Source organism: bacterium (genome assembly GCA_035380285.1).
Classification (GTDB): domain Bacteria; phylum Auribacterota; class Erginobacteria; order Erginobacterales; family DAOSXE01; genus DAOSXE01.
The window spans coordinates 1-57,117 of record DAOSXE010000012.1 but is presented as its reverse complement, the minus strand read 5'-3'; the positions used below and the strand labels follow the sequence as shown (position 1 = coordinate 57,117).

Here is a 57,117-nt window from a genome sequence, read left to right as displayed (position 1 = left end):
GCCGCCCTCTGGGGGGGGACGACGACCCTGGGGGATTTCGCCTATCCTCTGCCCGGGCAGCGTTTGCTCGATTCCTGGAAGGAACGCCGGGAGGCGATGACCGCGGGCTGCCGCTGCCGCTGCTTTCTCCACCAGGCCTTCGGCGACGAGGTGCCCGACCTCGAGGCCCAGATCGACGAGGTGATGGCGGCGGGAGCCCGATCCTTCAAGCTCCACATGAACGACCCCCGGGTCGATGCCGGTTTCGTCGAGCGGGTATGCCGCCTGCTGGCTCCGCGGGGAGCCCTGCTCATGGTTCACGCCGAGATGGGGGCCGGGATCCGGGCCAACGTCGCCCGCCTGCGCCGGCGCGGGGAGTTGGGCGTCGCCTCCCTGCCCCGTTGCCAGCCCGCGGCACTGGAAGCCGAGGCCATCGACCTGTTGCTCTCCCGCGTCTCCCGTTTCGGCACCAGGGTCTATATCGTTCACCTGACTTCGGAGCGCGGGTTGGACGTGATCCGGAGCTACCGCCGGCGGGGAGTGGCGGTGGAGGCCGAAACCTGCCCGCAGTACCTCCTGCTCACCGAGGAGGTTTATGCCCGGCCCGGAGGCCACCGTTATACCTGCACGCCGCCCTTTCGGACCGACCGGGACCGCGAGGCTCTCTGGGGGGCCTTGGCCGGGGGGGAGGTTCAGACCGTGGCCACCGATCATTGCCCGTTCTGGGCCGCGCAGAAGGACGCCGGGGAAGGTGATTTCACCCGTCTTCCCATGGGCCTGCCGGGCGTGGAGAACCGTGTTCCCCTCTTCGTTACCGCCGCCCGGGAACGGGGTTTCGGCTGGGAGCTGATCGCCCGGCTCCTTTCCACCAACGCCGCCGGGATCTTCGCCCTGCCCGGGAGGGAGGGAATCGCTCCCGGGGCCCCCGCCGATCTGGTCGTCTACCGGCCGGACGGCGTCTCCCGTCTCCAGCCGGCCGAGCTGCACATGCGCTGCGATTTTTCCCCGTACGCGGGCATGGAGCTTCGGGGAGAGGTGGAAACAACCATGCTCTCCGGGCGCCTCTGGCCCGGGGATTTCGTCGGGTAGGGGCCGCTCGTGTTTTCCGACCGCGGCCGTGTCCTCAAAATGGCGGCGCTGGCGCTTCTGCTCGTCGCCTTCTGCGCCCATTCCCAGGCCGTGTTTTACGAACCGACGCTGGCGGAGTGCCTCTCCGACCCCGCCGCCTTCGACGGAACCGTGGTCCCCGTCGCTTCCGGCGCCACCCTGGGGCCCATCGCGGCGGACCGCTTCCGGGTCCATTCCATCGACGGCGACTTCTCCGTCTCCGTTCCCGGGGGGACTTCCGGTCTCGGACTCAGGGAAGGGGATTATTTTTACGCCCTTACCGTTTTCCGGAACCGGCCCGGGGGAGGGGAGCTGGAGCTGACCGCAGTTCAGACCGCCCCTCTGCGGAGAATGAAGATAGCCGTTTCCGCGCTGCCGGTTCTGCTGGCGGCCGTCCTGCTGGCGCGGGTCCTGCGCTGGCGGAAGGGGGCTTTTTACGTCGCCGGAGAGGACGATGCCTGATCTCGTTACCCATTTCGCGGGCGCCTGGCTGGCGGGCCGCGCCGCCGGCCTGAAACGCTTCGCTCCCGTCTTTTATCTCGGGGCCATCCTCCCCGACCTGGTGACCCGTCCCATCCACATCGTCTGGCCCCGGGCGTTTCCCGCCACCCAGCCGTTCCACGCCCCGGCGGTTCTGTTCTTTCTCTGCTGGCTGCTGGCCCTCTGCTTCCGCCGGAACCAGCGCGTCCGGATTTTCTGGCTGCTCTACGGGGGGTGCCTGTTGCACGCGGCCATGGATATGCTCCAGAAGCACCTGGTCGGGGGGTATATGTGGCTCTACCCCTTCACCACCCGCACCTTTTCCCTGGGGTTCGTCTCCCCGGACCGGTTCGTCGCCTTGCTCCCCCTGACGCTGGCGGCGGTTCTCGTCGCCGCGCTCCTGCTGGATTTGCGCCGGCGACGCCGCCGGCGCGGAGCGGACTGAGGTAAGGCCGTTCGACCCGTCAGGTCCGCTCCGGCGTTTCCTCTTCGCCGGCGTCCCCGGAAACTTCCTCGGCGGGCGGTTCCGGCGGAGGCGCCTGCTCTTTCGCCGGGGATTTCTTCCGGGAGGATCTGCGTTTGGGAGCGGGCGGTGGCGGAAGCGGTTCGGCGTCGACCCCGGCCGGTTGCTCGGGTTCGCGCTCCTCCCGCGGCGGTTTCAGTCCCAGATACGAGAGGGTCCCGGCCACGCTGAAGGTGACCAGCACCGAGCCGAAGATGCCCAGTTTGATCAGCCAGACGATGACCCCGTAGACGAACCCGGCCAGGACCAGGGTCCATCGCCCGGTTACGGGATCGGGGCTGGGCGGCCAGATACGGGGCATGAGGAAGGGGCAGGCGATGTTCAAGCCCCGGGTCCAGTCGGGAACGTTGGTTTGAATATAGTAGAACTTGTTCCCCATCACGACCCCGGAAATCGCGGCGCTGTACCCCAGCGCCCAGAAGAGCAGCCCCACCGTTATCGCCGAGACCGCCGCCGCGATCAGAAAATGGCCGAGAAACCGGATGGTGTGGCGGCGGAGGAAGTCGACCAGCTCGCTCACCGGCCCTTCCTGGCCGACCGCGATGATCGTAGGCAGAAGCATGATCCCGAAGGCCAGAACCAGGATGGCCGCGATAATGGCTACGGCCAGGGGGAAGGTGAGGGCCGGGGAAAACATCCAGGCCAGTTCCCCGACCCAGGGGATGCTGCCGAGAAGATCGATGACGGCGTGAACCGCCACCAGGGCGGCGATGACGGCGAATATTTTGATGGGGGAGAGAAAGATCTGGCCGCCGGCGGCGCCGCGCGGCGGAGTCCCGTTGATCTCCTCCAGGGTCCGCGCCGCCACCGCGGTCATCCCCCACAGGACCAGGAAATAAATAACGATGTCTCCGACGAACATGATGATCTGGGCGAACCAGGCGGCCCCCGCCGAGGCCGGGGCGATCCATCCGAAGACGAGCCGGATCAGGTACGCGACCAGGAGAACCCCGGTCAGGCGCAGGATCTTGGCCGGTTTCCAGGTCAGTTCCAACAGGCGTTGAATGCCCACCCGGTCGGGGGTTTGCTCGCTCATCGTTCCCTCCTTGTTTGGCGCGGGTTCGGCGCAATCTCATACAAGCTCTCGTTTATTTTAACGGGGAGGTCCTACCCGGTCAAGGGCGCGGGTCCGGCTTCGGCGCCGAAAATACTTGTATTGAGACGGGTCTTCACTAATAATTGCCGTTCTGCTGCCCCGGGGTTCTCGGGGCGCCTGAAAACGGACGGAGAACGATGACTGCCGACCTGACAAGACCGATCAAGCTGGGGTTGCCCAAAGGCAGCCTGCAGGAATCCACCTTCGAACTTTTCCGCAAGGCCGGTTGGCGGCTTTCGGTCCGGGGGCGTTCTTATTACCCCGCCATCGACGATCCCGATATCGAGCCGGTGCTGATCCGCGCCCAGGAGATCCCGCGCTACGTTCAGATCGGCGCCCTGGACGCCGGGATGACCGGGCTGGACTGGATACGGGAAAACCGGGTTCAGGTCCGCGAGGTCTCCAACCTCGTCTACGCCAAGGCCGGGTTCCGTCCGGTCCGCTGGGTCCTGGCCGTTCCCGAGGATTCTCCCTTCCGGAAGGTGGAGGATCTCGAGGGCAAGCGCGTCGCCACCGAGGTCGTCCGCCTGACCGAGGATTTCTTCGCCTCCCGCGGGGTGACCTGCGAAGTCGAGTATTCCTGGGGAGCCACCGAGGTCAAACCGCCGCAGCTGGTCGACGCCATCGTGGAACTGACCGAGACGGGGTCGTCGCTGCGGGCCAATAAATTGCGGGTGATCGAAACCGTTCTCGAAAGCACGACCCGTCTGATCGTGAACGAGCGGGCGTGGGAAGACGCCGGGATCCGGGCCAAGATCGAGAACATGGTCCTGCTGCTGGAAGGGGCGATCAACGCTCAGGACAAGGTGGGGCTGAAGATGAACGTTCCCCGCCCGTCGCTGGAGAACGTGCTGGACTGCCTTCCTTCCCTGCATTCCCCGACCATCTCCGAACAGAAGGACCCCGCCTGGGTGGCGGTCGAAGTCATCATTCCCGAAAACGAAGTTCGTCAGCTCCTCCCGGGCTTGAAAGCGGCGGGGGCCCAGGGGATAATCGAATACCCGTTGAATAAGTTGATCCTGTGAGAGCCGGCCCGGTTTTCCGGGGACAGAACCAGAAAGCAAACGGAGGCAGCTTCAATGCCTTGCGGACGGAAAAAGCGCAAGACCAAGATCGCCAAGCACAAGCGCAAGAAGCAACTCAGAAGAGATAGGCATAAGAAGAAGAAGAGATGAGCCTCCGGCCCGATCGCCGGTTGTTTCCCCTCCTGTTGTTTCTGCTCCTGGCGTCCGCTTTCGGCCCGGTTCCGCGCTCATCCGCCTCCGGGCCCGACCGGGACTTCGCTCAAGCCCACGCCCTCTACGCGGTGGCGGTGGCGAGTATGCTCCATCATCATCCGGACGAGGCCGTCGCGCTTCTGCGGCGGGTGATCGAACTCGATCCGGACGCCTACGAGCCCCGGGTGAAATTGGGGGCGATTCTCCTGGGCCGGGACGAGGCGGAAAAGGCCGTTCCCCTGATCGAGCGTGCCCGCGACCTGGCGCCTTCCCTCCCCCGGGTGGGGATGCTGCTGGGGGCGGCCTATCAGAAAGCGGGACGGATCGGCGATGCCGAAGTCGAACTGGAGCGGGTGATCTCTTTCGCGCCCCCGGAAAAGTCCCCCTACCTGCTCCTGGGCGGTCTCTATCAGGCCGAGGAGAAGAAGGAGGAAGCGGCACGGGTTTACGAAACCGGCCGGCGCGCCCTTCCCGACCTGCCCGAGTTTCCTTTCAAGCTGGGGTTGCTCTCCCTCGACGGCGACGACCCGGCCGCCGCCGCCGATCTTTTCCGGGAAGCCCTGGCCGTCGATCCCGGGTTCGGGGACGCATGGCTCCCCCTGGCGTTCGCCCTCGATCGGCAGGGCCTCGGCGAGGAAGCCGCGGAGTGGTACGAGAAAGTTTCCCGGGACGCCCCCGGCAATACCGCCGTCTACGAGCGTCTGTGGCGCATCTACCTGGAGCGCGGGGAGTATAACCTGGCCGCCGGCAAACTGAGAATGCTCACCACCCTGGAGCCTCTTTCCGCCCAGGCCTGGTTCGCTCTGGGCATGGTCGAGCACTTGCGGGGGGATTACGGGGAAGCGGTTTCCGCTTTCGAGCAGGCCCGGAATCTGGGGCTGGATTCGGCCGAACTCTACCTGGCGCTGGGCGCGGCACTGGAGAGGAGGGGGAGATTTCAGGACGCCGTCGACAACCTGGAAAAAGGGATCTCGGCCGACCCCAACAACCCCATCGGGTACAATTACCTGGGGTACATGTACGCCGAAAAAGGCGTTCGCCTGGACGAAGCGGAAGAACTGATCCGCCGGGCCTTGGAGCTGGACCCCGGCAACGGGGCGTTTCTCGACAGCCTGGGCTGGGTCTTTTACCGACGGGGGGACTACCGCGCCGCCCTCGAGAACCTGGAGAAGGCCGCCGAAGCTTCTCCGGACGAGCCCGAGATCCTGGAACATCTGGGGGACGCCAGTTTCCGCCTGGGAGAAGACGCCGCGGCCCGCGATTACTGGCGCCGCGCCCTGGAAGCGGAACCGGAGCACCCCGAACGCCTGGAGCTCAAGATCGAGGAAGGCCTTCCCGCGGCTCCCGGGTCCGCTCCTTCCCCATGACCCCCTCCGTTCTCCGCCTTCTGGCTCCCTGCAAGTTCAACCTCTACCTGGACGTGCTTTCCCGCCGTCCCGACGGCTACCACGAGGTGATCACGGTGATGGAGCCGCTCGATCTCGCCGACGTCCTCGTCCTCGAACCGGCCGGAGCGGGGATAACGGTCACCGCCGACCGTGACGACGTTCCCGACGGTCCCGGGAACCTGGCCTACCGGGGGCTGGAACTGCTGCGCCGCCGGCTCGGCGTCGCCGCCGGCATCAGGGTTTCCATCGGCAAACGCATCCCCGCCGCCGCCGGGTTGGGGGGGGGCAGTTCCGACGCCGCCGCCGCCCTCGCCGGTGCCTGCCGCCTCTGGGGCCTGCCGCCGCCGCCGGGGCTGCTCGAAGAGATCTGCGCCGAACTCGGTTCAGACCCGGCGTTTTTTCTCCATCCCGCCACCTCTCTCTGCCGCGGGCGGGGGGAGGCGGTCGCCCCGCTGCCGCCGGCGCCCCCCCTGCAGGCGGTGCTGGTCAACCCCGGCGCGCCCCTTCCCACCGCCTGGGCTTACGGGGAGATCGACCGTCTTCCCCCCCGCCGTCCCCCCGGAGTGGAGCCGCTGCTGGCGGCCCTGGAGGGGGGGGACCTGGAGGCGCTGGCCCGTTCGATCTACAACGTCTTCGAGGAGGTAGCCCGCCGCCACCGCCCCGACGTGGTCGAAGTGATCGATTTCCTCCGCGGGCGGCTGGAACTGGGCGCCGTCCTGGCGGGGTCGGGGGCGACCGTCGTCGGCTTGGCCCGGTCCCGGGAAGAGGCCGAAGCGGTCGGGCGCGAAGCGCGCCGGGCGCTGGGGCCGTCCGTCTTCGTCGCGGTCGCCTCCAACCGCGTTCCCCCCCCGGTTTCCGGCTGAGGATATTCCCCTTGACGGAGGGGGGGCGGATGGTAAGATACGCCCGCAATGTCTGCCCAGAAGAGGCTTCCGCGCCGCGCGCAGCGAGCCGAACCTGGTAAGGCTCCGATTGTATGCCCGGTGGTGTAATTGGCAACACATCGGCCTTTGGAGCCGAGTTTCGAGGTTCGAGCCCTCGCCGGGCAGTCACCGGCACCGATTTTTCGGGGAGCGTTCCGGCGCGTCCCCGGCCGGTGGCTTTTCCGCGAGCGCTCTCCTTGGACCCGGACTCCGCAGGTCCGGTGCGCGGCCGGTCGCCCGCCGGTTATTAAGGAAGAGAGATGTCGAAGAAAAACGCCAGCAGCTGCGCCTGCGTCATTCTGGCCGCGGGGGAGGGGAAACGGATGAAGAGTTCCCTGCCCAAGATCGCCCACCTTCTGGGAGGGCGTCCCCTCCTGGCTCATGTTCTGGACGCGGCGGCGGCGGCCGGCCCTTCGGCTCTGTTGGCGGTGATCCCCCCCCGGACTCCCGCCCTCGAAGAGATACTGCGGGGCCGCGCCGAAGCGGTGATCCAGGACGAGAAGCTGGGAACGGGGGACGCGCTGCGCCGGGCGGCCCCCCGCCTTCGGGGGCTGGAGGGGGAGGTCGTGGTCCTCTGCGGGGATGTCCCGCTGATCCGTCCCGAAACCGTGGCCGGGCTCCTGGCTCTCCACCGGGAGCGGGGCTGGGCCGCCACCGTGCTCGGTTCCGTCGTCGACGTTCCCCGGGGATACGGCCGGATCGTCCGGGGGGAAGACGGTCTGGTCCGGAAGATCGTCGAAGACGTCGAGGCCGACGCCGCCCAGAAGGATATCCGGGAGATCAACAGCGGGATATACTGTTTCTCCTCCCCGGCGGTTTGGGACGTCCTGGAAAAGATCGGGAACCGCAACCGCCAGGGGGAATACTACCTGACCGATGCCGTTCACCTGCTGGTGAATTCGGGCGCGCCGGTCGGGACCATGTCGGTGCCCGCTTCCGAGATTCTGGGCGTCAATTCCCGCCGCCAGCTGGCGGAGGCGGAAAAGGTGTTTCAAGCCCGGGCCTGCGCCCGGTTGTGGGAGAACGGGGTGACCGTTCTCTGCCCGGAGACGGTCTACCTGGAGGCGGGAATCGAGGTCGGCCCCGACACCGTTTTGGGGCCGTTCGCCGCCGTCGAAACCGGCGCGGTCATCGGCCGCGGCTGCCGGCTGGGGCCGTTCGTCCGGGTTTGCGCGGGGGAAAAGATCGCCGACGGCGCCGTGCGCTCGGGTGCGCCGGCCAACAGGGGGGAATGACGATGAGAAACCACAAGCTCATGATCTTCACCGGGAACGCCAACCCGGGCCTGGCGGCCCGGATCGCCGAATCGATCGGAGTCGAGCTTTCTCCCGCCGAGGTCGGCCGGTTCCCGGAGGGCGAGGTCCGGGTCCAGATCTCCGAGCCGGTCCGCGGGGGAGACGTGTTCCTGATCCAGGGGACCTCGCCGCCCACCAACGAGAACCTGATGGAGCTGCTGGTGATGATCGATGCCCTCAAACGGGCTTCCGCCACCAGGATCACGGCGGTGCTGCCCTTTTACGGGTACGGCCGCCAGGACCGCAAGGATCGGCCCCGGGTTCCGATCAGCGCCAAGCTGGTCGCCAACCTGATCGTGGCGGCCGGGGCCGATCGACTTCTGACCATCGATCTGCACGCTCCCCAGATCCAGGGTTTCTTCGATATCCCCGTCGACCACCTCTACGCCGCTCCCGTCTTCATCCGCCATTTCCGCCACGCCTTCGCCGGGGGCGCCCTCAACAACCTGGTGGTGGTCTCGCCCGACGTCGGAGGCATCAAGATCGCCAAGCATTTCGCCAAGCACCTGGACCGGCCCCTGGCGGTGGTGGACAAACGGCGCCTCGGCGACCGCCATACCGAGGTCAGGAACGTGATCGGAGAAGTCTCCGGAAGCGATATCCTGGTGATCGACGACCTGGTTTCGACCGGCACCTCGCTGGCCACCGCCATCCGGACGCTCAAGGAGAAGGGAGCCCGTCGGATCTCGGTCGCGGTCACCCATCCGGTGCTGGCGGGCGATGCCGTCGCCGCCCTGCTCGATTCGCCCATGGACGATATCTGGGTCACCGACACCATCCCCCTCAAGGAGGACGCGCTCGGGTCCGACCGGTTTCACGTGGTTTCGGTCGCCGAGATGCTGGGGGGGGCGATCCGAAGGATTCACGACAATACCCCGATCAGCATTCTGTTCGATCATCAGGAATAACCGGGTAGCAAGGAGAAGAAAATGGCCGAACATGCCAAGCTCACAGCGGTCGCTCGCGACCTTACCGGGGGGAGCAACCCCCGCCGTCTCCGCCGCCAGGGACTGATTCCCGCCGTGGTTTACGGAGGCAGGGAAGGCGTCCGGTCCGTCGCCGTCAGGGACGAGGACGCGGTCCGCGCCGGCGTTCACGAAAACCAGCTTCTGGAACTGTCCCTGGAAGGCGAAGCCGAAACCCTGGCCATGGTCAAGGAGGTCCAGCTCCACTATATCTCTCACCAGATTCTCCACATCGACCTGCAGAGAGTCGCCAAGGGGCAGCAACTGACCGCCGAGATCCCGGTGGTCGAGGTCGGGGAAGCGATCGGGGTCACCCGTGACGGGGGCATCCTCGAACACCTGCTTCGGGAGATCGAGGTCCGCTGCGTTCCTTCCGATCTTCCCGACGAGATCAGAGTCGACGTCAGCGCCCTCGAGATCGGGGATGTCCTGACCGCGGGAGACCTCGTTCTGCCGGACCGGGTCGTCCTCGTCACCGACCCCGAACAGGGAGTCTTCACCATCACCACCAGCCGGGCGGCGGTAGCCGAGGAGGCCGAGGAAGGCGCCGAAGCCGCGGAAGGAGAAACCCCGCCGCCGGCGGAGGAGGAAGAAGCGAAGTCGTGATCTTGAAAGCAATCGCCGGTCTCGGCAACCCGGGCGAACGCTACCGGAGAACGCGGCACAACGCCGGCTTCTGGCTGGTGGACGCCCTGGCCCGGGAGGGGGGGATCTCCTGGAAGAAGCGTTTCCGCTTCGCCGCCTGGACCGGCGAGGGGACCTGGAGAGGCCACCGTTTGATTCTGATCAAGCCCGCGGGGTTCATGAACAACAGCGGCCCCCCCCTGCGGACCGTGATCGATTATTTCAAGGTGCCCCCGACGGAACTGCTGGTGGCCGTCGACGACGTGAACCTGCCGGCGGGCCGGCTGCGGATCCGCGCCGGCGGCGGCGCGGGAGGCCATCACGGTCTGGAATCGGTTATCGGGACGCTGGGGACCAGGGAATTCCCCCGGTTGAGAATCGGGATCGGGGGCGGGGCCCGGAACGACCTGACCGGGCACGTCCTGGGCGAGGCGGGGGATGAAGAGATCGCGGTCTACCGCCGGGCGATCGAGCGCGCCGTCGAGGCCGTGGGCGTCGTCCTCGAATACGGATTGGAAAAAGCCATGAGCGAGTACAACCCGGGGCCGGAAAACGGCCCGGGCGAAGAAAAAGGAGGAGCCAGTTGAACCACTATGAAATGGTATGTATCCTGGCCCCCGGCGAGGTCGGCGAGGACCGGCCCCAGCCGGAGGAAGTGGTCGGGAACGAGATCGAGAAGATCGGGGGGAAGATATCGTCGGTACACCCGATGGGCCGCCGGCGTTTAGCCTATCCTATCGGTGAAACCGCCGACGGCGTCTACCTGCTGGTGTACTTTTCCGCCGATCCCGCCGGTCTCGAACCGCTGCGCGCGAGCATGAAGCTCAATTCGGCCGTGGTCCGGGCTTTGATTTTAAGAGCCAAGGCTCCGGTCGAAGTCCGGATCGACGAGGGCGCGGAAACTCGCCCCTCCCGTCCCCTCCGGCCTTTGTCGCGCCGAGACGACGAGGACGAGTCCGGCTCCGGGGACGACGAGGGGGACGATGACGATGACGGAAGACCCCCGGAGTCCGATGCGGAATAGGGGTTGTTTGTCGGCGCCGCGGGGCGGCGCAAGGAGGTAAACGATGGTAAATGTCAACAACGTGATCCTGGCCGGGAACCTGACCCGCGATCCCGAAGTCCGCTACACCCCCCAGGGGACGGCGGTATGTTCCTTCGGACTCGCCGTCAACCACACCTACCGTTCCCGCGACGGCGAACCCCGGGAAGATGTCTGCTTCATCGAGATCGAAACCTGGGGTCGCCAGGCGGAAAACTGCGGCCAGTACCTCAAGAAAGGCAGTCCGGTTCTGGTCGAAGGGCGCCTGAAATATCACACCTGGGAGAGCCAGGACGGGCAGAAGCGCAGCCGGCACAAGGTCACGGCCTTGCGGGTGCAGTTTCTCTCCGCCGGGTCGGGCCCGGGTCCGAAATCGGGTGACGACTATCCCGCGCCGCCGACCATGCACGACGAGGTCTATCCGGACGACGGGACCGGTTACACGCCTCCTCCGGGAATGGCCCCGGATGGAGGAGACGATATCCCCTTCTGACCGTAACGGAGGAATCCATGCCTGCATTGAGAAAATCCAGGAAAAAGAAAACGTATGCCCGCAAAAAGTGTCATTTCTGCACCACCCAGGCTTCGATCGACTACAAGGACGTGGAAATGCTGCGGAATTTCATCACCGAACAGGGCAAAATATTGACCCGGAGAATCACCGGGACGTGCGCCAAGCACCAGCGTCAGCTGGCCTTGGCGGTGAAACGCGCCCGCTACATCGCCCTGCTTCCCTACGTGGGGGAGTAAGGTTTCGGGAGGTTGACGCATGAAGGTTATTCTTACTCAGGACCACCCCCGGCTGGGCGAGGCCGGGACGGTGGCGGAGGTCGCTCCGGGGTATGCCCGGAACTACCTCTTCCCGCGCCGGCTCGCCCAGGCCGTAACCGACCACGCGGTCAAGCTGCAGGAACAGCTGCGGGCCCGGCGCTTGAAGGAGGCGGCCCGGCGCCTGGACGCGGCCCGGGAGTCGGCCGCCAAGCTCAGCGAGGTTTCGATCACCCTGACCGTGGCCGCGGGCGAAGAAGACCGGCTTTTCGGTTCCGTCACCGCGGGGGATATCGCGGAGGCGCTCGCCGCCGAGGGTTACGAAGTCGACCGCAAGCAGGTGCTGCTGGAGGATCCGATCAAGAAACTGGGCATCTACACGGTTCCGGTCCGGGTCGCTCCCGACGTGAACGCCGACGTCAAGATCTGGGTGGTCAAGGAGTAACCGGTCGGTCATGGAAGACCAGGGACAGGCATCCTTCCCCCAGGGCAGGGAAGTGCCGCACAGCCGGGAGACGGAGATGGGCGTCCTGGCGGCGATGCTGCTGGACAAGGACGTTATCCCCCGGGTGGTGGAGAAGGTCGACGCCGGCTGTTTCTACCTCGACCCCCACCGCGCCATCTTCGAAGCGGTGGTGGCGTTGGCCGATCGGGGCAAACCCGTGGACCTGCTTACCCTGACCGAGCACCTCAAGTCGGCCGGGTCCCTGGATCGGGTCGGCGGGGGGGCGTTTCTCTCCACCCTCTTCAACTATCTCCCCACCACCGCCCACCTCGATGCCTATCTGGAAATCATCCAGGAAAAAGCCCTGTTGCGGAGCCTGGGAAACATCGCCACCGACATCGTCACCTCCTGTCACTGCCGGGGAGTCGCTTCCGAGGAGGTGCTCGACAACGCCGAAAAGAGGATTTTCGAGCTGACCCAGCGGCGTCTCCGCGACACCATGGTCCCGATGCGGGTTCTGGTGAAACGGGCGATGGAGCAGGTCGAAAGCCTCCAGCGCTCGGCGGGGATGCTCACGGGCGTCGGCACCGGGTTCAAGACCATCGACTCCATGACCTGCGGGCTCCAGCCCTCCGACCTGGTGGTGCTGGCCGCCCGTCCTTCGATGGGGAAGACCGCCCTCGCGCTCAATATCGCCGAGCATGCGGCCGTGCGCGACAAGGTTCCGGTGGGGATCTTCAGCCTGGAAATGTCGCGCCAGCAGCTGGTCATGAGGCTTCTGTGCGCCCACGCCCGGGTCAACGCCCAGAACCTGCGGCAGGGCTTCCTCTCCCAGCAGGGACTGGAAAAACTGGTTCACGCCTGCAGCGCCCTCTCGGATGCCCCGATCTACATCGACGACAACCCGGGGATGAACAACCTGGAGATCAGGGCCAAGGCCAGGATCATGAAGGCCAAGTTCGACGTCGGGCTGATCGTCATCGACTACCTCCAGCTGATGCAGGCGGCCGGAACCAGGCCCGACAGCCGCCAGCAGGAGGTTTCCGACATCTCCCGCTCGCTCAAGGCGCTGGCCCGGGAACTGGATATCCCCGTTCTGGTGCTCTCGCAGCTCAACCGGGAGGCGGAGGGCAGACGGGACCATAAACCCATGCTCTCCGACCTGAGGGAGTCGGGAGCGATCGAGCAGGACGCGGACGTGGTTTTTCTGCTGATGCGGCCCGCTGTCTACCCCGATCTTATGGACAACCGTCCCGAAGATAAGAATTTGGCCTACCTGAACCTGGCCAAGCAACGCAACGGACCCACCGGGGAGAGGAAACTTGTCTTTCTCGAGGATTATACCCGTTTTGAGGAATATGCGGCCGTCGGCGAATAACCCGTTGGCGGGGGCGGTGTTGCTCATCTTCGTCGCGGGCCTGTTCGGCGCCTTCCCGCCGCCGGCCCGGTCCGCGCGGGAAAAAACGGTGACCGCGGTCGCGGTCGCCGGGAACCGGCGCCTGGCCGCTTCTTCGATCCTGGCCCGGGTCAAGACCCGCGCCGGAGAACCCTATTCCCAGGAGACGGTCAACGCCGATCTGAAGCGCCTGAGCGAATGGGGCCCGTTTTCCTCGGTGCGCTTCGATGTCGAGGAAGAGACGCCGGGCGCTGTCGAAGTCACGATCGTGGTCGAGGAACGACCGCTGGTGAACAAGGTCTATTACGAGGGGAACCGCGAGTTCGACGCCGACGACCTGGCCGAGGAGACCGCGACCGCCCCCGGAAAGATCCTCGACCAGGCCGTCCTCAAGAAAGACGAGGAGAAGATCGTCGAGCTCTACCGCAAGGAAGGGTACCTCAACGCGGCGGTGGAGACCCAGGTCAAACCGATACCGGACACCGGCGAGGTCACCGTCTTCTTCAACATCTCCGAGGGGGACGAAGTCCGGATCAGCGAAATCGTCTTCGACGGGGCCCGGGCGATCAAGCCCGGCGACCTCGAAGACGTCATGCAGACCACCGCCAAGTCCTTCCCCTTCCACTCCGGGATTCTGACGGCTTCGGAGTTCGACCTGGACCAGGAACGGATCATCCTCTACTACCGCGAGCACGGGTACCTGGACGCCAGGATCCTCGACGTCGACTACGATTACACCCCCGACGGCCGCCGCCTGAAGCTGGTCATCCATCTCGAGGAGGGGGAGCAGTACCACACCGGGCAGGTGACCGTCCGCGGCAACGAACGGTTCTCCGCCGAGGAGCTGCAGGGGCGCCTGACCATGATCGACGGCACCGTCTTCTCCCCCATGTCCCTGCGCAACGATTACCGATCCCTGCTCGATTTCTACCAGTCCCGCGGTTACATGGACGCCGACATCCGTCCCGTCCAGTCCTATAACCCCGCCACCGAACGGATGGACCTGACCTACCAGATCTCGGAAGGGGATATTTCCTTCATCGACCGGATCGATATCGAGGGCAACGAGATCACCAAGGACGTGGTCATCCGCCGGGAAATGGGGGTGCGGCCCGGAGACGTCTATGACGGGGTTCGGGTGCGCCGCAGCCGGGAGAGGCTGCTTAACCTGGGCTATTTCGAAACGGTGGTCATCGACCAGGTCCCCGCCCGTGATCCGGGGCAGAAGGACCTGGTGGTCAAGGTGACCGAGAAGAAGACCGGGCAGTTCATGTTCGGTTTCGGTTACAGCTCCATCGACGACTTTATCGGTTATGCCGAAATCTCCCAGAGCAACGTCGATATCCTCAACCCCGCCAACGGCTTCATGGGGGGAGGACAGAAACTGCGCCTGCGCGGCGAACTGGGCACGGAACGGAGCCTCTACGAGCTGAGTTTCACCGAACCCTGGCTCTTCGGAATCCCGCTCTCGGCCGGTTTCGACGTCTATCGGCGCGACCGGGCCTGGAGCGAATACGACGAATCCCGCAAGGGCTTCGACCTGCGTTTCCGCCGCCGCCTCTTCTGGATCGTCCAGGGGGGGGTGATCTACCGACTCGAGCAGGTGGACATCTCCGACATCGCCGACGGGGCTTTCCCCGAACTGTACCTGGAGGAGGGGAAGAACTGGATCAGCTCCATCGTCCCCTCGCTTTCCACCGATACCCGCGACAGCTTCCTCATCCCCACCCGCGGCACCAAAAACGTTCTCGCCTGCGAACTCGCCGGAGGAGTCCTGGGGGGGAGCAAGGATTACGTCAAGACCACCTACGATTTCAGTTATTACCTCGAACTCTGGTGGCCCACATGGGTGCTGGCGTTCAAGATGAGAGCCGGGACCGCCTCTGCCTACGGAGATACCGACGTCGTGCCCATCTACGAACGGTTCTACCTGGGCGGCGGCAATTCCATCCGGGGGTTCCGTTACCGGGAGGTGGGGCCGTTCTACCAGGATCCCGACGACGGCGACTACGAGCCGATCGGCGGCGATTCGATGCTGATGGGAACGTTCGAGCTGACCTTCCCCATCATCGAAATGGTGAGGGGAGCCCTCTTCTGCGACATCGGAAACGTCTGGGTGGATTCGCAATGGACCGAGGAAGGCGTCGGGTGGCCCGCGACCGAGGATTTCGACATTCTCAGCGGGGACTGGTTCAAAACCCTGAACTCCGGAGCCGGGATCGGACTGCGGCTCTATCTCCCCATCGGCCCCATCAAACTCGATTACGGTTGGCCGCTCCGAACCGGTCCCGACGGCTGGAACGACACCGGCGGCCGGTTCCATTTCAACATCGGTTACGAATGGTAGCCGCCGACGGCGGCAATCAATGAGGAGGAAGACGCTATGACCCGGATGCGCACGCTCGCGATCGCACTGGGGGGGGTACTGGGCTTCGCCGCCGCGGCCGCCGCCGCGGAGGGTACCGGCCGGGTGGGGTGGGTGGATACCGAGAGGGTTTTCAAGGAATACTACCGGACCGAGGAGATGCTGGGCGAATCGAGCCCCCTGGTCCGCGAGAAGGAACGGACCGAGGCGAAAATAGAAGAGGTGCGGGCCGGCATCGAGGCCATGGAGCGCGATCTCGAACAGAAAGCGCTTCTCCTCAACGAGACGGCCCTGGCCAAAAAGAAGGAAGCCATCTTCCGGGAGCAGCTCACGCTCCGGCAGCTCGTCCGCGAGGCCGAAGTACAGCTGCAGGGGCGGATCATGGAGGTGACCCAGGAGCTTTCCGAGGAGATCCAGGCGAAGATAGCGGTCTTCGCCCGGGAGCAGGGCTACAGCTACATCCTCAGGGGGGAGGTCCTGTTTTACAAGGACCCCGCGCTGGAAATCACCGATCAGGTGCTGGAGGTGATCAACCGGCCGGCGCCGCCGCCCGCGCAGTAGCGATGCCGCCAGGGCGCCGACAGACGCTTGGTTCTCCCGTCGGGATGAGGGGGATCGGAGTCCATACCGGACGACCCTGCCGGATGCGTCTCGAACCCGCCCCCCCGGGGACGGGGACGGTCTTCGTCCGCGAAGATCTGCCCGGATCGCCCGCCGTCCCCGCGCTGCTCTCCGCGGTGGTTTCCTCCGATCGGGGAACGACCCTGGGGCTCCCCGGGGGCGCCCGGATCCTCACGGTCGAACACCTCCTGGCCGCTCTGGCCGGAGCGGAGATCGACGACGTCCTCGTTCTCCTCGACGGGCCGGAGCTGCCGATCGGCGACGGCAGCGCCCGGCCCTACCTCGATCTGATCGGGGCAGCCGGCGTAGCCGGCTGCCCGGGTACCCGGGAGCCGCTCGCGGTCGAGTCGGCGGTTTTTTGGGAACGGGGGGAAAGTCTGCTGGCGGCTTTTCCCGGGGAGGGCCTGCGGGTGGCGGCGGCGGTCTCGTTCCCCCGCCTTCCCCCCCAGTACCTCTCCCTGTCCCTGGACCCGGAGGTATTCCGGGACGAAGTGGCTCCGGCCCGCACCTTCGGAATGCTGGAGGAGGCCGAGGCTCTCTTCGAGCGGGGCCTAGCCCTGGGGAGCGGCCTGGAGAACACGGTGGTCTTGGACGGCGAGGTCGTGATCTCCAAGGAAGGGCTGAGGTTCCCCGATGAATTCGTCCGGCACAAGATCCTCGATCTGGTCGGGGATCTGGCGTTATTGGGCCGTCCCTTGCGCGGGACGGTGGTGGCCTTGAGGCCGGGGCACGCTCATAACCTGGCCCTGGCCTCGAAAATATTGGAGGCAGACAATGAGTGAGGAGCGCCTGTCCGGCGGTTCGGCCTTTCTGGCCGACGGCGCCGATATCGTCCAGCTTATGGAGTACCTTCCCCACCGGTATCCCTTTCTCCTGGTGGATCGGGTCATCGAATACGAAGAAGACGCCAGAATCGTGGGCTTGAAGAACGTGACCCTGAACGAGCCGTTCTTCCAGGGGCATTTCCCGGGGCGTCCGGTCATGCCCGGAGTTCTGATCCTCGAAGCCCTGGCCCAGCTTTCCGGTCTGATCCTTCTCAAGAAACCCGAGGATCGGGGCAAGGTCGGCCTCTTCCTGGCCGTGGACAAGGCCCGCTTCCGCCGGATGGTGATCCCCGGCGACCAGCTTCGCCTGGAATCGGACGTCATCCGCCAGCGCCGCATTCTCCTTCAGGTCCGGACCCGGGCCCTGGTCGGAGAAGAGCTGGCCTGCGAGGCCGAGATGATGTTCAAGATCATGGAGTGATTCGATGGACGCGGTCCGGACAGCGGTAGTAGGCGTGGGCCATCTGGGCTCGCGGCATGCCCGCATCTACTCGGAACTGGCCGGGGTCGAGCTGGTGGGCGTGGTCGATTCCGATCTTTCCCGGGCCCGGGCGGTGGCCGACGAGTACGGGACCAGGGCCCTGGGCGGCATCGAGGAAATCCCCTCCTCCGTGGAGGCCGTGAGCGTGGTGGTCCCCACCGACCGCCACTTCCAGGTCGCTTCCGAACTGCTCCGGCGCGGGTTCCATCTCCTCATCGAGAAACCGATTACGGTGACGGTGGCCGAGGCCAGGGAACTCCACCGGGTGGCCGAAGAACGGAAAGTCGTGATTCAAGTCGGCCACGTCGAACGCTTCAACCCCGCGGTGCTGGCGGTGGAAAAAATCCTGCGGCCCCCCCGCTTCATCGAGTGTCACCGGCTGGCCCCGTATCAGCCCCGGGGCACCGAGGTCAGCGTGGTGCTGGATCTGATGATCCACGACCTGGAGATCATCCTGCATCTGGTGGCCAGCCCGGTGGAGAGCCTGGAAGCGGTGGGGATGCCGGTCCTCAGTCCTTCCGAGGACATCGCCAACGCCCGCATCCGTTTCCGCAGCGGCTGCATCGCCAACGTGACCGCCAGCCGCATCACCCCCCATCGGATGCGCAAAATCCGCATCTTCCAGGACGACGGTTATATCTCCCTCGACTACAACGAACAGCGGGCCGAGGTCTACCGGCTCGAGGCGGGCCGGATCTGCCGCGAAGTTCTCGCCACCCGGCGGCAGGAGCCGCTCAAACTGGAACTGCAGTCGTTCGTGGAGTCGGTTCGGCTGGGGGGGCTTCCCCAGGTTCCGGCCGAGCACGGCCTGGGTGCCCTGAAACTGGCCAACGATATTCTGACCGACGCCGCCCGCGCCCGGAAGAAACTGGCCCGTCTCAAGACCCGGTCCCGGGAAGAATGAAATGGAGGAGCCGGCAGTGAACGCGACGGCCCCCCCCCCAGCCTTCGGCAAAATCATGGTCCTGGCCGGAGAAAAATCCGGCGACCAGCACGCCGCCGCCCTCTGCCGGGAGTTGGCGAAGCTGCGGCCGGGGCTGGAGATGTTCGGCATGGGGGGGGACGAGATGGAAGCGGCCGGGGTGGAACTGGTCGAGCGGATCACCGGGCACTCCGTGGTCGGTATCTGGGAGGCGGTGAGGGAGCTGGGCCGGTTCCGGCGCCTTTTCAACTACCTGGCGGGAGTGATGGAAGAGCGCCGTCCCGACGTCGTCGTCCTCGTGGATTTCCCCGGTTTCAACCTCCGTTTCGCCCGACGCGCCCGCCGCCGGGGGATCGCGACCGCCTACTACATCTGCCCGCAGGTCTGGGCCTGGGGGAGGGGACGCGTCAAGCAGTTGAAACGCTTCGTCGACCGGCTCCTGGTCATCTTCCCCTTCGAGCGCGAATTTTTCCGGCGCTACGGGATCGAAGCCGAATTCGTCGGCCATCCCTTGGCCGATGTCCTCGCTTCCTTCCCGGACCGGGAGGCCGCGCGCCGCCGCCTGGAGCTTTCTCCCGGGCCCGTGGTCGGCTTGCTCCCCGGTTCCCGGCCGGGCGAGATCGGGAGAATCTACCCCGTGCTGATCGAGGCCGCTTCCCTTCTCGCCGCCCGCCGCCCGCAGATCCAATTCGTCACCCCGATCTCGTCTCCGGATCTGAGGGAGATGGCCGAATCGCTGGCCGGGACCTTTCCCGGGCGCCTGCGCCTGGTGGACGGAAGGTCCCGCGAGGTCATGGCGGCTTCGGATCTTCTCCTGGTGGCATCGGGAACGGCCACGCTCGAGGGAGCCGTCCTCGGCGTGCCCATGGAGGTCGTCTACCGGGTCAGCTTTTTAAGCTGGCTCGCGGGTATGGTCCTGGTTAAGATTCCCTACATCAGCCTGGTCAATATCGTCTCCGGCCGTTGCGTGGTTCCCGAGTACATCCAACGCGCCGCCCGTCCGGAGGAGATAGCAGCCCGGGCCGAAGAACTGCTGGCCCCCGGTCCCCGCCGCCAGGCGATGACGGACGCTCTCCGGGGGGTACGGACGAAGTTGGGCGAACCGGGCGCCGCCGCCCGCGCGGCCCGGGTGATTATGGAGATGCCGGCGCTCTCGGCGCCTTCCGCAGAGAAGGGAAGATGAAATCGTATCTGAAACTCCTGAAGCTGGCCCGAAGGTACATCTTCTTCCTGATCGTGGCCGCAGTGCTCTCCTCCCTCATCTCCTCCACCATGGGCGTGAGTTTCACGGCCATTCTCCCCTTCTGGTCGAAGATCGTCGAAGGAGACCCCTTTATCCCCCAGGTATCGATCGAGCTTCCGGCTTTTCTCCAAACCGCCATCGACTCCTTCGCCGCCTGGGTGAACAACCTTCCCAACCAGAAGCTGCTGTATTATCTGATCTATTTCGTGGTCGGCATCTCCGTCATCCGGGGGGGGTTGACGTTTCTGGCCGACATCACCCTGCAGTTCGTCGGCAACAGCGTGGTCCGGAACACCCGTTCCCGCATCTATTCGCATCTGCAGTCGCTTTCCCTGGACTACTTCACCGAACAACGGACCGGCGAGCTGATGGCCCGGATCACCTACGACGCCGATCTTCTCCACCGGGGGATCTCCGAAGGGTTCATCCGGCTGATGCAGAACGCCTGCGATCTCGTTCTCTACGCCGGCCTTCCCATCATCATCAACTGGCAGCTGGCCCTGCTCGTCTTCGGCATCTTCCTCTTCCTCATGCCCCCGATTCTCATCATCGGCAACGTCATCAGGAAACTCTCTTCCCACTCCCAGGAGAAAATCGCCGACATCAGTTCCCTCCTCCAGGAGACCATCTCCGGAATCCGGGTGGTCAAGGCGTTTTCCATGGAGGACTACGAAGTCAAACGCTTCGAACGCTCGAACAAACGGTTCTACCGCCTGATGATGGGCATGGCGCGGCTCGACGCCATGGTTTCTCCCGTGACCGAAGTGGTGGTGATCGTGGCCATGGCCGTGGTTCTGGCGGTGATGGGGAACGCCATTCTCGACCGCGAGATCGACGCCGCCCAGTTCGTGATCTACCTGGCCTGCCTGGGCTCGATCCCGCGCCCCATCAAGCAGTTGGGCCGGGCGAACAACATGATCCAGCGCTCCGCCGCGGCCATGGACCGGATCGAAAACATTCTCCGGATCGAAAGCTCGGTCTCCGAGAAACCGGACGCGATCGAGGTCCCGCCGATCCAGGAATCGGTGGTCTTCGAAAACGTGGGGTTTTCCTACACCGGGAAAGAACCGGTGTTGGAAGGGATCGATCTCCGGGTGCGCAAAGGCGAGGTCATCGCCATCGTCGGGTCCTCGGGGTCGGGTAAGAGCACGCTGGTCAACCTCATTCCCCGGTTTTACGACCCCACGGCCGGAAGGATCATGCTGGACGGGGTCGACCTCAGGGACGCGACCATCCGGTCGCTGCGCGCGCAGATGGGAATAGTTACCCAGGAAGTCATCCTCTTCAACGAAACCGTGGCCGGGAACATCGCCTACGGGAAAAAAGCCACCGACCGCGAGCAGATCGCCGCCGCCGCGCGCACCGCCAACGCCCACGATTTCATCATGAAGCTGCCCCACCAGTACGACACCGAAGTCGGGGAAAGGGGGTACGCTCTCTCCGGCGGGGAGCGCCAGCGGATATCCATCGCCCGGGCCATCCTCAAGGATCCCCCCATTCTTATCCTGGACGAAGCCACTTCGGCGCTCGATGCCGAGTCCGAAAAACTGGTTCAGGAGGCGCTGAACCGGCTGATGGTGGATCGCACCGTCTTCGTCATCGCCCACCGCCTTTCCACGGTCCGCGGCGCCGACCGGATCGTGGTCCTGGAAGACCGCCGGATCGTGCAAGTCGGCCGCCACGACCAGCTCCTGGCTTCGGGAGGACCCTACAGCCGGCTCTATGAGCTCCAGTTTTCGCGCTGAAATGAGCGCCGGGTTGTTGAAAACCGGGGCCGCGACCACGCTTACCGCCGCCCTCGCCTCGGGGCTGATCCGGATGGTCGGCCGCAGCTCGGATTGGGAGTTTCACAACCGGGAAGAGCTGGAAAAGGTTCTGGAGTCGCCCGGCCGGGCGATCTTCGCCTTCTGGCACAACCGGTTCATGATGATGCCATATATCTATCGCCGCTTTCTACAGCCGGGCCGGCGGATTTCGGTGATCGTCAGCCGCTCCCGCGACGGGGAACTGCTTTCGCGCCTGATCGGGGCTTTCGGCCTGCATTCGGTGCGGGGATCGAGCACCCGCGGCGGGCGGGCCGCCTTCGTGGAGATCGTCCGCGACCTCGCCGCCGGCGGGGATGCCGCCGTCACCCCCGACGGGCCCAAGGGACCCCGCTACCAGGTTCACGAGGGAGTGATCGCGATCGCGGCCGTGACCGGGCTCCCCATCCTCCCGGTTTCCTTCGCCTCGACCCTGCAGCTGGTCATAGCCGGAAGCTGGGACCACATGAGAATCCCCCTGCCCCTGGGCCGGATCCGGGTCGTTTTCGGTCCCGCCATCGAAGTCCCCCGAGCCGCCGCCGGCGAAGAACGGAGCCGGTGGGCCGAGGTCCTGCGCCGGAGCCTGAGGGCCGTCGATCGCCGGGCGGAACGGGGCGCGTCCGCGTCCGAAAAATGACTTGCTCCGCGTTCCGGCTTTGCTATAGTACCTTACCCTGTTCCGAAGTAGCGGAAAGCGCCGTCAGTTCGGTGCGGGAAAGCACAAGGAGGAGTAGTGAGTTCTGCAACCATTAAAGAATTGCTTGAAGCCGGCGTGCATTTCGGTCATCAGACCAAACGCTGGAACCCCCGGATGGAGGGCTTCATCTTCGAGGCCCGCAGCAAGGTACACATCATCGATTTGAGGCAGACCAGCCGCCAGCTGCGCCTGGCCCGGAAATTCATCCGGGAGCAGGTGGCCGAAGGCAAGGAGGTCCTCTTCGTCGGAACCAAACGCCAGGTCCAGGACACGATCAAGGAAGCGGCGGAAAAGACCGGCATGCACTACGTCAACGACCGGTGGCTGGGAGGCACGCTCACCAATTTCCAGACCATCCGCTCCAGCATCCAGCGGCTGGAAAAGTTGGAGAAGGTCAAGAACGAGGGCCTGGAGGGGCGTTCGAAAAAAGAGATCGCCGCCCTCGCCCGCGAGGAATCGAAACTCCACCGCAACCTGGACGGGATCAGGAAAATGGTCAGGGTTCCGGGAGTCCTGGTGGTGATCGATATCCAGCGGGAGTACAACGCGGTTCGCGAAGGCCGCAAACTGGGCATCCCCATCGTCGCGGTCGTCGACAGCAACTGCGATCCCAACCTGGTCAACTATCCGATCCCGGGCAACGACGACGGTATCCGCTCCACCCGGCTGGTCGTCGCCCAGTTGGTGGAAGCGATCGAGGAGGGCCTGGCCGAGGGCCGCGTGGTCCGGGATACCGCCAACGAGAAAGCGACGGTTGCCCCGGCTCCCGCCGCTCCGGAGCCGGCGCCCGCGGCCCCGGAAGCCGAGGCGGCCGATGCTCCGGCCGCCGCCGGCGACGACGAGGAGGAGGAAGCATGATCATCGATTCCGGAATGGTTAAGGAACTGAGGGAGAAGACCGGAGCGGGGATCATGGCCTGCAAGCAGGCCCTCCAGCAGGCCGACGGCGACGAGGCCAAGGCGGTAGAGATCCTGCGCAAGGAAGGCCAGGCCAAGATCGCCAAGAGGGAAGGCCGGCAGGCGCGGGAAGGTTTGCTGCGTATCGGCGTTTCTCCGGACGGGAAACGGGCCGCGCTGATCGAATTCAACTGCGAAACCGATTTCGTCGCCCGCACGCCGGAATTTTCCGAGTTGGCCGATTGGGTTCTGGGAGAAGTCATGGGCCGCGGCGAAGCCGCCGCCGCCGGCTCGGAAGTCCTGGAGCGGATCAAGGACTATTCCGGCAAAACCGGAGAAAAGATGGAACTATCCCGGGCCCTGCTCTGGGAAAAAGAGGGGTTCATCGGGGGGTACCTTCATCACAATTCCAAGGTGGCCGCCCTGGTCGAGCTCTCCGCCCCCGTACCCGAAGCGGCCGCGGAGACGGCGATGCAGGTGGTCGCGTACAACCCCGACTATATCACCGAGAGGGACGTTCCCGCGGAGGTGAAGGAAAAGGAATTGGAGATCGCGGGCGCGCAGTTCGCCGACAAGCCCCCGGAAGTAAGGGATAAGATCGTGGCGGGCAAGTGGCGCAAGCGCCTGGCCGAACTCTGCCTGGTGGATTTTCCCTATATGCGGGACCCGGAGATGAGCGTGGGCGAGTATATCCGCAAGGAAGCCGGCCCGAACGTCGAGGTCCTCTCCTTCGTCCGCTGGCGTCTCGGCGAGATCGGGGAGTGATCGCGATGGGCGCGGTTCCCAGGTATCGGCGGGTCGTCCTCAAGCTCAGCGGGGAAACCCTGGGCCGTCCCGGGGAGATATTCGACGCGGGCGCACTGGCTTTCCTGGCCGAAAACGTTCGGGAAGTGGCCGAGGCCGGAGTGGAGATCGGGATCGTGGGGGGAGGAGGCAATATCGTCCGCGGCGTCAACGCCGGGACCATGGGGATCGAGCGCACCGCCGCCGACCAGATGGGGATGCTGGCGACGGTCATCAACGGCATGGCCCTGCGCGGCGCCCTGGAGCAAGCCGGTCTCAGGGCCCGGCTTTTCTCCTGCGTCCCGGTCGGGGCGGTGGCGGAACTCTATTCCCCCCGTGCCGCCCGTCAGGCGCTGGAAGACGGTGAAGTCGGGATCTTTTCCGGCGGAACCGGAAATCCTTTCGTCTCCACCGACACCGCCGCGCTGCTGCGGGCCTGCGACATCTGCGCCGATGCCGTCCTCAAGGCCACCAAGGTCGACGGGATCTATACCGCCGATCCCAAGAAGGACCCGAACGCGGTCAAGTTCGAGGAGCTGACCTACGTCAAGGCCCTGGAGTTGGGGCTGAAGATCATGGATTTTTCCGCCTTCGGCCTGGCCAGCGAAAACGGCATCCCCGTTCTGGTTTTCGATTTTTGGGCGGAACACGCGCTGCGGCGCGCCGCCATGGGAGAGAAGATAGGCACCCTGCTGCATGCTTGACGGGCCCGAAGCCCGTCGGGTTCGACGGCAGTCAGACAGGCAAGGAGGTTCAGAATGCTCCCCGAGGAAGCCCTTGAGGAGATGGAACTGAAGATGCTGAAATCGGTCGACGTGGTCAAGGGCGAATTCGCCTCGATCCGGACCGGGAAGGCGTCTCCGGCCTTGATCGAGAACATCGTCGTCGATTATTACGGGACCCGGAGCCGGTTGCGCGACCTGGCCGGAATTTCCACCCCCGAAGCCCGTCTCCTGGTCGTTCAACCCTGGGATCCGAACTCTCTCTCCGATATCGAGAAGGCGATCATGCAGGCCAACGTGGGGCTCAATCCCTCCAACGACGGCAAGATCATCCGGATTCCGGTTCCCGAGATCAGCGAGGAGCGCCGCCGCGACCTGGTCAAGGTGATCAAGAAGATCGCCGAGGAAGGCAAGGTTTCCATCCGCAACGTTCGCCGCGAGGCCAACCATCAGATCGAGGAACTGGGGAAGGGAGGGAAGGTCCCCGAGGACGAGAAGTTCCGCTTTCTGGAGGAGGTCCAAACCAAGACCGACGAGTACGTCAGGGAGATCGAGGACCTGCTTGCCGCCAAGGAGCGGGAACTCCTCGAGATCTGAGCGGCGTTCGTCTCCCTGGCCGACCGCGATCGGCCTTCCCCCACCGGTAAGTCAATCCGCATCCGCGCCGACCGGCGCCCGTTCCGGAGACGGTCCGGGCGGGCGGAACCGGCGGCAACGTTAAACCTCAGTCCGAGGGCGTACAACCATGAGCGACGAATGCCGAAAGTGCGCCCTGGCCGGCACCTCGTGCTGCCAGGGCACCCAGATCGTTTTAACCACCGGGGACCTCTCCCGGATATCCGCCTTTCTGGGAGAAGAAGGGTTCCATACCGTGGAACTACCCGATCTTCAATATCTGGATCCGGGGTACGATCCCGAATGGCTCTCCCTGACGCTGCGGCCCGACGGCCGCCGCCTGGTTCTCAAACGCAGCTCCGAGCTGCGGTGCTGTTTTCTGCAAGAAAAGGGCTGCCGTCTTCCCGCCGACCTTCGGCCGCTGATCTGTCGCCTTCACCCCTATGCCTACACCCGGGAAGGCATCCTGGGGATCGACGAGACCTGCCCGCTGGCGAACGACCCGGGCTGGCCCTTCCGGCTGGAGGGGATGGGGATGCCGGCGCAGACCGCTCGGGAATGGCACCGCCTTCTCTACGCCGAGCTCCAGGCCGACCGCGACCGCGAGCTGCCGCCCCTGCGCCCGCCGCGCCCCGCCGCCCCCTGCGGCCCGGTCCGGGTCTGCGCCTGAGCTGCCCGGTTCAGGTTTTTCCCGGTTTCCCGGCGCGGCGGGAAAAAACGGTGTGGCGGCAGGTCAGGACGGCGCAGGTTCCGAAAAAAAGCAGGAAGAGAGCCGCGGCCGCCGCCGGTGTTCCTCCCGGGAGGTTCGCGGCCGTACGTTTCATGCCGAGCAGCGCCCGCCCGCCCGCCGCCGCCGTCCCCAGGAAGAGGAGGACTCCGTACGTCACCAGCCGCAGAGCTCCGACCGACTCCAGTCCCCGCCGCAGCCGTTCTTCCGCCGCGCCTGGATTAAACGCCCGAACCGCGGCCAGGGGGGCGGCGAGAATCCCGGCGGCGAAACCGCCCCCCAGAGCCGCTCCGTAGAAAAATCCGCAGAAAGTCACGCCTTCCCGCCACCCCCCCGCGCCGCCGCCGGCCAGGAGAAAGGCCACGGGCCCCGCGGCCGCGAAGGGGATAAGATCCCAGGGAAATCTCCGGGGCCGGTGGAGGATGCCTTCGATCGCCCCGGCGCCGACGATCAGGACGATCAAGGCCGCCGTCGCCGGGATGCCCTCGATCCAGGAAAATTCGCCGCTCCAGCCCGCCGCCGCCGCGTAAGCGGCGGCGGCGGCGAAGACGAAAACGCCCCGGAGCCAGGCGCCCATCAGCCGGGAGCCGTCCCCGTCGCGGCCGGAGGACCGTCTTCTCCGAGGAGGAGCAGGGCGGCTCGGGCGGTGGCGGCCTCGATACCGGGCTCTCCGGCGGCCAATTCCCGCAGGCGGTCGACCGTCTCCGCCAGGCCCAGCTCGCCCGCGGCGGTTTCGGCCCGCAGGCGCACCCCCCGGTCGGGGTCGTCCAGGGCCCGGCGGATATGTTCTTCCTGATCCTGGTCGGGAAAGGCCCGCAGGGCCTCCAGGGCCGCCCGCCGAACCCGGGGTTCGGTGTCTTCCAGGGCTTGGATGACGGCGCCGAGCGTGCGCGGGTCGATCAACCGCCCCAGGGCCAGGACCGCGCTGCGGCGGACCCAACCGTCAGGATCGCCGCCGGCCTCGGCCAGGGCCAGGGCGACGTCCCCCCCCCCGATTTTGCCCAACGCGCCCGCGGCCCGGGCCCGGACCAGCGGGGAAGGGTCGCGCAGGGCCTTATTCAGCGCTTCGAGCGCGTCGCCCGCGGCCAGCTCCCCCAAAGCTTCGGCCGCCGCCGCCCGGACTTCTTCTTCCCCGTCGCCCAGCGCTCCCAGGAGACTGAAGGCGCTTTCCGGGTTGCCGATCATGCCCAGGGCTTCCGCGGCATTGGCCCGCACCTCGGGGCGCCGGTCGCCGAGAAGTTCGACGAGAACGTCTTCCGCCTCCGGGCTCTGCAGTCTCCCCAGGGCCGCGGCGGCGGCGGCGCGGACCTCGGGGGATTTGTCCGCGGCGGAATCGATCAGGGAGGCCAGGGATTCCGGATAGCCGAGGTTTCCGAGGCTGGCGACCGCGATGGTGCGGTTGAAAGCGTTCTCGTCCCGGAGCATCGCCATCAGGGAGGGAAGGGCTTTGCGGGAACCGGAGCGGCCCAGGGCCGCGGCCGCTTCGCGCCTGATCTCGCGGGCCGCATCCCCGAGGGCTTCGACGAGGACGTCGAGCGCCGCCGGGGTCGAGAGTTTCCCCAGGAGCCGAACCGCCGTCCTCCGGACCCTGGTGCTTCCGTCGGCGGCCGCCGCGATCAGGGCGTCCAGCCCCAACTTGTCGGGCTGCTCGGCCAGGATGAGAAGGGCGGTCAGGCGGACTTCGGCGTCGGCGTCGCGGAGCGCTTTCGCCACCTGGGGTTGGGCGCGGGGAAAATCGATCTTTCCGAAGTACTCCAGGGCGGCGACCCTGAGCATGGCGTCCGAACTGCCCAGGGCCTCGAGCATGGCCTCGGCGGCTTCGGGAGCGGCCGTCCGGGCCAGGGCCCGTCCGGCGGAGAGCCGGACCGCCCAGTTCCGGTCCCGGAGGGAGTCGATCAGGATCGGCAGGGACCGCGGTTCCCCCAGTTTCCCTAAAAGCTCGACCGCGATCCGGCGCAGGTCCGGGTTCTTCTCCCGGGCCAGATCGAGAAGCCGCTCCAGGTTCCCGGACGTCACGGTTTCGCTTAAAAGGATGGAGACGAGGTTCCCGTCCCATTCGGGGGCGGTGGTGATCTTTTCCAAAACGGTTTCAAGAACGTCGATTCCCGGGCAGCGGCGCAGGGCCCGGGCGGCTTCCCGGCGGATCCACGAATCCTGATCCAGCAGCGCCCCGGCCAGGCTGCTCCCCGCCCGGGGAGATTTGAGTTCCCCCAGCGCCTGGATCACCGAACGTCTCATCGGAGGCGATCCTTCCGCGAGCGCCCGGTCGAGCAGATCGACGACGTTCTCCGCTCCCGTCTTCCCCAGGGCGGTGATCGCGGTTCGTCTCACTTCCCCGGCGGGATCGTTGAGGGCCCGGATCAGGGCGCCCACCGCATCCTCTCCCCCCACCTCTCCCAGGGCCGCGGCCGCGCGTCGGCGCACCCAGCTCACCGGGTCATCCAGCGCCTCCAGCAAACTCCCCCGGGCGGCTTCGCCTCCGATTCTTCCCAAGGCCCACGCCGCCCGGCTCCTGACCTCGCGACGTTCGTCCCTGATCGTCCGGCAGAGCGGTTCGAGCGCGCGCGGATCCTTCATCTTCCCCAGGGCGTCGGCCGCCGCCCTCCGCACCCACCAGTCCTCGTCTTCCAGGGCGGCGATCAGCGGACTCACGGCCCGGTCGTCCCCCAGGACGCCTAGGGTGACGGCCGCCCCTTTTCTGACTTCGGGGTCTTCGTCCTTGAGTTTGCCCACGAGGGCGTCCAGCGCCCGGCGGTCGTGGATCCGGGCCAGCAGCCGCGCCGCCGTGCCCCGGATATCCGCCGCCGGGGCGTTGAGGATCTTCAGGAGACGTTCCAATTCCGCCGCCGTAACCACCTGCTCCAGAGCCTGTCCCGCGGCTTTGCGCACTTCGGGAACGGGGTCGTCGAGAATTTCCAGAAGTTCTCCGACGGCTTCCCGGTCCTGAAGCCTTCCCAGGGCGGCGGCCGCCGCCGCCCTGGATTCGGGGTCGTCGCTGATCAGGCAGGCCCTCAGCGGCGCGCAGGCCTCGGCGTCGCCCATCAAACCCAGGGCGCGGATCGCCGCCCGGCGAACCACGGCCTCTTCGTCCTCGAGCAGACGGATGAGCTTGAAGGGACTTTCGTTCCTGCCCACCCGCCCGAACGCTTCCGCCGCCGCCGCCCGCAGGAAAGGGTCTTCGTTGTCCAGGAGCGCGGCGACGGCCTTGCCGGCTCCTTCCCCGCCCAGGCGCCCCAGCGCCCTGGCCGCCGAGATTCTGACTTGGCGCACCGGGTCCGCGATCAGAGCCGCCAGAACCTCCGTCAGTTCCCGGTTTCCTCCCCGCCCGATGATCCCGGCGGCCAGGGCCCGCAGCGCGGGATCGGGGTCTTCGACGGCTCTGCGGACGGCGTCCGCGGCCTCGCCGCCCCCGATCCGCCCCAGGGCTTCGATCCCGGCCCGGCGCACCCGGACTTCGGGGGAGCCGAGAAGCTGTTCCAGTTGCCGGATGCTCTCCCGATCCCGCAGTTCCCCCAGGGCGGTGGCGGCCGAGATCCGCACGGAAGCGCTGATCTGGTTCAGGAGAGGGCGGATGGCGACCGCGTCTTCCGCCTCTCCCAACCACCCCAAGCTTTCCGCTGCCGCTCCCCGGGGAAGAGGGGAGCCGTCCTCGAGCAAAGTCATGAGGAATTTGCGGGCCCGAGGATCCCCCAGCCGGCCCAGGGCGGCGGCGGCCGCCGCCCGCACCCCGGGGTCGGGATCCCCCAGGGATTCGACCAGGAGACGGAACGATTCCGGGTCGGGGGTCAGGGCCAAGAGCCGGTTGGCGGCGCTTCGGATCAGAGGGTTGTCGTGGGCGGTTCCCTGCCTGAGCAGTTCGACGGTGACGGTGCTGACCAGAACCCCCAAGGCGGTTTCGGCTTCGTCCCTGACCCAGCTTTCGGCGTCTCCGGTGCAGGCCAGGAGAGCTTCCACCGCCCGGTCGTCTCCGATCATCCCCAGGGCCGCGGCCGCCTGGGCCCGAACCCCGCACTCTTCGTCCTTAAGGGTTTCCATCAGAGGCGCCACCGCCCGGTCGTCCCCGATCCGGCCCAGGGACAGCGCGGCCGTGGCCCGGATGGTCCCGGAGGTGATCTTGATCGGGGGGAGCCGATCTTTTTCTTTGACTTTACGGGCCGGTTCCTCGCCCCCCTCCTCCTCGGCTGCGGGGACGTTATCGACCCCTCCGGCCGCCTCTTCCTCCAGGAGGAGCCGCCGTTGCCGGGCGAGGATGGCGTCGCGCTGCTCCGGGGTGATCAGGCCGCGCTCGATCATCAACTCGCCGAGAAGAACGTGGCGCCCCTCGTTGCTTTCGATCTCGGACTGGAGCCGCAGGGCCTGATGAAGCTGCTCGGGAGTTATGAGCCCGTGCGCTACGGCCAAGGCGCCGAAGGTGGTCGGTTCGACCGGCGCCGCCCCGGTTTCTTCTCCGGGTTCCGCCACCGCGACCTCCGGCTCCGCCGGCGGGGGCTTATGGTCGCCCGTTCTTTTTTCGATCAGGGTGAGGAGGTGGATAAGGGGCGCGACGGCCTGGGTGTCCCCCAACAGGCCCAGGGCTTCGGCCGCGGCCCGCTTGACCGCGGTTTTGACGTCCTGGAGGAGCCCGATCAGGGGTTTGACGGCTTTCAGGCTTCCCGCCTGCCCCAACGCGCCGGCGGCGCTGGCGCGGACCCCGGCGTCGGAATCTTCCAGACGCTCCAGAAGAGCTTCGACTCCGAAGGTGGAGCCGATGACGCCCAGGGCGTCGGCTCCCGCCGCCCGGACGTCCGCGGCTTCGTCCGCCAGGGCTTCGACCAGATGGGGGTTGGCCTGTTCGGTCCCCACCCTCCCCAGGGCCAGGGCGGCGCTGGCGCGGACCCAGGAATCGGGATCGTGGAGCAGCCCGGCGATGGAGGGGACGGTCGAGGAAATCCTGAGGGCGCCCAAGGCCAGCACTCCCGCCGAGCGAACCTCACGCTCCGGGGAGCGGAGCAGTTCCCGCAGCGGCTCGGCGCTCCGGGCGTCCCGGACCATTCCCAGGGCGTTGGCCGCCGCCGCCGCGACCAGGGGCGAATTGTCGTGGAGGCAGTTGATGAGCGGCTGGGTCGCCGCCGGGTCGCGCAGCCGTCCCAGGCTTCTGGCCGCTTCCGCCCGGGCTTCTTCGTCGCCCCGGGCCAGGGTTTCGATCAGGTCCGAAACTGTGAAGGCGAAGGCATTTTCCCCGGTGGTGTTCATGGTGGCGTCGCCGGATATTGTACCCGGGGTGCCCTCGGCGAGAGAAGCGAAAACCCGTCTTCCGCGGCTGCGGCAAAGTAGATGAACGGTTCACCCCGGGCGCGTATAATCGGCCGGGTCTGCAACTTGCCAACCGCCGCGCCGGGCGCGGACAGCAAAGGGAGAGCCATGAGTGCGTTGACCGATTCCGCCCCCTGGCGGGCCTTGATCGAACAGAGCGAGCGCATGCGCGGTTTCGATCTCCGGGCCGCCTTCGCCGCCGACCCCGACCGCAACCGGCGTTTTTCCCTGGTCGCGGGCGACCTTTATCTCGACTACAGCAAAAACCTGGTCGACGAAAAGACCATGAGCCTGCTCGCGGCCCTGGCCGAAGCGGCCGGACTTTCCGGAGAAATCGAACGCATGTTCGGGGGGAAAAAGATCAACCGGACCGAAAACCGGGCCGTGCTTCATACCGCTCTGCGGGCACCCGCCGGCGCAGTCGTCGAAACGGAAGGCGAGAACGTCGTCCCCGCCGTGCAGGGGGTTCTGAAGAAAATGGAGGCTTTCGCCCGCCGGGTCCGCGACGGGGAGTGGCGGGGATATACCGGCAAAGAGATCCGCGCCGTCGTCAACATCGGCATCGGCGGTTCCGACCTGGGGCCGGCTATGGCCGTCAAGGCGCTGGGAGCCTACGCCCACCCCCGACTGCGGTGTTTTTTCGTTTCCAACGTCGACGGCACCCACCTGGCCGAAACCGTCGGGGATCTCGATCCCGCGGAGACGCTCTTCATCGTCTGTTCCAAGACCTTCACCACCCAGGAGACCGTCGCCAACGCCGTCTCCGCCCGCCGCTGGCTGGTGGAAGCCCTGGGCGCTTCGGAAGCGGTTTCCCGGCACTTCGTGGCCGTCTCCACCAACGCGGAGGGGGTGGGCGAGTTCGGGATCGATCCGGAGAATATGTTCGAGTTCTGGGACTGGGTGGGGGGGAGGTACTCGATGTGTTCGGCGGTGGGGCTTTCCCTGATGCTGGCCGTGGGCCCCGAGCGTTTCCGGGAGATGCTGGACGGTTTCCATCGGATGGACCTTCATTTCCGCGAGGCCCCCCTTGATCGGAACCTCCCGGCGGTCCTGGCCCTGCTCGGGATCTGGTATAACAACTTTCTCGGCGCGCAGACCTACGCGGTGCTTCCCTACGACCAGTACCTGAGCCGGTTTCCGGCCTATCTGCAGCAGCTCGACATGGAATCGAACGGCAAGTCGGTCGACCGGGAAGGCCGCCCCGTCGACTATCAGACCGGCCCGATCGTCTGGGGCGAGTCCGGGACCAACGGCCAGCACGCTTTCTACCAGCTCATCCACCAGGGGACCAAGCTCGTTCCCTGCGATTTCATCGGCTTCGCGCATTCCCTCAACCCCCTCGAGGGTCATCACGCCAAGCTTATGGCCAATTTCGTCGCCCAACCCGAAGCGCTGGCTTTCGGGAAGACGCCGGAGGAGGTCCGGGCGGAAGGAACGCCGGAGGCGCTGGTCCCCTTCAAGACCTTCACCGGAAACAGACCCACCAACACCATCCTCGCTCCCCGCCTCGATCCCTCGGTCCTGGGCCAGCTCGTGGCCTTGTACGAACACAAGGTTTTCGTTCAGGGAGTGGTGTGGAACATCTTTTCCTTCGACCAATGGGGGGTGGAACTGGGGAAGGTTCTGGCCAAGAAGGTGTTGGCGGAATTGACCGGCCCGTCCCGGCCCGAACTCGGCCACGATTCGTCCACCGCCGCCGTCATCAGCCGTCTCCGCGGCTGAAGGGAGCCGGGTCAGTCCTGGTTGCAGAAACGGGCCTTGGAAAGCTCGTCCGTCGAGTCGAAGAGAATCTCCAGGTAAACGTAGATCTGGGGGACGGCGTAACGCCAGTAATCGACGCCGTCGTAGTGCTCGTCGGCGTCGGGGGTGATCCGCTCCCACACCAGCCCGGGAGAGACCCCCAGCCGCAGCCAGTCCCGCCAGATCTTGTGATAAAACCGCAGAGAAAGCTCCACCGTCTCGATCTTGAACGAGGGCCAGGTGTGGCCGTCGATATCGGCTTCGAGACTGACCGCGAAATTTTCCCCGTGGAGGTTGGAAAAATCCAGCTTCTGGATGGCGAAGTGCTGGGAGAGATCGACGCCCGAGGAGGTGTTGGAGTAGGTGACGGTGGAGTCGCTCTGGATCAACGTGGCCGGGTCGGGGAGGAAATTAAGCTCCAGGTCCGTCTTTTCCCCGAGGCCGTCGTCGGCGTACCAGTAGACGTACTGGGTGGTCCGGCAATAAATGGGATCGAGGGGGAAGGAGAAGCGCAGCTGGGGTTTGACGTAGGGGATCGGGGGCCAGCGGAACTTGATCCCGCCGCTGAAATTGAAGTTCACTTCCTCGGTGGAGATGATGAAATAACGCAGCCCCGCCGAAATCCGGTCGTCTTCCTCCTTGTCGTTCGATTCGAAGTAGTCGGAGTTGTATTCTCCCTCGATGTCGTTGTCGTTGCTGAGGAAGGCGTGGAACCGGTTTTCGAGGATGGGCAGGGGAATGGACGCGGCAAAATCGCTTTTGAATTTGAACCCCGCGTAATCCTTGACCCGGAACCCGCCGCGGACCCGTACCCAGGGGTTATGCGGCTGGTCCATGATCTGGGTATCGGGGGTTCCGAAGTATTGGTCGAAACGGCTTACCTGGGAATTCATGATCGAATAGAGACCGCGGTAGGCCTGGTCCACAAAGGTGTTCTCCACCGGGGTCGGTCCGGGAACGGGGGTGGGCGAGGGGCTGGGGGAGGGGAGCGGGCTGGGGGAAGGGGAGGGCGAGGGGGTGAAGGCGGGGGTCGGGAGAGCGGTCTCTCCCCGGCCGATGCCGGCGCGGGCCAGAAGCATCAGGGCGACCCCCACCACGAGCAAGCGCGGGCTGCTGGGATGAGGTTTCATGACCCCGGAATTGTAGCTTCGCCGCGCCGGCCTTGGCCAGCAGACTTTCTCCGGCAAACAATCGCTTGACAGGGCGTACCGAAAGCCCCAAGATATGGAAACTGAGATTCATTATCAATATGAAACCGGCAATCGACAACGAAGCCGACGCCCTCTTCCGGGAATTTCTCCGCCGGCGGGGCTTGCGCTATACCCGGGAGCGCCGGGCGGTGCTGGAAGCGGTCATGGAATCCCGCGATCATTTCGCGGTTCACGAACTCCATGAACGGATCCCCCGCCGCGGCCTCGCGGTGGGGTTGGCCACCGTCTATCGGCTGATTCCCCTGCTGGAAGAGGCGGGGCTGATCCGGCGGGCGGCCTCCATTCAGGGTTCGCAGATTTACGAGCGGGTTTCGGGAGCGGAACCGCATTACCACCTCCTCTGTTCGGGCTGCGGGCGGCTCGAGGAAGTCGCCTCGGAGCCTTTGACCCGATGTATCGACGCCGTCTGCCGGGAACGGGCTTTTCTCCCTTCCGCCGGCCGTCTCACCATCCGCGGCCTCTGCGCGCGCTGCCGGAAAAAGAAGGAGGGGAGGGCGTGATCAGGCTGACCGAGCTGAGGGACGGCGAAACCGCCCTGGTGGTCGGATTCGAGGAAGGCGCGGGTGGCGCCGCGCGGGTGGCGGCTATGGGGTTGAGAGTAGGCAAGACGGTGACCAAGATCAGCGGGATGCCCTTCAAGGGTCCGATCGTGGTTCAGGTGGGCGGCACCCGGATCGCTCTCGGTCACCGCATGGGCGCCCGCGTTCTGGTGGAGAGGCCGTGAACGCCCCGTCCCATCCCTCCGTCGCCCTGGTGGGGAACCCCAACGTCGGTAAAAGCGTGGTTTTTTACCGCCTGACCGGGGTTCACGTCATCTCTTCCAATTACCCGGGGACGACGGTCGGATATTCCCGGGGCAACCTCACCTGGCCTTCGGACCTGGAGGACGGCGGCGACGGCCGCTTCCGGCCCGGGCAGCGCATCGAGATCATCGACGCGCCCGGAGTCTACAGCCTCGACGCCGCTTCGCGTTCGGACCGGGTCGCCTTGGAGATCCTCCGGGATTCGGACTACGCCGTCTGCGTGGTCGACTCCACCAACCTGGAGCGGAACCTCTATTTCGTCCTGCAGGTGCTCGAGTCCGGGGTCCCGGCGATCGTCGCGCTCAACATGTGGGACGAAACCGCCCACCGGGGAGTGAAGATCGACGCGCCCCTCCTGGAGGAGATGCTCGGGGTCCCGGTCGTTCCCACCGTCGGCATCACCGGGGAAGGGATCCGGGAGATGGTGGCCCGCCTGCCCCAGGCCCGCTCCCCGGGCTTGGGTCCCCTGAGCGAGGAAGACCGCTGGCTCGCGATCGGGCGCATCGTTTCCAGGGTGCAGACCCTGGTCCACCACCACCATACGTTTCTGCAGACGCTCTCCGATCTCAGCGTCCGCCCCTGGACCGGGATACCGATCGCGGTTCTGGTCATTCTGGGGGCGTTTTCCCTGGTGCGGCTGCTGGGGGAGTTCCTGGTGGCCGGTGAAGTGGGGGTATGGGGGGAGCCGTTTTTAAAAATCGGTTTCGGGACCGAATACCTTTTTCGAACCCTGTGGGTCCCGGTGGTCTCGCGGCTCTCCGAGTGGCTGGGCGGCGCGGGGTTCGTTCACGACCTTCTGGTCGGACACCTGATCTCCGGGCGCGTCGACCTGATGGATTCCTTCGGGATGCTCACCACCGGCATCTTCATTCCCCTGGGCATCGTTCTGCCCTATGTCGCCGTTTTTTACCTGGTCCTGAGTTTCCTCGAAGACTTCGGCTACCTCCCCCGTCTCGCGGTTCTCCTGGACGGGGTCATGCACCGGGTCGGGCTGCATGGGTACGCTATTATCCCCACCCTCCTGGGACTGGGGTGCAACGTCCCCGCCATTCTCGCCACCCGGATACTGGAGAGCCGGAGGGAGCGGTTTCTGGCTTCGACCCTGATCTCGATCGCGGTCCCCTGCGCCGCGCTGCAGGCCATGGTCGTGGGCCTCCTGGGGCGGTGGGGCCTGCGCTACGTGGCCGCCGTTTATCTGGCGCTCTTCGCCACCTGGCTGGGCCTCGGTTTCGTCCTCAGCCGCCTGGTCAAAGGTTATTCCCCCGAGTTGATCATCGAAATCCCCCATTACCGCCTCCCTCCGCCCGGGCCGTTCCTGCGCAAAGTCGGGGTGCGGGTCTGGTGTTTTCTCCGCGAGGCGCTCCCCGTGATTCTGATCGGGGTGGCGGCCGTGAACGTCCTCTACTTCTTCGGCGTTTTCGATCGTCTTTCCCGCTGGGCGGCGCCGGTGGTGGAGGGCCTGCTCGGGCTTCCCCGGGAATCGGTGGCCGCCCTGGCCATCGGGTTTCTGCGCAAGGACATGGCCGTGGGGATGCTGGAGCCGCTCGACCTCGCACCCGGGCAGCTGGTGGTCGCCTGCACCGTTCTGGCCATGTTCTTCCCCTGCGTGGCCACCTTCACCGTTCTGCTCAAGGAACTGGGGACGAGGGATTTTCTCAAGTCCCTGGCGGTGATGGTGGGGGCGTCCCTGGGGGTGGGGACGCTCCTCAATCTTCTGATCTGAGCCCCGGTGCGGCCCGGTCTTCCCGGTCCCAGCCGCTCCCGAGAAACCGTTGGAATCCGGCCCGGGCGGCTCGATCGACCTCGGCCTGGTAACGCTCGTAGGCTTCCAGGAACCGGCGGCCGAAGGGGGTAAGCTCGGTCCCGCCCCGGCTGTCGCCTCCACGGGTCCGGTTGACGACCTTGCGCCCCAGGTTCTTTTCCAGGCGGTTGACGATCCGCAGCGCCTTGACGTAGGAGAGCTTCATACTCCGGGCGGCTCCCGAGATCGAGCGGCACTCGTCGATGTTCTTCAAGAGCCAGACCAGGCCGATGCCCATGAACCCTTCGCCCCGGTTATTGATCAGGGAGAGCTTGATCTTGGCGTCCATGCCGCTATAGTCACGGTCCGGGTGCGGAAGGGCAAGAAAATTATTGACCGGCGCCGGCTCCGGAGATTAGAGTTCCGCCATAGTAGAATTACGCGCGGAGCAGGGGAAACCCGGTGAGACTCCGGGACGGTCGCGCCGCTGTAACTCCCACGGGAGAAGTCAGAACGCCCTGCCGCGCGTGCTCAAGGACCTTCGCGTAAAAGAGCCTGGGAGCCGTCGGCCCACCCTTGCTTGAAGCGGGGGTGGGTTTTTCCCCTCCCGCGCCGCGAACAACCATCGGGAGGCGGGAATGAAGACAGGGTTGTCAGTCGGGGCCGCGGCCGCGGTTCTGTGGGGCGCCGCCGGCGCGCTCGCGTATCCGGACTTTACCCCTCCGCCCGGGCACGTCGCCCGGGCCTTGATCTCTCTTCCGGGCGATCCCTCCCGGTGGAAAGCGGGTATCGAGGGGTTCGACGCCGACTCCGATGGAGTCGTCTACATCCACGACAGCGCCCTGTATTCCCTGGAGTACGAGGGAGGGGTGCCGGAAGTTCTGTTCTCCTACCAGAGCGACGTCTATGGGAGTTTCGTCGCCATCCGCGGCCGGACCGTTTACTTCGGAGAAAGCAGCTACGGCAGCGTCCGCTCGGTTCCGCGGGACGGTTCCGGGGAGTCCCGGGTCCTCTTCCGGCTCCCGCCTCCCCGCCGGCGCGGCTCCGATTTCGCCCTGGCCTACAACTACGACTGCGCCTTCGATCCCGCCGGGCGCATGTTCGTCAGCGCCAACCCCGACGGGGCGGGAAACCGGATCTACTGCTGGCCGGGATCGGGCGAGCCCTTTCCGGTGGCTCGTCCCGGCGGCTATTCCGGGCCCCTGGATTTCGACCCCGAAGGCAACCTCTACTACGGTCTCTACCGCAGTTATCCTCCCCGCCCGGAAAGTGTCGCGGTTTGGAGCGCCTCCCAGGTCGCGGCCGCGGTCGCGGGAGGTCCGGTCCTGACCGTTCTGGACGCCGGTTTGGCGGCGTCGGGGATCTACGCCCCCAGCGGGCTTTCGGGGGCGGACGCCGCGGCCGGGATTCTGGTCGCCACCAGCGGCGGCGAGCTTTGGAGAGAGAGTTCGCCGGGGCGGCTGCAGGCATTCGGCGGCGCGGCGCCCGGTTCCCTGGGGCCGGTGGCCGTGGCCGCGCCCGGCGAGATCGCCGTGGTCGCCAGCGACTGGACCGACTACGGCAGCACCGTTTTCCTCATGGATTGCGCCCCCCTGCTCACGGCTTCCACGGGGGAATGCGGCCTGCTCGCCGGGGGTCTGGGGATACCGACGGAATGGGTCCCGGGGCTGCAGGCCTTCGATTACGACGCTGCCGGCAACCTGTACGCCTTCGTCGGCGCCCGCTACCTGGTCAAGAACCCCGGATTTTCTTCGCAGACCCTGTACGACTTCGGCGACCCCTGGTACTACGGCAGTTTCGTGCGGGTCTTCGGGGAAACCGTCTACTTCGGGGAAAGCGCCACCAACCGGGTGTTGAGCGTCCCCTGCGACGGCAGCGAACCGGGGCGCCCGCTCTTCACGATTCCCGGGGGCGGCCGCGGGATCGGCTCCTTTCCCCGGCAAGGGTTCGACCTGACGGGCAACTACGACTGCGCCGTCGATGGCGCCGGGAGGATGTTTCTCTCCGCCAACCCCAGCGCGGCTACCTTCCAGCCCGGCAATCGGCTTTACTGTTGGACTGTCGGCAGCGAGGCCGGCCCCGTGCCCCTGGCCGACGTCGGCGGCTATTCCGGGCCGGTGGCGGTGGACGGCGAGGGGAACCTCTACTACGGCTTCGCCGCCCCCGCCAGTCCCCAGGTCGTCCGCTTCGGGCGTTCCCGGATCGACCAGGCCCTGAGTTCGGGAGTGCCGCTGGTCGCCAGCGACGGGATCGCCTGGCTGGAGGAGAGTTCCCAGCCCTGTTCGGGGATGGCCTGGAGCGACCGGGGCTTGTTTTATTCTTCCTATCAAGGAAACGTCTGCCTGCTCGAAGAAGCGGGTTCGGACCCGCGTGTCGTGGCTTGCAGCGACGACGCTCCCGGGACCCTGGCGATCGCGCCGGGGGGAACTTTGGGGGTGCTGTGCACGAGTTACGCCAACTACAACTCCTCGATCTCGGAAATCGACCTCGCCGATCCCGTCCCCGCCGCGGTCGGGATCTACCGTCCCGGCGTTTCGGCGTGGTGGCTGCGGGGAACGACCCGGGTGTTTTTCGGTGCCGCCGGCGATCTTCCCTTCTTCGGCGCCCACGGTTTCGGGGACCTGCCCGCGGTTTTCCGTCCCGGCGCCGGACTCTGGGCGGTCCGGGGCGACACCCGTTTTTATTTCGGCCGTGCCGGCGACACCCCCGTCCCCGCGGCCTGGGCCGGCGACGCGTCCGCCGCGGCCGCGATTTTTCGGGCCTCCGCCGGATTCTGGAACGTGCGGGGGATAAGCCGGTTTTATTTCGGCCGGGAAGAAGATACCCCCCTCCCCGCCCCCTGGACGGGTCCCGAGGTATGCGCCGCCGTTTTCCGCGCCGCGTCGGGGTTGTGGCGGATCGGCGCCGACCGGGTGTTTTTCGGGTCGGAGGAGGACGTTCCTCTGAGAGGGGATTTCGACGGCGACGGGAAGGCGGACATAGCGATATTCCGCCCCCGCGGCGGGCTCTGGGCCGTCCGCGGCGTCACCCGGCTGCATTTCGGTAGGGAATCGGACCTTCCGGTGGTGGTCGATTGGGACGGCGACGGCACCGCCGACCCCGCCGTTTTTCGAGGAACCTCCGGCTTGTGGGCGGTTCGGGGAAAAACCAGGTTTTATTTCGGAGGGGAGGGCGATGTCCCCCTGGCGCGCTAAGAGGCGATCCCCGCCCTGTTTATTAGCCGGGGAAATTGGTAAGATCGGCCGGTGAGAGCGGATTGGAAAAGGCTGCTTCCGGTTTCGATCCTGGTGCTGGCGGCGGCGGCCGCTTTCGTGTTCGGTCCCGGGGAGGACCTGCTGTTCCCTTCCCGGGCCTCCGCGCGGCGGAGGGAAGCCGCCGAACGGGAAGCTTCCCGGGCGAAAAACCCCTACCTGGAACAGCGCCGGGGGGCGCCTCTCCGGGGGAGGCCGCGAAACCGTGCCGACGGTCGGGCGACCCCCCGCCCCGCTCCCACGCTCCCCCCCCTGGAGATCGTTTCTCTCGATATCCCCATGGGCGTGGTGGGGACGGCCTACGAATTCCGGCTTCAGGTCCGTGGGGCCCGGGGAAAAGCCCGGTGGTTTCTGGCCGCGGGCGAACTTCCCCCCGGGTTGGAACTGGCCGAGGACGGGACCATCGCCGGGGTACCCGAGGACGGCGGGGAATGGCGGTTTACCGTGGCGGTCCGCGAGGGCGGCGGGCGGAGGGCGCGCCGGGCCATGCGCATGATCGTCCGGGTCGATTCTCCCGGTTCCGCGCCCGGGCCGGTTATCGTCACCGAAGACCTCCCTCCGGCGGTCCTGGGGGTTTGGTATCAGTCGCCGCTCTCGGCGGAGGGCGGAACTCCTCCGTATTCGTGGGCGCTGGTCTCCGGAAGCCTTCCCGGAGATATCCGGCTGCAGCCGCGCCGAGGAGTGCTGCTGGGGCTTCCCCGGGAGTTGGGCGATTTCGAGGTCAGTTTCGAAGTCGCGGACCGGGGAGGCGACTCCGATACCTCCAACTTCACCCTCCGGGTCGCCGAGGGCGTTTTCCGGATCGTCACCGAGGCGCTTCCTCCCGGAACGATCGGGGAGCCCTATTCCTGCGCCCTGCGCGCTGAGGGCGGCGTCCCCCCCTACTCCTGGAGACTGCTGGCCGGCGAACTGCCTCCCCGCTGCGCCCTGGACGGCTCCCGCGGGATCGTCGCCGGGACTTCCTCGGAAGAGGGGGAATATCGGTTCACCGTCCGGGCCCAGGATTCTCAGGGTCGTCAGGCCGAGCGCGATTTTCTTCTTGCGATCGCCGGGCCCGAGGGGCCGGGGGGCCTGTACGGCGGGTTTAAAATCACCACCCGGGAATTGGCTCCGGCGGTTCGAGGGTCTTTATACGCCCAGAGCCTGACGGCCGAAGGGGGAACGCCTCCCTATACCTGGACCGTCTCCGTCGGGAATCTCCCTCCGGGACTCTACCTGGCCTCCGCTTCCGGGGAGATCGGGGGGATCCCCGAAGAAGCGGGTATTTTCGATCTCCGTATCCTGGCCGCGGACCGGCGGAGCTTGACCGCCCAGGCCGATTTCCGTTTGACGGTGGGTTACGAACAGGTTCAGTTGACCGGACTGTATCCGGGCGGCTCGGACGAGGCCGAGGTCCGCATCGGCCGGGAATACCAGTTCGAGGTCGGAGTCACGGGAGGGAGCCCCCCCTATACGTTTTCGCTGGTCTCGGGTTCGCTGCCCGAATACCTGGTTCTCGACCCCAACGCCGGCATCATCTTCGGAACCGTTTCCGACGCTTATGCCGAGGCTTCCTTCTTCTCTTTCCGCGTCCTGGTCGCAGACTCGGGCGGCGGCGAAATCGCCGGCGATTTTCAGATGAAGGTTCTGACCGGGCCCACCCCCACGCCCACTCCGCGGCAGACTCCGGAGCCGGTCTCCCCCACCCCGGGCACGACGCCGTCCCCCCGGCGGACTTCGACCCCCGCCGGAGGCGTTCCCACGCCGAAGACGACGCCGAGCCCGGCGCAGGGGGAACTGGAAATCGCCGCGCTCTCCTGCGCGGTATCTTCGCGGACGGTGGGCTTGGCCTGGGACAACCCGCACGAACCGTTCCGGGAAATTTCGGTCATACGCAATTCCCTGCACGTCCCCCGCGGTCCCCTCGACGGGGAGGAAGTCTACGTGGGGGGGGGGGAATCGTACCTGGATACGGGCCTGGAAGACGGGTCCGCCTACCATTACGCGGTCGTGGTCTACGACCTCGCCGGCCTCCCCGGCCCGCTGGGCGAAGAGACCGTGGTTTCCGCCGTGCCGTTACCGGTGAGCCTGAACGGCGAGAACGACCCCTGCGCCGACCACGTCGTCGACTATGCCCCCCTCGACCCGGCGTCCGCCGGGGATCCGGAAAAATGTCTGGGGGTTCCCCGGGGGGGCGGTTCCTGGCAGGGGAGCCGGGACGTGGCGCCCCTGCACGCGCTCCGGGCCGGCGACCCCGAGGGGCCACCCTACGGGGGGAGCATAACCCTCAAATTCGACAACCTCATCGCGGATGGGACCGGAGAGGACTTCAGCGTCTTCGAAAACGTGTTCTATCTTTACGACGGGGGCGAAGCCCGGCGCTGGATGGAGCCGGCGGTGGTTTCGGTCAGCCGCAACGGGATCGACTGGAAGCGGTTCCCCTTCAATTATTTTCCGACTTCGGATCTCAGCAACCCCTACAATTACAACCGGGGCTTCGCCGGCGTCAATCCGGTATACAGCAACGGCGGCTATCCCGATCCGACCGACCCCTCCGTTTCCGGGGGCGACCAGTTCGACATCTCCGAACTGGGGCTGGACTGGATTCAATACATCCGCATCCAATCCACCGGGGACCTCTGGTTGGAAGACGAGAACGGAGACCTGGTCCGGCACACCGCGGAGATGGACGCGCTGTCCGGGACCGGGGCTTCCGGTTTCGACCTGGACGCGGCCTGCGCCGTTATCCCCTGACCCGGCTTCGCGGTTACCTGACGGGGGGGCACGTGGTACAATCGCGCCCGGGGAAAGCAGCGCATGTTGGTTGAGCTCTTGGTCATCATCCTGGAGGTTGTTCTTCTGCTGGTTTTTCCCGGGGCGTTGACCCTGGGGCTGCCCGGCAAACGCCTCCGTCTGCCGTACTCCACCAGGGGGGAATGCTGTTTCCTGGTGGTGGCGGTCAGTTTCTGCGTTTCTTCGGTGCTGGGGCTGATCATGGCTTATCTGGGGATTTTCTCGGTCTCCGGGCTGGCTTTGGCGGACGCCCTCTACTCGCTGTCGGTCATGCTCCTGGCCCGACCCCGCCTGCGGAGCGTTCCCCCGCCGCCCCCCGGCCGCCCCCCCCGCTGGATCCTGCCCGGCGTCCTGGTCTTGGCGGCGCTGTTCTTCGCCCGCCCGGTCCCCTACCTGTTCGGGGGATGGGACCCCGGAGTTTACGTCAACACCGGGATCCATCTGGAACGGACGGGGAAACTGGCGATCGACGATCCGGTTATCGCCGCTCTGACTCCGGGCGAACTCGACGCCTTCGCCGCCCGGCACAGCTCCGGGTACTTGGAGAAGTATCCGGGCTTTCGTCTCGATCCCTCCCGCCCCGGTCGCCTTATCCCCCAGTTCTACCACCTCTTCCCCCTCTGGCTGGCCGTTTTCTACCGTTGGGCGGGGCTGGCCGGGATGTTCTGGCTCAATCCCCTGGCGGGCCTGATGGCCTTATGCGCCTTCTTTCTGGCCCTGCGCCGGCTCTGGGAATGGCGGACGGCCCTGGCGGGGACGTTGCTTCTCTCCCTCAACGTCGCCGAAATCTGGCAGGCGCGCTTCCCTACCAGCGAAATACTCAGCCAGTTCCTTTTCTTTGCCGGGCTCTACTGTTTCGCGGCGTTCAATAAACGATCGGGGCGGAGAACCGGACTGCTGGCCGGAGTTTTTTTCGGATGTTTTTTCGTCTCCCACATCAGTTCCGCCCTGCTCCTGCTGCCCCTGGCTCTTTTTTACTACGGCCGCTGGTTTCTGGTTTTCCGCCCGCGGGACCTTTGGTTTCTGGTCCCCGCGCTGGCCGGCCTGGGTTTCTCCCTCCTTCCCCATGTTTTCTTCGGATTCGGGTATGCCCGCTTGGCGGCGGCTCAGCTGGCGGGATCGCGCATCCTGCTTGTCGCCGCCGGGATCCTGGTCCTGAGTCTGGCGGCGGCCCGGTTTTCGGGCCGGGGTACCCGCCGCGCCCTGGCCTCCCTGGTCTCCGGGAAGCGATGCCGCCTCGCGGTCGCGCTGGTTCTGGTGGCGGCCGCGATATTCGGTTATTGCGTCCGGCCGGGGCTCGGGGTCGAAAATCCGGAACGGACCAACTTCCTGGAGCTGGGCTGGTTCCTCACCGTTCCCGGCCTCGTCCTGGCCCTGGCGGGCATGGCGGGACAGGTGGCGGCGGACCGGTCGCCGTCCCGCTGGTTTCTCCTGTTGGTGCTGCTGGTTTTCGGAGGGCTCTTCCTCTGGCAGCAACTCATCCATTTCTGCTATATGTGGGCGGTTCGACGCTATATCGTGGTCGTCATCCCCGGGGGGGTGGCTTTCGCCGCCGCCGCCCTGACTCGGGGGTTTTCCAGCCGGAGGCTGCGCGGGCCGGCCTCCCTCGTTTTCGTGCTGACCGCGGTCCTCACCGCCCTGGCGTCCCGGCCCATCTGGTTCCATCGGGAGTACGCCGGCGCTCTGGGGTTCGCCCGGTGGTTGGCGGGAGAGATCAAGGCCGACGCGCCGGTCCTGGCCGGAGGCGGTTTTGTGGACAAGGTCCCCACCTACCTCGATCTGGCCCTGGGGCGTCGGGTGCTTCCGCTCTACCGGGACGACCGGGACGGGGTGGCGGCCGGGTTCCGGATTCTTACCCGGGGACACTCCCTCCCCGGCGGGATCTACTACCTTACCGACGGGGCTCCCCCTTCCGGGACCGGTTTGAACTTCACCTTGAGACAAACGATACCCCTGCATTCGGTTATCTGGGAACGCTGTTGGGATCATCTGCCCGCCCGCCCCGACCGCGAATCACCCGACGCCAATTTCGAGGTCCGGGTTTATCGGGCCGATAACGGAACCGCTCCCGGCGGGGGCGCTGCGCAAGGAGGGGTGCAATGAATCGGAGGAAGCGAGTTTACGGGCTGGGTTGCCTCAAGGATCCCGACGACCGGAGGGACATTCCCGTCTCCCTCGTCCTACCCCGCCTGGCCGCGCCGGAAGAGATCGACTACGCCTCCCGGATGAGTCCGGTTCGCGATCAGGGGGAAGAAGGAACCTGCGTCGGTTTCGCCGCCGTGGTCGGGGTGAAGGAATACCAGGAGAAAAAGGAGCACGGGACCCTGATCGAGCTTTCCCCCCGTTATCTCTACGCCGCCTGCAAGCGGGAAGACGGGATTCCGCATCAGGAAGGCACCTACCCCCGGACGGCCATGAAAATCCTGTCCGAAAAAGGGGTATGCCGGGAGGATTGCTGGCCCTACCGCCCCTACCAGAGCGACGCGCCCTGCGGGGAAGCCGATGCCCAGGCCGCTTCTTACCGGATCGGCACCTATGTCCGGCTTTCCGGTCCCGCCGAAATGGAGCGCAGCCTGGCCGTCAACGGCCCGTTTCTGGCCGGGGTGGAGGTTTTTCCCGAGTGGTTCGACGCTCCCGGCGGCCTCATTCCCGACCCTGCCGACGGTTCGGGGCCGCTCGGCGGCCATGCCGTCTGCGTTGTCGGATACAGCCGGGAGGGAAGGTATTTCAAGTTCAAAAACTCCTGGGGCGAATCCTGGGGAGAGCGAGGATACGGTTGCCTCGGATATGATTACATGATGAACTACTGCCTGGACGCCTGGAGCGCGACGGACCTTATCGCCGATCCGCAGCTGCTGGCGTTGATTCGCGAACGGAAAAGTGCCGACCGTTAAGGAGGGCGGAAATGTTTTCCCGACTGACTCATGACGAAAAACTGGCCCTGGTGGGGGCGATCAAGTGGCTGACCCTCAGCGATCTCCGCACCACCCCCGGCGAAACCGCCTACATCGACCGCGTGGCTCGGGAACTAGGGGACGAGGAATACCATCGGCTTTTCAACGAGGTGGACGAGAAGTTTCCCGCGATCGAAGGTTTTCAGGAATTTCTGGCCGGAGTCGGGAGCGGGGAGAGCCGCCGTCTCATTTTCGATTTTCTGGTCGATTACGCCGAAGCGGACGCGGCCGATCTCGGAGAAGCCGCCGATCTGCAGTGGCTGGCCCGGACCTGGAACCTGGAATAAAAGAAAAGCGAGGGGGCGGTGGCCCGCCCCCTCGCCTGGTCCGGCAGGTTCTGGAGGTTGCTTCTTGAAGGCCCATGTAACAGGGAGGTGAGACTTTTTATAATCTCGGGCCTTTCAAGCGTGCCGGAACAGTTGCTGCTTCTCCTGTTTACCGTTTAACCTGCCGGTTTCTCGATTCCGCCCTAGCGGAACCTTGAAACTTTGTGTTCGTCAATATAGACTCCGGTAAGAAGGAGAACGTTCAAACTTTTTCATGGAGAGTTTCATGAATGCCGCGGCGATCAAGATAACGATGGTGATCTTGGGGGCTCTGATAGTGGCGACGAGGTTTCCCGGCGTGACCCACCCCGCCCGTTTCCGGAAAGGGGCGGCCTGGCTGGCGGACGTTCCCGGTTGGGCTATCCGCTTCGCCGCCGTCCTCGTCGGAGCTTTCGGGATATGGTTTCTGTACTCGACGGTCGCGGTCCTGATCGACCGGGTTCCCGCCTTCCTCCTCTTGGCCATGGTCCTGGGGGTGTTTTTAAGCGCGGCTCTTATCCTGGCGTTTTTCCCCCGTTGGTTTCCTCAGGCGGTCAAGGCCCTGGTGGCGGGGAGAAACAATCTTTTCGTTCGGACGATCTGTCTTCTGGGGGTCGCCTGCGGGGCCGGAATCATCCTCGTCGCGCTGTTGTCCTGATCGTTCCCGCTCATGGTCTCCAGCTGTGAAATTCTGATCGTCGGGGCCGGCCCCGCCGGGGCCGCCGCCGCCCTGGCCGCCGCCCGGCTGGGGTTGGATGCGGTCCTGGTCGAGAAACGACGGATTCCCCGGTATAAATGCTGCGCGGGCGGGGTCCCGGTCAAGGTCGCCGCCGAGGTGCGCCTGGATTTTTCCGGAGTTTCCCGGGAAGAGGTGGCGGGGGCGGTTTTTTCCTGGAAGGGCGCCGACGCCGCCGAGGTGGCGGGAGAAGAACTGCTGGGCTGGGTCGTCGACCGCGCCGAGTTCGACGCTTTCTTGGCGCGGTCGGCCGCGTCGGCGGGGGCCCGCCTGATCGAAGGAACCGAGGTCGTCGGGCTGGAGGAAACCGGGGCGGGGGTGAGGGCGACGACCGCGTCCGGGCCGATTCAGGCCCGGGCGGCGGTGGTCGCCGCCGGGTCTTCGTCGAGGTTTTCCCGGGCTTTTTCGGTCCCCGGTTCCCGCGGCCGCGGCTTCGGGTTGGAGGCCAGAGTGGTTCCTCCGGCCCCGGTATGGGAGCGGTACCGATATCGGCTTCATTTCGACTTCGGCGCCGTGGCCGGGGGGTATTCCTGGATCTTTCCCGGCCCGGGTTTTCTCAACGTCGGCGCCGCCGCCCGTAGCGCCCGCGCCCCCCGCCTGCCCGACCGGCTGCGGGAATACCTGATCCGCGAGGGTTTGGAGAATTGGGTGGTCTCCTCCCGTTTTCGCGGAGCAAGCCTCTCCTCGGGTTACCCCCGGACCCCTCTTGTCCGGGGGCACTGCCTGGTGGCGGGCGACGCCGCCGCCCTGACCGACGTTCTTACCGGCGAGGGCATCTATCCCGCCGTTCTTTCCGGGCGTCTGGCGGCGGAAACGATCGCCGCCCATCTGCGCCGGGGCAGGGCGCTGAAAGAGTATTCCGCGCTGCTGAGGGAAGCGCTGGGCGGCGATCTGGTCTGGGCGCGTCGACTGGCCCGGATCCTGGACACCGCTCCCCGCCTGATCTACCGCCGTACCATCAGCAACCCCGCCCGGGCCCGGAAAATGATGGAGGTGGGGATGGGGCGGCGGCGCTATTCGGAGCTTTTCGGTCCGAAAAAAATCTCGAAAAGCCCCGGGGATTCCGGGATAATGGGCACGCCATGAGTACCGTTCCCTTCCAGAGAAGCGCGGCGCTTATTCTCGCTGTGGCGGCGCTGTCCGCGTGCGGTTGCGCCACCTCCGCCCGCCGCGAGGCTTACCTGGAGTTGAACCCCGGCATGTCCGCCGAAAAACAGGAGATGATCCGGAGGGGCGAGGTCGTGGTCGGCATGAGCCGGAACGACGTTCTGGCCGCCTGGGGAGACCCCAATTTCTTCGTCCCCGGTTACTCCGATCCCACGGTCAGGTACGAAACCTGGGTATACCGTTACCATCTGGTTTTCGGGACGGGGTACTACCGGCTGCTGTTCCGCAACGGCCGCCTTTCGGTGATGGACCGCGTGTATTACTGATCCCCCGCCGCGGGTTTCGTTTCTTCCAGGCCTGAAGACCGCCAGATCAGCAGGCCTTCTTCCCCCTCGGTAACGATGATCCCCTCGACTCCGGGCAGTCGATCGAGCAGGGAGATCCCCGGTCCCGGTCCCAGGACGAACAGGCCCGTCGCCAGCCCGTCGGCGGTGGCGCAGTCGGGAGCGGTCACGCTGGCTTCCACTACGCCGGCGTCGGCGGGCGCGCCGGTCCGGGGGTCGATGATGTGACTGTAGCGTTTCCGGCTGCGAATGAAATAGTTGCGGTAATCCCCCGACGTGGCGATTCCCCCCTCCGCGCACCGCAGGACGGTCAGGATCGCTCCCGGATGCCGGGGGTCTTCCAGGCCGATTCTCCAGGGGCCTCCGTCGGGGCTGCCTCCGAAGCAGGCGATATCGCCTCCGGCGTTGACCAGGCCGCGGACCGCTCCCGCCCGGACCAGCGCCGCCGCGCCCCGGTCGGCGATGAACCCCTTGGCCACCCCCGCCAGATCGAGTTCCACGCCGCTCGCGAGCAACGTCGCCGTTCCGGCCTCCGGATCGACGCGCAGCTTGTCCCATCCGGTGAGGTTCCGGGCGTCCGCGATCGCGTCTTTCCCGGGAACGGTTCCTCCTCCCTCGGGGAAGAACCCCCAGAGGGAGAGAAGCGGACCGACGGTGGGATCGAAAGCGCCTCCGGTCAGCCGTCCCAGCTCCCGGGCTTTAAGCAGGACTTCGAGCATGACCGGGCTCAGCGGCGTCGGCGTACCCGGTGGTGCTTCCCGTATCCGGTTGAGTTCGCTTTCCGGGCGCCACCGGCTGAAGACCTGCTCCAGACCCGACATCTCCGCCCAGGCGGCCTCCAGGGCGCGCCGGGTTTCCGCTTCGTCGTGCGCCTCCGCCTCCACCGAAACCACCGTTCCCATCAGGAACCGGGTTTCCTTAAGCAGCGGGGCGCTTTCCCGTCCGCAACCGGCGGAGAGCAACGTCAAGGACGCTATCGCCGCTGCGGTCGCCGTCTTCATGGGTGTCATCTTAGCCCCGGGGCTTTATCCGGCCCAAGCCATATTTAACCGCTCCGAGGTTGTGTGCTACAATCGCGGCAAATGACCGCATCCGTCGCCAACCCGGTCCGCTCGCGTTTTTTCCCGGGCCTGCTGCTGGCCCTCGGTTTCGGCGCGGTTTCGGTTCTGGCCCTCCATCAGTATCGGTTCGGGGTCTGGGATCAGACGCTGATTCTCCCCATGTTCAAACACGCCCTCGATCCGACGCTGTACCGGGGAGACTACCTGCTTTCGGTCATACCCCATTACCATACCTTGTTCTGGGCGGCGCTGGCGGGCGCGGTCGACCTGACCGGCGTGGACGTCGGAACGCTGTTTTTCTGCGTCTACTGTCTCGCGGCGGTCGCGACCCTTCTCGGGATCGGGGCGGTTTCGTTCGCCGTCTTCGCGGAGCCCCGGGGGGCGGCGCTGGCCATGCTTCTCTTCCTTTTCAGCAAGCGTCTTCCCGGGGGGACGTTCAGCCTGGACGAGATTCTCTACACCCGAACGGCCGCGCTTCCCCTGCTTCTTTTTTCCCTGGCCGCGCTTCTGCGGGGCCGGCCGCTGGCGGCGGCGTGCGCCGCCGGAGGGGCGTTCCTCATCCATCCCCTTTCGGCGGCGGCGTTTCTCATCCCCATGGCGGCGGCCGCGCCCGCGGTGCTGAAGCGCCGCCGTCCCGCCGCCCTCCTCGCCGCCGCCGCCGTTTTCGCCGTCGCCGCCGCGCCCTTGTTGATCCGCTATTTCCGTAATTACGCCGCTTCCCCGGTTCCGTTGCCGGCGTGGCTGGAGGTGCTGCGCATCCGATCCTCCCACCACATCTTTCCCTTCTCCTGGGACCCCTCGGTGTATTTCGAGGCGCTGCTGGTGCTGGGGACGCTCGCGGTATCGTGGCCTTCGGCTCTCTCCGACGGGCTCCGGCGTTTTTTTCGCACCATGCTTGTTGCGGTGGCGGTCCTGGTGCTGCTCGGGGTTTTTTTCACCGAAATCGTCCCCGTCCGTCTCGCCGTTCATCTGCAGCTCTTCCGGGCCTTCAAGCCTCTTTACTGCATAGCCCTGATTTTCTTCGCCGAATTTTTCGTGCGGGCCGTGGACGCCGCCGGCGGCTGGCGGGGGGTTCTGCTCCCGGTTTTCGCGGGGATGGCCCTGCTCTACGGGGCGTTCCATTGGCGGGAAGCGGTGGTGCTCCTGGCGGCCCTGGCCGGGTTCGCCCGGTATTCGCGGAGCCGGGGCGCGGCTATTTCTCCGGGGCGTTGGTCGGCGGCCCTCTGCGCCCTGGCGGTTCTGGCCGGGGTCCGGGCCTGGGCGGAGGAGGGAGGCGATTTCAAGATCGGGAACGCCCAGCGGCCGCAATGGTTGGCGGTGCAGCGGTGGGCCCGGGAAGCGACTCCGCAGGATGCGGTTTTCATCGTTCCTCCCACCTGGTCCCATGAGGGCTTCCGGGTCGAGTCCGAGCGGGCCGTTTACGGGGACTGGAAAGACGGGACCCTGGCCAACTGGGACCCGGCGTTCGGAGCGGAGTGGCTGCGCCGGATGCGGTCGCTGGGGTTTTCCGGAGAAGGGTCTCTGGAAGCCGATTTCCGCCGGTTGGGGGAGATCGAGTTCAAGGCCGTCGCCCGCCGTTTGCGGGCGCAGGGGTCCGGAAGCGTTTACCTGGTCGGGTTCGCGGACGACAATCTTCCCTTTCCGTTGGCGTACCGCAACCCGGCCTACGTCGTCTATCGGTTGGAGTAGGATTGATCATATACGGTCGCAACGTGATCCGGGAAGCCCTGCAGGCGGGGGCCGGGCTCAAGGAAGCGTTTCTTCAGACCACCGCCGACAACGCGGTCGAACTCGCCGGTCTGGAGAACGATCTGCTGGCGGCCGGCGTGCCCGTGGCCCGTCTTCCCCGCGAAAAACTGGAGGCCGTCTCCCATTCCCGCGAGCACCAGGGCGCCGCCGCCAGGATCAAGGGGTTCGGGTATTCCCGGGCCGAACCGGTCCTGGACGCGCTGGGCGCACCCCCGTTCGTCATCGTCCTGGATCGGGTTCAGGATCCCCATAACCTGGGCGCGATCGTCCGCACCGCCGCCGGGGCCGGCGCCGACCTGGTGGTTTTAGCCGCGCACGGCGGCTGCCGGGTGACCCCGGCGGTGCTCAAGACTTCGGCCGGCTGCGCCTTCCGGGTCCCGATCGCGATCGAGACCAACCTGCCCCGGTTCATCGCTTCTCTGCGCGGACGCGGTTGTTGGGCGTACGCCGCGGTCATGGACGGAAGCAGTTGTTTCGATCTCGATTTCGCAGGGGGAGTGGTCCTGGTCTTCGGGAGCGAAGGGGACGGCATTCGTCGTCTGGTTCTCGAAACCTGCGATTTCCGGGTGTCGGTGCCCATGGCGCGCCCGCTCGATTCCCTCAATGTTTCGGTGTCGGCGGCGGTGATCGCCTTCCAGGTCCGCCGCGCCCGCATCCGCGCCGGGGGTGGGCGGTGAAAAATCTTTTTCGGAAGGCTTCGGGCTCCGCTTCCGAAGAGCTGGCCGAGGAGTTGTACCGCGCCGCCGGCTGCCGGATCGAACGGATCGTCTCCCGGGGACATGCTTCCGCTCCCGGCTTCTGGTACGATCAGGCCGAACACGAATGGGTGGCGGTGCTGACCGGCCGAGCCGGAGTGAGGATCGAAGGGGAAGATTCGATCCGGGAACTGGGTCCGGGGGATTGGCTGGCGATTCCGGCCCATGTCCGCCACCGCGTGGAGTGGACCGAGCCGGGGCGCGAGACCGTTTGGCTGGCCATATTTTCCGATTCGGGAGGGGAGAGATGGGGAGCCCCCCCGTCCGGGGAGCTCTTCCCCCGATGAGTCGCGGGCGGAGAGGGGCGTTGTACGTCTCCCTCCCGCCTTGGGGACGGTTCGAACCCGGGCCCGGGTTCGAACCGCGGTCCGCGAACATGACCGGGCACACACGGAGGATGTCGTGAGAAACCGTTTTTGGGGAGCGGCCGCGGCGACGGCTTTCCTGATTCTTTTCCCGGAACCGGTTCGGCCCTGCACCACCATGGTGGTGACGCCGGGCGCCAGCGCCGACGGTTCCATGATCGTCACCCACAGCGACGACAACGAGATGGCCGATCAGCGCTTGGTATACGTTCCGGCCCGGGACTGGCCCGCCGGCGCCCTGCGCCCCGTCTACGCCTCGGCCAGCCCGACCGGGGACCTGACCCGCTACAACACCTATGAATATCCCCGTCTGGTCGACCCCGACCGGGCGGCGGCCTACGCCACCGCGGGCTTCCCCCGCAGCGTTCCCCTGGGCTTCATCCCCCAGGTTTCCCATACCTACGCTTATTTCGACGGCATCTACGGGATCATGAACGAGCACCAGCTCATGTTCGGGGAATGCACCAGCGGGTCGAAGACCGACGGCACCCTCCCGGAAGCGGGGAAACGCATCTTCTATTCCGCCGAACTTTCGCGGGTAGCCCTGGAACGCTGCCGGACCGCCCGGGAAGCGGTCGATCTGATGGGAGAGCTGATCGACGAGTACGGCTTCTGGGGGACCGGCGAGACGCTCCCGGTCGCCGATCCCGAAGAGGCCTGGGTCATGGAGATGTGCCCCTCCCCCGAGGGGACCGGCGGGTTGTGGGTGGCCCGAAAAATCCCCGACGGGGAAGTTTTCGCGGCGGCCAACGAGTTCCGGATCCGGGAGATCGATCCCGATGACTCCGGGACCCTGTATTCCCGGAATCTCTTCGACGTGGCCCGCCGCCAGGGCTGGTGGCGCCCCGAAGACGGTCCGCTCGATTGGCTGAAAGCCGCTAGCCTGGGCGAGTATAACCATCCTTATTATTCCCTGCGCCGGGTATGGAGGATACAGGACCGGATCGCGCCTTCCCTCAAGCTGGGCCCCTGGGTCGAGAACGGCTTCACCCGGGCCTACCCCTTCACCGTCAAACCCGACCGCCTGCTGTCGGTGCGGGAGGTCATGGACCTCTACCGGGACCATTACGAGGGGACCGAGTTCGATATGACCGTCGGCATGGCGGCGGGGCCGTTCGGCAATCCCTACCGGTATTTCGGTCCCTATGATCGCTCCGGGGACACCGCCGACCCTTCCGCCCGTCGCCAGGGAGCCTGGGAACGGAGCATCTCCGTTTATTACCAGGGCTACGTGACCGTCTGCCAGGGACGCCGGAAGTATCCCGATCCGATCGGCGGCATTTGCTGGTACGGCGCCGACCGGGGCGCCGAAACCTGCTATGTCCCCTTCTTCGCCGGCGTGACTGCCGTCCCCGAACCTTTCTGGAACTATACGCCCTGGGAATTTCAACCCGAAAGCGCCTGGTGGATCTTCAATTTCGTGTCCAACTGGTCCACGATCAAATATTCCTACATGATCAAGGATATCGAACAGGCTCAGGAAGAACTGGAGTCCGGCGAACTCTCAGCCTTGGCGGCGGCGGAACCGGCGGCGCTCGATCTCTACCGGAAAAACCCGGAACAGGCCTGTGCCTACCTCACCGATTTTTGTTCGGCAAATGCGGCCCAGGTGCTGGCGGCCTGGAAACGCCTGGCCGGGGCCTTGATCGGCCGTTATTCGGACGGTTTCGTCAACGAGAAGGACACAATGGCCCAGGAGGTCGGCTATCCCCGCTGGTGGCGCGATCGGGTCGGCTATGAGAACGGTCCCATAACCTATGCCCGTCCTCAGCAAAAACAGTGACGAGCGGGGGTAAAAATCGTGGATTTTCGGTTATATTTGGGTTTTTATCCCAGTATAACGGGCATATGCACGGCCATATATCGACAACAACTAGCCAAAAGACAGAAAAATAACTGTAAAACTTAATTATCCTAAAATTGAAATTTGAATTAGTTTTAGCTGGTTATTCATGATTTATAGCCCGCTTCAGGCGATTTATGGTGGGAGTGGGGCGCAATTACACAGTCTTCTCTGGACCGAAGCAGCGCTGCAAAGAGGGTTTTCCGATACAAACACGATTTAAGGCCCTCATTCGGGATGGTTAAAGGCCTCCAGGCTAGTTTTATAGAGGGTATATAGCCATAATAGCCGCCAAATCAGTCGTCGGTGCCGCTAGGGAAGGGCACCGTAGGCTCGAATTCCGGGGGACGGAAACGATGAAGCCCTGGTTGGGAGCGAGAGTGCGCAGTTTCCGCCACGCCGGTAGCGGGTGGCTGTATCTCCTGCGCCGGGAGGCCAATTTCAAAATTCATGTCGCATCGGCTGCGGCGGTGGGTATAGCCGGCACGGTCTGCGGCGTGCGGGGCCGGGATTGGTTGTGGTTGGCCGCCGCCGTCACCGCGGTGCTGGTCGCCGAGGCGTTCAATTCCGCCCTGGAAGCCCTGGCCGACGCCTGCCGTCCGGAAGCGGACCCGAGAATACGCCGGGCCAAGGACATAGCGGCGGCCGCAGTGCTTCTGGCCGCGGTTTTCGCCGCCGCCGTCGGCGCGGCCGTCTTCATTCCCCGGATCTTCCCCTGAGCCGCCCCGGGCAACCCGGGGCGGGAAGCCGCTTCAGTAGGTTATGGGGACGTCCGCTTCCTTCCCGTAATAGATCCGACTGGTATTGCGGACCGCCCAGAGACCGACGGTGGGACGCCAGATTCCGATCTGGGCCGCGCGGCCGTACAGCTTGTAGTTGGCCGGCTGCGGCCAATCGCCGTAGTGGCCGAAGTAGGCCCTGGTCAACGATTTAATCGCCCAGAGACCGCTGTCGGGCCGGAAGATGCCGATCTCCTCGCGCCCGTCGCCGTCGTAATCGGCCACGGCCGGATAGTCGCCGGCTTGTCCGAAATAACCCTGGGTTACTCCCCGGAGCGCCCATTTCCCGCTTTCGGCCCGGAAGATCGTAAACTGGTCCCTCCCGCTGCCGGTGGCATCCAGGGGGACGGGAAGATCGCCGTTGTTGCCGAAATAGAACCGGGTGAGGCCGCGGATGACCCAGAGCCCGGTGGAAGGGCGGAAGACGCCGATATCGGTCAAGCCGTCGCCGGTGAAGTCCGCGGGGATGGGGATGTCTTCCAGGGAGCCGAAGTAGACCCGGGTCAGACCCCGCACCGCCCAGAGGCCGGTGGAGGGGCGGAAGACGGCGGTGTCGGTCGAACCGTCGCCGTCGTAATCCCCGGGAGCGGCCACGTCGCCGGACTCGCCGAAGTAGATCCGCTCGCTCAGGTTGCAGGGGCAATGGTGTATGGACCAGAGGGAAGTTCCGCAGCGGTAGAGGACGGCGTCGGTAACGCCGTTGCCGTCGTAATCGTTGCCGTCGACCACGATCCAGGCCAGGGCCAGGGCGGAATCGGAGTCGCTCACGTCGTCCAGGCCCGGGATATCGGCCCCGGCGGCGTCGGTGGGGTTGCCGACGGCGACCGCGGTGTTGAAATGCCGGACCCCGACCGCAAGCGAGTAGTTCAGTTCCCCGTGCTCTCCCGGGGCCAGCGGCCCGGGGATGACTCCGACCAGGAAATCGTCGCCGGGATCGTCGGGGGTGCCGTTGTCGTCCCAGACCTCGATATCGGAAAGGTAGGTGTTCCCGGTGTTGGTCACCCGGTAGTGGAATTCGGTATCGAAGCAGGTCCTGACGATGCAGGTGCCCCCGTCGGGAGCGTCACCGGCGGTTTTAACCAGGAGGATGGCCGGCTGCAGCGGAGTGGGACTCTGGGCCGGGGTGAGGGTGGGGGTGCAGGTCGGCGACGGCGTCGGCGTCCGTGAAGGCGTGGCGGTCGGCGACGGGGTCGGCGTCGGTGAAGGCGGGTTCTGCGCGCGTTGGCAGAGCCAGCGGTCGACGAAGGTGCTCCCATCCTCGCCGATATAGTAATAAACGTCGACGGAGCCGGCCAGGGGAGGCGGATAGACGTCGAGAACGTTCCCGCCGTCGTAGGTCACGGTCACGTAGTCGCCTTCACGGATGTCCAGGGGCTCGCTCAGGCTGGTGAAGCGGACGGCCGCCGGTTGCAGGGCATAATCGCTCTGGCCGCTGAAGCTGTTTTCGTTGTCGAGGACGGATCCGTAACAATCGGTCGACGGCGCCTCCGCCCGGGTCAGGCTCCAGCTCCATCCCGTCGTTCCCGCGGCTCTGAGCCGGGCGATGCTCATATCTTCCACCTGGGCGACCAGGAGGGCCTCCTCGCAGTACGCGGGGGTACAGCTGGCGCTGGGAGTGGGACTGGGAGTGGAAGAAGGCGACGGTGTCGCCGTCGAGGTCGGGGTGGCGCTGGGAGTAACGCTGGGCGTGGGCGTGACCGTGGAAGTCGGGCTCGGGGTCGGGGTGGCGCTGGGGGTGGTCGAAGGGGTGGGGGTGACCGACGGTGTCGGCGTCGGGGTGGGGGTGGGGGAGCCCTTGGCGATCAGGCAGAGTTCGAGGTCGTGGTAGGTATTGCCGTTGAGGCCGACGAAGAGCTCGGTTCCGTCCATGGCGACCGCGGGCAGGATCACGTCCAGGAAGTAGTAGGTGTCGTAGCCGATGCGCAGCGTGTCGCCGTCCTGGACGGCGATGGGGGCGGCGGCCTGTTCGAACCTGAGCTTGAACTGGGAGGCGGCGGCCAGGGAACCCTCGTCGAACCAGAAATTGAGTTTATCGGGGACGTAGCCGAATTCGGTCTGTTCCAGCCAGTCGGTGCCGACGATGAACCAGCTGTTGTTGACGGGGCCGCGAGGGTCGATGATGTCGATATAGTCGACGTTGCGCAGGGCCAGGGGCGAGACGCAGGGGACGGGAGTGACGGAGGAAGTGGGGGTGACCGACGGGGTGGGGGTGACCGAGGGGGTCGGGGTGGCGGATGGGGTGGGGGTGGCCGAAGGCGTGGGCGTGGCCGAGGGAGTGGGCGTGACCGAGGAGGTGGGAGTGACCGACGGGGTCGGCGTCGTCGAGGAAGTGGGAGTGGCGCTGGGGGTGACCGACGGCGTGG

51 protein-coding genes, 1 tRNA gene, 1 pseudogene and 1 riboswitch (1 of these 54 only partly in view) are annotated in these 57,117 nt (G+C 66.0%); of the genes and pseudogenes, 46 read left to right on the top strand and 7 right to left on the bottom strand.

Features of this window, described 5'->3' with window-relative positions; genetic code table 11:
• The 3 genes in view from PLZ73_06180 to PLZ73_06170 are tightly spaced (at most 9 nt apart) and all read left to right on the top strand, a layout consistent with a single transcriptional unit that may run on beyond the window.
• A protein-coding gene (locus PLZ73_06180; GenBank protein HOO77460.1) for an amidohydrolase family protein crosses the window boundary here: on the top strand, nt 1-1,068 show its 3' portion. Its footprint begins 255 nt before the window's first position; only the last 1,068 of its 1,323 coding nucleotides appear in the window; the start codon falls outside the window, past its left edge; the stop codon is at nt 1,066-1,068.
• A gap of 9 nt (nt 1,069-1,077) precedes the next feature.
• A complete protein-coding gene (locus tag PLZ73_06175; GenBank protein HOO77459.1) occupies nt 1,078-1,548 on the top strand; it encodes a hypothetical protein in 471 nt (156 codons plus the stop codon).
• A complete protein-coding gene (locus PLZ73_06170) occupies nt 1,541-2,011 on the top strand; it encodes a hypothetical protein (protein ID HOO77458.1) in 471 nt (156 codons plus the stop codon). Before PLZ73_06175 ends, PLZ73_06170 begins: the two co-directional genes overlap by 8 nt.
• A gap of 19 nt (nt 2,012-2,030) precedes the next feature.
• Here the strand turns inward: PLZ73_06170 and PLZ73_06165 are convergent, their stop codons facing one another.
• Nucleotides 2,031-3,125: a hypothetical protein gene (locus tag PLZ73_06165; protein ID HOO77457.1), complete on the bottom strand. Its 1,095-nt coding sequence runs from the start codon at nt 3,123-3,125 to the stop codon at nt 2,031-2,033.
• Nucleotides 3,126-3,322: 197 nt separating this feature from the next.
• Between PLZ73_06165 and hisG the strand changes: the two genes are divergently transcribed.
• From hisG to PLZ73_06035, 26 genes and pseudogenes are all read left to right on the top strand, one after another.
• Nucleotides 3,323-4,210 (top strand): ATP phosphoribosyltransferase, encoded by an 888-nt coding sequence (hisG, locus tag PLZ73_06160; GenBank protein ID HOO77456.1) that lies wholly within the window; start codon nt 3,323-3,325, stop codon nt 4,208-4,210.
• Between the two features lie 146 nt (nt 4,211-4,356).
• Nucleotides 4,357-5,769, top strand: coding sequence for a tetratricopeptide repeat protein (locus PLZ73_06155; protein ID HOO77455.1), 1,413 nt, complete (start codon nt 4,357-4,359; stop codon nt 5,767-5,769).
• Nucleotides 5,766-6,653 (top strand): 4-(cytidine 5'-diphospho)-2-C-methyl-D-erythritol kinase, encoded by an 888-nt coding sequence (ispE, locus tag PLZ73_06150; protein ID HOO77454.1) that lies wholly within the window; start codon nt 5,766-5,768, stop codon nt 6,651-6,653. The genes PLZ73_06155 and ispE overlap by 4 nt, the downstream gene beginning before the upstream one ends.
• A 114-nt stretch (nt 6,654-6,767) precedes the next feature.
• Nucleotides 6,768-6,839: transfer RNA gene (locus PLZ73_06145), tRNA-Gln, on the top strand.
• A gap of 134 nt (nt 6,840-6,973) precedes the next feature.
• Complete coding sequence (locus PLZ73_06140) at nt 6,974-7,948, top strand: NTP transferase domain-containing protein (protein HOO77453.1); 975 nt, start codon at nt 6,974-6,976, stop codon at nt 7,946-7,948.
• A 2-nt stretch (nt 7,949-7,950) separates the two neighbouring features.
• Entirely contained in the window at nt 7,951-8,916 is a 966-nt protein-coding gene (locus PLZ73_06135) for a ribose-phosphate pyrophosphokinase (protein HOO77452.1), read from the top strand.
• Between the two features lie 21 nt (nt 8,917-8,937).
• Nucleotides 8,938-9,579: a 50S ribosomal protein L25 gene (locus tag PLZ73_06130; protein HOO77451.1), complete on the top strand. Its 642-nt coding sequence runs from the start codon at nt 8,938-8,940 to the stop codon at nt 9,577-9,579.
• On the top strand, nt 9,576-10,184 hold the full coding sequence (pth, locus tag PLZ73_06125) for an aminoacyl-tRNA hydrolase (GenBank protein ID HOO77450.1): 609 nt from the start codon (nt 9,576-9,578) through the stop codon (nt 10,182-10,184). Before PLZ73_06130 ends, pth begins: the two co-directional genes overlap by 4 nt.
• Complete coding sequence (rpsF, locus tag PLZ73_06120; protein ID HOO77449.1) at nt 10,181-10,621, top strand: 30S ribosomal protein S6; 441 nt, start codon at nt 10,181-10,183, stop codon at nt 10,619-10,621. Before pth ends, rpsF begins: the two co-directional genes overlap by 4 nt.
• A gap of 43 nt (nt 10,622-10,664) precedes the next feature.
• Nucleotides 10,665-11,132: a single-stranded DNA-binding protein gene (locus PLZ73_06115; protein ID HOO77448.1), complete on the top strand. Its 468-nt coding sequence runs from the start codon at nt 10,665-10,667 to the stop codon at nt 11,130-11,132.
• A 38-nt stretch (nt 11,133-11,170) separates the two neighbouring features.
• Nucleotides 11,171-11,389 (top strand): annotated as a pseudogene (rpsR, locus tag PLZ73_06110) (30S ribosomal protein S18).
• A gap of 19 nt (nt 11,390-11,408) precedes the next feature.
• Complete coding sequence (rplI, locus tag PLZ73_06105; protein HOO77447.1) at nt 11,409-11,852, top strand: 50S ribosomal protein L9; 444 nt, start codon at nt 11,409-11,411, stop codon at nt 11,850-11,852.
• 10 nt (nt 11,853-11,862) lie between these two features.
• Nucleotides 11,863-13,230, top strand: coding sequence for a replicative DNA helicase (dnaB, locus tag PLZ73_06100; protein ID HOO77446.1), 1,368 nt, complete (start codon nt 11,863-11,865; stop codon nt 13,228-13,230).
• Nucleotides 13,211-15,595 (top strand): outer membrane protein assembly factor BamA, encoded by a 2,385-nt coding sequence (bamA, locus tag PLZ73_06095; protein ID HOO77445.1) that lies wholly within the window; start codon nt 13,211-13,213, stop codon nt 15,593-15,595. The genes dnaB and bamA overlap by 20 nt, the downstream gene beginning before the upstream one ends.
• A gap of 36 nt (nt 15,596-15,631) precedes the next feature.
• Nucleotides 15,632-16,174: an OmpH family outer membrane protein gene (locus tag PLZ73_06090; GenBank protein ID HOO77444.1), complete on the top strand. Its 543-nt coding sequence runs from the start codon at nt 15,632-15,634 to the stop codon at nt 16,172-16,174.
• 2 nt (nt 16,175-16,176) lie between these two features.
• Complete coding sequence (lpxC, locus tag PLZ73_06085; protein ID HOO77443.1) at nt 16,177-17,016, top strand: UDP-3-O-acyl-N-acetylglucosamine deacetylase; 840 nt, start codon at nt 16,177-16,179, stop codon at nt 17,014-17,016.
• Complete coding sequence (gene fabZ / locus PLZ73_06080; GenBank protein HOO77442.1) at nt 17,009-17,479, top strand: 3-hydroxyacyl-ACP dehydratase FabZ; 471 nt, start codon at nt 17,009-17,011, stop codon at nt 17,477-17,479. Before lpxC ends, fabZ begins: the two co-directional genes overlap by 8 nt.
• A gap of 4 nt (nt 17,480-17,483) precedes the next feature.
• Nucleotides 17,484-18,443, top strand: coding sequence for a Gfo/Idh/MocA family oxidoreductase (locus PLZ73_06075; GenBank protein HOO77441.1), 960 nt, complete (start codon nt 17,484-17,486; stop codon nt 18,441-18,443).
• A 16-nt stretch (nt 18,444-18,459) separates the two neighbouring features.
• Nucleotides 18,460-19,644 carry a lipid-A-disaccharide synthase gene (lpxB, locus tag PLZ73_06070; GenBank protein ID HOO77440.1) on the top strand — a complete coding sequence of 395 codons (1,185 nt, stop codon included), beginning with the start codon at nt 18,460-18,462 and terminating at the stop codon, nt 19,642-19,644.
• A complete protein-coding gene (locus tag PLZ73_06065; protein HOO77439.1) occupies nt 19,641-21,449 on the top strand; it encodes an ABC transporter ATP-binding protein in 1,809 nt (602 codons plus the stop codon). Before lpxB ends, PLZ73_06065 begins: the two co-directional genes overlap by 4 nt.
• A gap of 16 nt (nt 21,450-21,465) precedes the next feature.
• Nucleotides 21,466-22,143: a lysophospholipid acyltransferase family protein gene (locus tag PLZ73_06060; GenBank protein HOO77438.1), complete on the top strand. Its 678-nt coding sequence runs from the start codon at nt 21,466-21,468 to the stop codon at nt 22,141-22,143.
• Between the two features lie 96 nt (nt 22,144-22,239).
• The gene (rpsB, locus tag PLZ73_06055) at nt 22,240-23,061 is read left to right on the top strand and encodes a 30S ribosomal protein S2 (protein HOO77437.1); all 822 of its coding nucleotides are present in this window, start codon (nt 22,240-22,242) and stop codon (nt 23,059-23,061) included.
• A complete protein-coding gene (gene tsf, locus PLZ73_06050) occupies nt 23,058-23,864 on the top strand; it encodes a translation elongation factor Ts (protein HOO77436.1) in 807 nt (268 codons plus the stop codon). Before rpsB ends, tsf begins: the two co-directional genes overlap by 4 nt.
• Complete coding sequence (gene pyrH / locus PLZ73_06045; GenBank protein ID HOO77435.1) at nt 23,864-24,586, top strand: UMP kinase; 723 nt, start codon at nt 23,864-23,866, stop codon at nt 24,584-24,586. The genes tsf and pyrH overlap by 1 nt, the downstream gene beginning before the upstream one ends.
• Before the next feature lie 54 nt (nt 24,587-24,640).
• Complete coding sequence (gene frr / locus PLZ73_06040; GenBank protein HOO77434.1) at nt 24,641-25,201, top strand: ribosome recycling factor; 561 nt, start codon at nt 24,641-24,643, stop codon at nt 25,199-25,201.
• A gap of 148 nt (nt 25,202-25,349) precedes the next feature.
• A complete protein-coding gene (locus PLZ73_06035) occupies nt 25,350-25,889 on the top strand; it encodes a YkgJ family cysteine cluster protein (protein ID HOO77433.1) in 540 nt (179 codons plus the stop codon).
• 10 nt (nt 25,890-25,899) lie between these two features.
• Here the strand turns inward: PLZ73_06035 and PLZ73_06030 are convergent, their stop codons facing one another.
• Both PLZ73_06030 and PLZ73_06025 read right to left on the bottom strand, forming a co-directional pair.
• On the bottom strand, nt 25,900-26,523 hold the full coding sequence (locus tag PLZ73_06030) for a hypothetical protein (GenBank protein ID HOO77432.1): 624 nt from the start codon (nt 26,521-26,523) through the stop codon (nt 25,900-25,902).
• On the bottom strand, nt 26,523-31,178 hold the full coding sequence (locus PLZ73_06025; GenBank protein ID HOO77431.1) for a HEAT repeat domain-containing protein: 4,656 nt from the start codon (nt 31,176-31,178) through the stop codon (nt 26,523-26,525). The genes PLZ73_06030 and PLZ73_06025 overlap by 1 nt, the downstream gene beginning before the upstream one ends.
• 168 nt (nt 31,179-31,346) lie before the next feature.
• Here PLZ73_06025 and pgi point away from each other — a divergent pair, with 168 nt between their 5' ends.
• Nucleotides 31,347-32,960 carry a glucose-6-phosphate isomerase gene (gene pgi, locus PLZ73_06020; protein ID HOO77430.1) on the top strand — a complete coding sequence of 538 codons (1,614 nt, stop codon included), beginning with the start codon at nt 31,347-31,349 and terminating at the stop codon, nt 32,958-32,960.
• 11 nt (nt 32,961-32,971) lie between these two features.
• Here pgi and PLZ73_06015 read toward each other — a convergent pair whose 3' ends face one another.
• Entirely contained in the window at nt 32,972-34,108 is a 1,137-nt protein-coding gene (locus PLZ73_06015; GenBank protein ID HOO77429.1) for a hypothetical protein, read from the bottom strand.
• A gap of 119 nt (nt 34,109-34,227) precedes the next feature.
• Here PLZ73_06015 and PLZ73_06010 point away from each other — a divergent pair, with 119 nt between their 5' ends.
• From PLZ73_06010 to PLZ73_06000, 3 genes are read left to right on the top strand one after another with little or no spacing between them, the layout of a single operon-like run.
• Nucleotides 34,228-34,689, top strand: coding sequence for a Fur family transcriptional regulator (locus PLZ73_06010; protein HOO77428.1), 462 nt, complete (start codon nt 34,228-34,230; stop codon nt 34,687-34,689).
• A complete protein-coding gene (locus PLZ73_06005; protein ID HOO77427.1) occupies nt 34,686-34,913 on the top strand; it encodes a FeoA family protein in 228 nt (75 codons plus the stop codon). Before PLZ73_06010 ends, PLZ73_06005 begins: the two co-directional genes overlap by 4 nt.
• Nucleotides 34,910-36,715, top strand: coding sequence for a ferrous iron transporter B (locus tag PLZ73_06000; protein HOO77426.1), 1,806 nt, complete (start codon nt 34,910-34,912; stop codon nt 36,713-36,715). Before PLZ73_06005 ends, PLZ73_06000 begins: the two co-directional genes overlap by 4 nt.
• Here the strand turns inward: PLZ73_06000 and PLZ73_05995 are convergent.
• Nucleotides 36,699-37,082 carry a LysR family transcriptional regulator gene (locus tag PLZ73_05995; GenBank protein ID HOO77425.1) on the bottom strand — a complete coding sequence of 128 codons (384 nt, stop codon included), beginning with the start codon at nt 37,080-37,082 and terminating at the stop codon, nt 36,699-36,701. The two genes, PLZ73_06000 and PLZ73_05995, sit on opposite strands and share 17 nt — an antisense overlap.
• 37 nt (nt 37,083-37,119) lie before the next feature.
• Nucleotides 37,120-37,274: riboswitch (cobalamin riboswitch) on the top strand.
• 97 nt (nt 37,275-37,371) lie between these two features.
• Between PLZ73_05995 and PLZ73_05990 the strand changes: the two genes are divergently transcribed.
• The 8 genes from PLZ73_05990 to PLZ73_05955 all read left to right on the top strand — a co-directional run bounded on the left by PLZ73_05990 (nt 37,372) and on the right by PLZ73_05955 (nt 48,184).
• Nucleotides 37,372-39,927 (top strand): VCBS repeat-containing protein, encoded by a 2,556-nt coding sequence (locus tag PLZ73_05990; protein HOO77424.1) that lies wholly within the window; start codon nt 37,372-37,374, stop codon nt 39,925-39,927.
• A 51-nt stretch (nt 39,928-39,978) separates the two neighbouring features.
• A complete protein-coding gene (locus PLZ73_05985) occupies nt 39,979-42,717 on the top strand; it encodes an Ig domain-containing protein (protein ID HOO77423.1) in 2,739 nt (912 codons plus the stop codon).
• Between the two features lie 63 nt (nt 42,718-42,780).
• The gene (locus PLZ73_05980) at nt 42,781-44,859 is read left to right on the top strand and encodes a hypothetical protein (protein ID HOO77422.1); all 2,079 of its coding nucleotides are present in this window, start codon (nt 42,781-42,783) and stop codon (nt 44,857-44,859) included.
• Complete coding sequence (locus PLZ73_05975; GenBank protein ID HOO77421.1) at nt 44,856-45,650, top strand: C1 family peptidase; 795 nt, start codon at nt 44,856-44,858, stop codon at nt 45,648-45,650. Before PLZ73_05980 ends, PLZ73_05975 begins: the two co-directional genes overlap by 4 nt.
• Before the next feature lie 11 nt (nt 45,651-45,661).
• Nucleotides 45,662-45,997, top strand: coding sequence for a hypothetical protein (locus PLZ73_05970; protein HOO77420.1), 336 nt, complete (start codon nt 45,662-45,664; stop codon nt 45,995-45,997).
• 265 nt (nt 45,998-46,262) lie between these two features.
• Nucleotides 46,263-46,673: a hypothetical protein gene (locus PLZ73_05965; GenBank protein ID HOO77419.1), complete on the top strand. Its 411-nt coding sequence runs from the start codon at nt 46,263-46,265 to the stop codon at nt 46,671-46,673.
• 12 nt (nt 46,674-46,685) lie between these two features.
• Nucleotides 46,686-47,837, top strand: a complete 1,152-nt coding sequence (locus PLZ73_05960; GenBank protein HOO77418.1) for an NAD(P)/FAD-dependent oxidoreductase — start codon at nt 46,686-46,688, stop codon at nt 47,835-47,837.
• Nucleotides 47,834-48,184, top strand: a complete 351-nt coding sequence (locus PLZ73_05955; protein HOO77417.1) for a hypothetical protein — start codon at nt 47,834-47,836, stop codon at nt 48,182-48,184. The genes PLZ73_05960 and PLZ73_05955 overlap by 4 nt, the downstream gene beginning before the upstream one ends.
• Here PLZ73_05955 and PLZ73_05950 read toward each other — a convergent pair.
• A complete protein-coding gene (locus PLZ73_05950) occupies nt 48,178-49,203 on the bottom strand; it encodes an FAD:protein FMN transferase (GenBank protein ID HOO77416.1) in 1,026 nt (341 codons plus the stop codon). The genes PLZ73_05955 and PLZ73_05950 overlap by 7 nt on opposite strands.
• 81 nt (nt 49,204-49,284) lie before the next feature.
• On the opposite strand from PLZ73_05950, the gene PLZ73_05945 reads away from it, so the two are divergent.
• The 5 genes from PLZ73_05945 (at nt 49,285) to PLZ73_05925 (ending at nt 54,694) form a co-directional block, all read left to right on the top strand.
• Complete coding sequence (locus PLZ73_05945) at nt 49,285-50,952, top strand: hypothetical protein (GenBank protein HOO77415.1); 1,668 nt, start codon at nt 49,285-49,287, stop codon at nt 50,950-50,952.
• Nucleotides 50,953-50,954: 2 nt separating this feature from the next.
• A complete protein-coding gene (gene rlmB / locus PLZ73_05940; protein HOO77414.1) occupies nt 50,955-51,689 on the top strand; it encodes a 23S rRNA (guanosine(2251)-2'-O)-methyltransferase RlmB in 735 nt (244 codons plus the stop codon).
• A 41-nt stretch (nt 51,690-51,730) separates the two neighbouring features.
• Nucleotides 51,731-52,054, top strand: a complete 324-nt coding sequence (locus tag PLZ73_05935) for a cupin domain-containing protein (GenBank protein HOO77413.1) — start codon at nt 51,731-51,733, stop codon at nt 52,052-52,054.
• Nucleotides 52,055-52,169: 115 nt separating this feature from the next.
• The gene (locus PLZ73_05930) at nt 52,170-53,915 is read left to right on the top strand and encodes a C69 family dipeptidase (GenBank protein ID HOO77412.1); all 1,746 of its coding nucleotides are present in this window, start codon (nt 52,170-52,172) and stop codon (nt 53,913-53,915) included.
• A 416-nt stretch (nt 53,916-54,331) separates the two neighbouring features.
• Nucleotides 54,332-54,694: a diacylglycerol kinase family protein gene (locus PLZ73_05925; protein ID HOO77411.1), complete on the top strand. Its 363-nt coding sequence runs from the start codon at nt 54,332-54,334 to the stop codon at nt 54,692-54,694.
• A gap of 33 nt (nt 54,695-54,727) precedes the next feature.
• Here the strand turns inward: PLZ73_05925 and PLZ73_05920 are convergent.
• Nucleotides 54,728-57,117, bottom strand: a 2,390-nt coding sequence (locus PLZ73_05920; GenBank protein ID HOO77410.1) for a hypothetical protein, incomplete at its 5' end; no start/stop codon positions are given.

Excerpts from the sequence above, each read along its gene's own strand:
- PLZ73_06170 (HOO77458.1), top strand. The coding sequence starts at position 1,541 with ATGCCTGATCTCGTTACCCATTTCGCGGGCGCCTGGCTGGCGGGCCGC.
- PLZ73_06165 (HOO77457.1), bottom strand. The coding sequence starts at position 3,125 with ATGAGCGAGCAAACCCCCGACCGGGTGGGCATTCAACGCCTGTTGGAA.
- hisG (HOO77456.1), top strand. The coding sequence starts at position 3,323 with ATGACTGCCGACCTGACAAGACCGATCAAGCTGGGGTTGCCCAAAGGC.
- PLZ73_06155 (HOO77455.1), top strand. The coding sequence starts at position 4,357 with ATGAGCCTCCGGCCCGATCGCCGGTTGTTTCCCCTCCTGTTGTTTCTG.
- ispE (HOO77454.1), top strand. The coding sequence starts at position 5,766 with ATGACCCCCTCCGTTCTCCGCCTTCTGGCTCCCTGCAAGTTCAACCTC.
- PLZ73_06140 (HOO77453.1), top strand. The coding sequence starts at position 6,974 with ATGTCGAAGAAAAACGCCAGCAGCTGCGCCTGCGTCATTCTGGCCGCG.
- PLZ73_06135 (HOO77452.1), top strand. The coding sequence starts at position 7,951 with ATGAGAAACCACAAGCTCATGATCTTCACCGGGAACGCCAACCCGGGC.
- PLZ73_06130 (HOO77451.1), top strand. The coding sequence starts at position 8,938 with ATGGCCGAACATGCCAAGCTCACAGCGGTCGCTCGCGACCTTACCGGG.
- PLZ73_06115 (HOO77448.1), top strand. The coding sequence starts at position 10,665 with ATGGTAAATGTCAACAACGTGATCCTGGCCGGGAACCTGACCCGCGAT.
- rplI (HOO77447.1), top strand. The coding sequence starts at position 11,409 with ATGAAGGTTATTCTTACTCAGGACCACCCCCGGCTGGGCGAGGCCGGG.
- dnaB (HOO77446.1), top strand. The coding sequence starts at position 11,863 with ATGGAAGACCAGGGACAGGCATCCTTCCCCCAGGGCAGGGAAGTGCCG.
- bamA (HOO77445.1), top strand. The coding sequence starts at position 13,211 with ATGCGGCCGTCGGCGAATAACCCGTTGGCGGGGGCGGTGTTGCTCATC.
- PLZ73_06090 (HOO77444.1), top strand. The coding sequence starts at position 15,632 with ATGACCCGGATGCGCACGCTCGCGATCGCACTGGGGGGGGTACTGGGC.
- lpxC (HOO77443.1), top strand. The coding sequence starts at position 16,177 with ATGCCGCCAGGGCGCCGACAGACGCTTGGTTCTCCCGTCGGGATGAGG.
- fabZ (HOO77442.1), top strand. The coding sequence starts at position 17,009 with ATGAGTGAGGAGCGCCTGTCCGGCGGTTCGGCCTTTCTGGCCGACGGC.
- PLZ73_06075 (HOO77441.1), top strand. The coding sequence starts at position 17,484 with ATGGACGCGGTCCGGACAGCGGTAGTAGGCGTGGGCCATCTGGGCTCG.
- PLZ73_06065 (HOO77439.1), top strand. The coding sequence starts at position 19,641 with ATGAAATCGTATCTGAAACTCCTGAAGCTGGCCCGAAGGTACATCTTC.
- tsf (HOO77436.1), top strand. The coding sequence starts at position 23,058 with ATGATCATCGATTCCGGAATGGTTAAGGAACTGAGGGAGAAGACCGGA.
- frr (HOO77434.1), top strand. The coding sequence starts at position 24,641 with ATGCTCCCCGAGGAAGCCCTTGAGGAGATGGAACTGAAGATGCTGAAA.
- PLZ73_06035 (HOO77433.1), top strand. The coding sequence starts at position 25,350 with ATGAGCGACGAATGCCGAAAGTGCGCCCTGGCCGGCACCTCGTGCTGC.
- PLZ73_06030 (HOO77432.1), bottom strand. The coding sequence starts at position 26,523 with ATGGGCGCCTGGCTCCGGGGCGTTTTCGTCTTCGCCGCCGCCGCCGCT.
- PLZ73_06025 (HOO77431.1), bottom strand. The coding sequence starts at position 31,178 with ATGAACACCACCGGGGAAAATGCCTTCGCCTTCACAGTTTCGGACCTG.
- pgi (HOO77430.1), top strand. The coding sequence starts at position 31,347 with ATGAGTGCGTTGACCGATTCCGCCCCCTGGCGGGCCTTGATCGAACAG.
- PLZ73_06015 (HOO77429.1), bottom strand. The coding sequence starts at position 34,108 with ATGAAACCTCATCCCAGCAGCCCGCGCTTGCTCGTGGTGGGGGTCGCC.
- PLZ73_06010 (HOO77428.1), top strand. The coding sequence starts at position 34,228 with ATGAAACCGGCAATCGACAACGAAGCCGACGCCCTCTTCCGGGAATTT.
- PLZ73_05995 (HOO77425.1), bottom strand. The coding sequence starts at position 37,082 with ATGGACGCCAAGATCAAGCTCTCCCTGATCAATAACCGGGGCGAAGGG.
- PLZ73_05990 (HOO77424.1), top strand. The coding sequence starts at position 37,372 with ATGAAGACAGGGTTGTCAGTCGGGGCCGCGGCCGCGGTTCTGTGGGGC.
- PLZ73_05980 (HOO77422.1), top strand. The coding sequence starts at position 42,781 with ATGTTGGTTGAGCTCTTGGTCATCATCCTGGAGGTTGTTCTTCTGCTG.
- PLZ73_05975 (HOO77421.1), top strand. The coding sequence starts at position 44,856 with ATGAATCGGAGGAAGCGAGTTTACGGGCTGGGTTGCCTCAAGGATCCC.
- PLZ73_05970 (HOO77420.1), top strand. The coding sequence starts at position 45,662 with ATGTTTTCCCGACTGACTCATGACGAAAAACTGGCCCTGGTGGGGGCG.
- PLZ73_05965 (HOO77419.1), top strand. The coding sequence starts at position 46,263 with ATGAATGCCGCGGCGATCAAGATAACGATGGTGATCTTGGGGGCTCTG.
- PLZ73_05960 (HOO77418.1), top strand. The coding sequence starts at position 46,686 with ATGGTCTCCAGCTGTGAAATTCTGATCGTCGGGGCCGGCCCCGCCGGG.
- PLZ73_05955 (HOO77417.1), top strand. The coding sequence starts at position 47,834 with ATGAGTACCGTTCCCTTCCAGAGAAGCGCGGCGCTTATTCTCGCTGTG.
- PLZ73_05950 (HOO77416.1), bottom strand. The coding sequence starts at position 49,203 with ATGAAGACGGCGACCGCAGCGGCGATAGCGTCCTTGACGTTGCTCTCC.
- PLZ73_05945 (HOO77415.1), top strand. The coding sequence starts at position 49,285 with ATGACCGCATCCGTCGCCAACCCGGTCCGCTCGCGTTTTTTCCCGGGC.
- PLZ73_05925 (HOO77411.1), top strand. The coding sequence starts at position 54,332 with ATGAAGCCCTGGTTGGGAGCGAGAGTGCGCAGTTTCCGCCACGCCGGT.